We start from the raw sequence: 55153 nt of genomic DNA, 5'->3' as shown, positions 1-55153 counted from the left end.
CGACTCGCTCGCCGACCGCCTGGCCCGTGCCGGGCTGGACGAACTGCAGGCCATCCTCTCCCAGCCCGGCCATCCGTTGCGCCAGGACTACGCGCGCTGGCTCGGCGGCTACATGCAGCGGCTGCGCGAAGACCCGGCGCTGGCCGCAAGGGTCGACGCACTCAAGCAGCAGATGATCGATCACCCGGCCGTGCAGGACTACGTGCAGGGACTGTGGCAGCGCATCCACGCGCAGCTGCGCACCGACCTCTCGCGCGAGGATTCGGCGCTGGCCGCCCACCTGGAACGCAACCTCGGCCGGCTCGGCGCCGCCATCGGCCGCGACCCGGCGCTGCGCGACGCGCTCAACCAGCACATGCTGGCCGGCGCGGAAAAACTCACCACGCGGCTGCGCAGCGGCGTGACCGCGCACATCGCACAGACGGTGAAGGGCTGGGACGAACGCAAGCTGGTCGAACAGCTGGAACTGAGCGTGGGCCGCGACCTGCAGTACATCCGCTTCAACGGCACCCTGGTCGGCGGCCTGATCGGCCTGCTGCTGCACGCGCTGACCGGCTGGCTGCGCTTCTGACCGCGCCTTGGCGCGCGCCAAGGCGACAGACCGGCCCGCGCCTGTTGCCCGATCAATTGAGAATGGTTATCGTTAAAGGGTAGGCAGTACGCCCAGCCTCCCGCGGCACGATGCACCCGCATCTTTTGTCGCCAGCCCCGTGTACCCCCGAATCAATGCGATGCGATACGACGCCGACGCGCGTCGTGCCGTGCATGCGGGCCGACTTGCGGGAGAGGCGACGTGCAGCACGCGATCCACGCCCGGCGTGGCGCGCTGCCGTGGGCGATTCCTCCGGTTGGCCATCCCCTACCGCCAACCAGGAAACCCCGATGCAGTCCCCACGTTCCCTTCCGTCGCCGCGGCCCGCGCTGCTGGCCGTCGCCCTGACCACCGCCCTGTCCGCGCCCGCGGCACTGGCCCAGACCGCGCCCGGCGATGCCGCCACCCTCGATACGGTCAAGGTGGTGGCCGAGGCCAACGATTCGTACACGGTCAAACACGCGCGCACCGCGACCAGGCTCGACCTGTCGCTGCGCCACACCCCGCAGTCGGTCACCGTGCTGACCCGCCAGCGGCTGGACGACATGGGCCTGCACGCGATGTCCGACGTGATGGGCCAGGTGACCGGCGTGCACGTCTCGGTCACCGACAGCGAGCGCATCAACTACGTCTCGCGCGGCTACAACATCAGCAATTTCCAGGTCGACGGCATGCTCAATACCTTCGGCGGCTACATCAAGACCAATACCGACAGCGCCATCTACGAGCGCATCGAGGTGGTCCGCGGCGCCACCGGCCTGACCACCGGCGCAGGCGATCCGTCGGGCACCGTGAACTACGTGCGCAAGCGCCCCACCGGCCAGTTCGCGATGAGCGCCAGCCTGATGGCCGGGCGCTGGGGCAACCAGCGCCTGGAGGCCGACATCGGCGGCCCGGTCGCGCTGGACGGCCGCGTCCGCGCGCGCATGGTCGCGGCCAAGCAGCAGGGCGATTCGTTCCGCGACGTGTACCGGCTGGACAAGGACGTGTTCTACGGCATCGTCCAGGCCGACCTCACCAGCCGCACGCTGCTGGAAGCCGGCTACGAATACCAGTCGCCGGAGACCTCCGGCGTGACCTGGGGCGTGGTGCCGTACTGGGGCGTGGACGGCCAGCCGGCCAACCTGCCGCGCTCGACCAATCTGTCAGCGCGCTGGAGCCAATGGCCGATCGTGGAGAAGACCGCGTTCGCGCGGCTGGAGCAGAGCCTGGGTCACGACTGGTCGGCCAGGGCCAGCTACACCCGCTCCAGGCGCGATACGCAGGGCGAGGTCTGGTACGGCGCCGCCGGCTATCCGCGCCCGGACGGCAGCGGCGTGAGCGCCTATGTCGGCGTGTTCGGCGAACGCGGCGACATGCAGGTGTTCGACGTCAACGCCGGCGGCCCGTTCCGCCTGTTCGGACGCGAACACGAACTGGTGGTCGGCGTCGGCCAGTCGCTGCGCAAGGGCGAGGTGCCGGCGACCGACTACGACTATCCCGATGGCTACGACCAGGTTGCCGACTGGCGCCACTGGGACGGCAACGTCGCGCCGCTGCCCGTCACCCGCCCCGGCTGGCTGGCATCGCAGGACGAACTGAAGCAGCGCGCCGCCTACGCCGCCGCCCGCCTGCAGCTGGCCGATCCGCTGCTGGCGGTGCTGGGCGCGCGTTACGGAAGCTGGGAGACACGCAGCTGGAACTACACCCGCGACAGCGCCGGCAAACTGCTCGGCACCCGCCGCGGCGGCTACAAGCCGGACGACGCGCTGACCCCGTACGCCGGCCTGGTCTACGACTTCGGCGGGCACTTCAGCGCCTACGCCAGCTACACCGACATCTTCCAGCCGCAGAACTACCGCGACAAGGACAACCGCTACCTGGAACCGGTGGTGGGCGACATGTGGGAGGCCGGCGTCAAGGCCGAGTTCTTCGACGGCCTGCTGAACGCCTCCGCGGCGGTGTTCGAGGGCGAGAAGGACAACGTCGCCGAGCTGGACGATTCGGTGCCGGAAGGCTCGCTGCCCGACGGCGCCAGCGCCTACCGCTCCACCGGCAAGGGCAACAAGGTCAAGGGCTGGGAAGTCGAAGCCCAGGGCAGCCTCGGCGAACACTGGAACCTGTCGGCCGGCTATGCCCATACCACCATCCGCAACCAGCAGGGCGTGCGCCAGAACACCACCACGCCGGTGGACACCTTCCGCCTGAACACCAGCTGGCGTCCCGGCGGCGCCTGGGGCCGGCTGTCGCTGGGCGGCGGCGCGACCTGGCAGAGCGGGATCTGGCGCATGACCAACCGCCCGGCCGCCGACTACGCGACCAGCGGCAGGACCTACAAGTCGCCGATCACCCAGGACGCGTTCTTCCTGCTCAACGCCTTCGCCGGCTACCGCTTCAACGACAACTTCTCGGCACAGCTGAACATCAACAACCTGCTGGACAAGAAGTACTACAGCAACGTCGGCTTCTACGACGGCGTGTACTGGGGCGAGCCGCGCAACGTGCGCCTGACCCTGCGCTGGAAGCTGTAAGCCCTCCAGGGAAACGCTGCCGGATGCAGCGCCGGCCAGGGATGGCCTCCTTCCGCCGCGCGCACCGCGCGGCGCCCGTCCGATCCGATACCGCAGACTCCGTGGACAACACGACGCCCCCTCCCCCCCCGTGGCACCGCCGGCTCGGTGCTTTCCTCGCCCGCCCCTGGCTGGGCGTGTTGTCGCGCACGCTGGCGGCGATCCTCGGCGGCTACGCCCTGGCCGCCGCGTCGGCCGCGTTCCTCGCCGTGGCACTGCCGATGGCGCGCAGCCAGGCGGTGCTGACCGGCATGCTCGTGGCCATCGCGCTGTGCGCGTGCGCCGCGCTGTGGGCCTTCGCCACCCGCACCGCGCTGCGCGCCTGGGCCGGCATCGCGCTGCCCGCGGCGCTGTTCTGGCTGGGCACGCACCTGCTGGGAGCGCCGGCATGAAGAACGGATTCCGCCAGTCGATGGCGTGGCTGCACACCTGGACCGGCCTGCTGGTGGGCTGGGTGCTGCTGCTGATCTTCATGGCTGGCACCGCCAGCTACTACCGCGAGGAGATCAGCCGCTGGATGCGCCCGGAACTGCCGCGCAGCACGGTCGGCGCCGACCAGGCCGCGGCCAACGCGCTGGCGTTCCTGCGCCAGAAAGCGCCGCAGGCCGAAAGCTGGAACGTCAGCCTGCCCGACGCGCGCAACCCGGCGATGCGCACGTTCTGGCGCAATCCCGAATCCATGGTCGAGCCGCCGGCCGAAGGCGAGAAGCGGCGCCGTCGCGGCGGCGGCCGCTTCGGCGACGCCACGCTCGACCCCAACACCGGCCGGGAAGTGAGCGCGCGCGACACCCGCGGCGGCGACTTCTTCTACCGCCTGCACTTCGACCTGCACTACATCCCGGTGATCTGGGCGCGCTGGATCGTCGGCTTCTGCGCGATGTTCATGCTGGTGGCCATCGTCACTGGCGTGATCACCCACAAGAAGATCTTCAAGGACTTCTTCACCTTCCGTCCGGAAAAGGGCCTGCGTTCGTGGCTGGATTTCCACAACGTCAGCGCGGTGATGGCACTGCCCTACCACGCGATGATCACCTACACCGGCATCGTGACGCTGATGTTCCTGTACCTGCCGTGGGGGGTGAAGGCGGCCTACCCGGACGACGAGGACGCCTTCTTCAACGACGCCTTCGCGCGCCTGGCCGAGGTCGAGGGGCCGGCCGAGGGCCGCGCGGCGCCGCTGCCGATCCAGCAGCTACTGGACAGCGCGCGGCGGCAATGGAAGGGCGCGGAGGTAGCCGGCTTCGTCGTGCACCGCCCCGGCGCCGCCAACGCGGTGGTCGACATCCACCAGCGCGACGGCCGGCGGTTGAGCATCGACACGCCGTCGCTGCGCTACGACGCGGTCAGCGGCGCGCTGCTCGGCGCCAGCCCGGAGGCCGGCGGCGCCACGCGCACGCGCGGGGTGATGTACGGCCTGCACCTGGCCCGTTTCGCCGACTGGGGCCTGCGCGCGCTGTTCTTCCTGTCCGGGCTGGTCGGCTGCCTGATGGTGGCCAGCGGCGTGGTGCTGTGGGCGGTCAAGGAGCGGCCCAGGCATGCAAAGGCCGGCAGGACCGGCTTCGGCCTGCGCCTGGTGGATGCCTTGAACATCGGCGCCGTGGCCGGCCTGCCCATCGCCTTCGCCGCCTACTTCTGGGGCAACCGCCTGCTGCCGCTGCAGATGGCCGGGCGCCCGGCGGCCGAGGCCAACGTGTTCTTCTGGGCCTGGGGCGCGGCCCTGCTGGCCGCCTTCGTGTGGCCGCGGCGGATGATGTGGGCCTGGCAGCTGTACCTCGGCGCGGCCGCGTTCGCGCTGCTGCCGCTGCTCAACGCGCTGACCACGCAGACCAACCTGGTCGCGGCCATCGCCGACGGCGACTGGGTACTGGCCGGTTTCGACCTGGCCATGGTCGCGTTCGGCGCGATGCTGGCCGGCTGCGCCCGGCGCATGCAGCGCTGGCAGCCGCCGCTCGGCGCGGCCGAGAAGAAGCGCCGGCAACAAGCCGCCGCCATGGAGGCGCGCGCATGATGGCGTTCGTCCTCGGCCTGTCGTTCTCCGCCTTCGTCGCCCTGTCGCTGGCGATGGAGAAGCACCAGCAGGAACTGCACGGCAAGGCGGCCGCCAGCCCGGCGCGCAGGCGGCTGTGGCGCTGGCTGGGCTGGACGATGCTCACTCTCGCCTTCGGCCTGTGCGTGCGTGCGCAGGGCTGGGCGCTGGGTCCGGTGTCGTGGCTGGGCGCGCTGACCGTCGCCGGACTGGTGCTGGCCTTCGCCCTGTATCCGTACCGGCGGCGCTGGATCGCGCCGCTGGCGTGGACGCTGCCGGTGGCTGGACTGCTGGCCGCGCTGGCCTGACGGCAGCGCGGATGCAACGGCGGACGCGCGTCGGTGCGCGCCCGCCTCGTTCCCGGATCGCGGATCCGGGAACGGCGCCGGTCGCGCTTACGGCACCGCCGCGGTGATCACGATCTCGATCTTCCACGCCGGGTTGGCCAGCCTGGCCTGCACGGTGGCGCGCGCCGGCGTGGCGCCTTCCGGCACCCACTTGTCCCAGGCCTGGTTCATGCCGGCGAAGTCGGCCATGTCGGCCAGGAAGATCTCCGCGCGCAGGATGTGGCTCTTGTCGGTCGGCGCCAGCCGCAGCAGGTCGTCGATGGCCTGCAACACCTGCTCGGTCTGGCCGACGATGTCGGCGCTGGTGTCTTCCGGCACCTGTCCGGCCAGGTAGGCCACGCCGTGGTGGATGGTCATTTCCGACATACGCGGGCCGGTATCGAAACGTTCGATCATGGGTGCTTCCCGTGGGTGGATGTGGCGCCCATTGTGCCGCGTACCGATGGTTTCAGCCGTGACCTCGCCGCTGCCGCCACAGCTGCAGCGCGGTCAGCGCCAGCCACGCCACCACCAGCGCGATCACCGCCTTCTGCCCCAGCCCGCGCGGCGTATCGCGCCAGAGCACGTGCAGCCACAGGCCGGCGAACGCCAGCCACGCCCACCACCACGCCAGGCGGTGGAAACCGCGCCAGCGCGGGTCGCGCCCGAAGCACCATGCCTGCAGCAGCATCGCCGTGGTGACGCAGAGGAAGGCCGTCTGCGCGGCCAGCGCATGCACCAGCGGCGCCAGCAGCGGAGCCCGTTCCGGCAGCCAGCTGTCGCCCACCGCCACCGCCGCCAGGCCCACGCCCGCGGCGCAGAACAGGGCCAGCGGCAGGCCGCGCCGCGCCGGCCCCTGCAGGCGCGCATGCAGCGCGATGGCAAGCACGGCGATGGCCGCGGCCAGCACGCAGTAGGCGCTGCGCAGCCACAGTCCGTACGGGCCATGCAGGTACAGGCTGAGGGTGGCGCGCCTCCAGTCCAGGTCGGCGCGCACGAACTGCAGCCAGGTCGCCGTCGCGGTGAACAGCAGCAGCGCGGCCAGCACCAGCAGGGCGGCCAGGCGCCCGGGATCGCGGGGGCGATGGCGGCGGGAAGACACCAGGACAGGCTCCGGTCGGGCGGACGGGACGCCAGCTTATCCGCGTCCGCTCCCGTCCGCCGGCTGAAAGACGCGCGTGCGCTTGCCAGCATCGTCACGCCGTGCCGATAGTCTTTGCATCCCCGCGCCACGACGGCGCCCTGCCTCCCTGCCCCGCATGCCCGACCCCGGCGCTTCCGTCGCTCCCGCCTCCGCTGGCTGGCGCCGCTTCGGCGCGGTGTCCGTCACCCTGGCGATCATGGGCATGGCCCTGCACGCGCTGGCCGGCGAGTTCGCCGGGCATGGCTACCGGCAGATCCGCGGCGCCCTGCATGCGCTGTCGTGGACGCAGCTGGGACTGGCGCTGCTGCTGGGCATGGCCAGCTACGGCTGCCTGATCGGTTTCGACGCGATCGGGTTGCGCCGCGCCAACCGGCGCCTGCCCGCCAGCCGCGTGGCGATCACCGCCTTCCTCGCCCATGCCGCCGGGCAGACGCTGGGCTTCGCCGCGCTCACCGGCGGCGCGATCCGCATGCGCAGCTACGGCGACGCCGGGCTCGGCCTGGCCGAGATCGGCCAGGTGGTGCTGATGAGCACGCTGGGCTTCGTGTTCGGCGCCTGGGTGCTGCTGGGCCTGGCGCTGTGGCTGGAACCGGGCGCGGCGGCGCTGGCGCTGCCGCTGGACGCGGCGGCCGTGCGCCTGCTGGGCATCGCCCTGCTGCTGGGCTTCGGCCTGATGTGGCTGGCGGTGGGCCGCGGCGGCCGCAGCCTGGGCTGGGGCGAACACCGCGTGTGGATCCCCGACCGGCGCACGGTGCTGGAAGTCACCACGCTGAGCGTGGTGGAACTGGCGCTGGCGTCGGCCGCGTTCCATGTGCTGCTGCCGGCGCAGGACGGCGTCGGCTTCGTGGGCTTCGTCGGCCTGTACCTGGTGGCGGTGGTGGCCGGGCTGGTCTCCACCGTGCCGGCCGGGCTGGGCGTGTTCGAATGGAGCCTGCTCAAGCTGCTGCCGCAGGTGGCGCCCGCGGCCCTGCTCGCCGCCGCGGTGGCCTACCGCGTCACCTATTACCTGGTGCCGCTGTTCCTCTCCGCCCTGCTGGCGGGGCTGGCGAGCGTGCGCCGGCCGCTGCGCAGCGGCGCCAGCACCGCGTGGAACGCGCTGCGCCCGTGGCTGCCGCAGGTCATCGCGCTGGCGGTGTTCGCGGTCGGCGCGCTGCTGGTGATCGACGGCACCCTGCCGGTGCCGCGGCACCGCCCGCTGCACGCGCCGCTGCCGATCGTGGAGACCTCGCACCTGCTCGGCAGCCTGGGCGGCGTGCTGCTGTTGCTGATCGGCCAGGGCCTGCAGCGGCGCAGCCACGCGGCGTGGCTGATCGCGCTGGCGCTGGGCGTGCTGCTGCCGATCCCGGCCTGGCTGCGCGGCGGCCATGCGCTGGTGGCGCTGACCCTGCCGCTGGTGGCGGCGGCGCTGTGGGCGGCGCGGCGCGAGTTCTACCGGCAGGGCGCGCTGCTGGACGAAGCCTGGTCCTGGCCCTGGCTGCGCAACGTCGCGCTGGTGCTGGTGGCCACGGTGTGGCTGCTGTTCTTCGTCTACAGCCACGTCGAGTACCAGAACGAGCTGTGGTGGCAGTTCGCCATCTCCGGCAACGCGCCGCGCGCGCTGCGCGCGTTGCTGCTGGTCAGCCTTGTGGTGATCGTGTTCGGGCTGGCGCGGCTGCTGCACAGCACGCGCACGCCGCTGCCGGTGCCCGATGGCGCGCTGCTGGAGCAGCTGCGGCCGCTGCTGGCGCGCGCGCACGACACCCAGGCCTGCCTGGCGATGACCGGCGACAAGGCGATCCTGCGCAGCGACGACGGCAACGGCTTCGTGATGATGCAGCGCTACGGCGGCTCGCTGGTGTCGATGGGCGACCCGGTCGGCCCGCCGGACACGGCGCGCGCGCTGATCTGGCGATTCCGCGAGGAAGCCGACCGGCTCGGCCTGCGCCCGGTGTTCTACCAGACCGGCGACCAGTACTGGCAGACCTATCTCGACCTGGGCCTGACCCTGGTCAAGCTCGGCGAGGAAGCGATGGTGTCGCTGGCCGGTTTCAGCCTGGACGGCAGCGCGCGCGCGGACCTGCGCCAGGCCTGGAACAAGGGCCGGCGCTCGGGCCTGGGCTTCCGCGTGGTGCCGGCCGAAGCCGTGGCGCCGCTGCTGCCGGAGCTGGCCGCGATCTCCGATGCCTGGCTGGAAGAAAAGGCCGGCGACGAGAAGGGCTTCTCGCTGGGCAGCTTCGACGCCGATTACCTGTGCCGCTTCCCGCTCGCCCTGGTCGAGGCCGAAGGCCGCATCGTGGCCTTCGCCAACCTGTGGCAGGCGCCGGTCGCGCAGGAACTGTCGGTGGACCTGATGCGGCACCGCCCCGACGCGCCCAAGGGCACCATGGATTTCCTGTTCATCGAACTGTTCCTGTGGGGCGCGACCAACGGCCATACGCGCTTCTCGCTGGGCATGGCGCCGCTGACCGGACTGGCCGAACACCGCCTGGCCGGGCGCTGGAACCGCTTCGCCAACCTCCTCGCGCGCCACGGCGAGCGCTTCTACGGCTTCGGCGGCCTGCGCCGCTTCAAGTCCAAGTTCGCGCCGGAATGGCGCCCGCGCTACCTCGCCGCACCGGGCGGCGTGCACCTGCCCGCCGCGCTGCTGGACGTGACCCGGCTCATTTCGCTGGACCCGCGCCGGCAGCCGGACTGAGCGCGCGCAGCCGCTGCAGGATCACCCGCGCCAGCCCGGCGTAGTCGCCCTCGAAGTGGTGGTCGCCGGGCATGCGCACGATCTGCGCGGTCCCGGCCGGCAGTTGCGGGCACAGCGCGTCGTCGTCGTCCTGGCCGTAGACGCAGACGGTGCGCGCGGCCGGCAGCCGGCGCATCTCCGGCGCGATCGGCAGCCCGCGGTCGCTGCTGCCGCCCAGCCAGTTGCTGACGTGGAATTCGTAGTCGGCCTGCGCGCCTACCGAGAGCAGCGCGGTCATCGCCAGCATCGACGTGGTGTCGGCAGACAGCCGGTTGATCGCCGCCGGCAGCACGTCGGCGCCCTGCGAAAAACCAATCAGCGCCAGCTTCGGCCGCCGCCACTGCCGCGCGTAATGGCGCGCGATGCGGTCCAGGTCGGCGGCGAAACCGGCCGGCGTGCGCTCGCTCCAGAAATAACGCAGCGAATCCACGCCCACCACCGGAATGCCGGCCTGCGCCAGCGCGCCGGCGACCTCCTTGTCCAGCCCTGCCCAGCCGCCATCGCCGGACACGAACACGACGAAGGTGTCGCCATCGCCCGTGGCCGGCACCTCCACCAGCGGCAGGCCATCGAGCTCGTGCGGCACCGGCGGCAGGCTTGCCCCGCGCTGCGCGCCCAGCACGCGCGCCGCCGCGACTTCGCCCGGAATCGCGCTGCCCGAAGCACTGCGCCGGAAACGGCGCGCCAGCGGCGCCGCGTGCAGGAAGGCATCGGCCCCGTCGGCCGCGCAGGCGCCGCGCGTGCCCGGCGCGGCCTGCAGCCACGGGAAGCCCAAAGCCACCGGCACCAGCCCGCCGTCGCGGGTGCCGTCCCCGCAGATCATGCGCGCATCGTGCAGGCGCGGGCAGAAGTCCTCGGTCAACAGGCCGGCGAACACGTCCGCGCCGGACTGCGCCGCCACCGCATAGGCCAGCGCCGCCCCGGCGCCGTCGCCGCCCAGGATCGGCAGGTGGTAGGTCGGCACCTTCAGATAGGCCTGCACGTAACGCGAGAAATTTTCCACGTCGCCGGCGGAGAACCCGCAATGGCCGCCCTCCTTCGCCAGTACCCCTGCCAGGTGCCGGGTATCGATGTCCACCACCATCGCGCCATCGCGGCGCAGCGCATGCAGGCGCGCCTGCCGCCGTGCGGCGTCGCCTTCGCCGGCGAACCACAGCACCACGCGCTGCACGGGTCCGTCGGGCAGCTGCACCGGCACCTGTTCGAACCGGCCATGGCTGACCGGCTCCGCCGCCACCGGCGCGGCCAGCAGGCCCGACGCCACCATCACCAGAACCAGCGACGCACGCACCATGGGCGCTTCCTTGAGCGGGGAGACGGCAAGCCTACGCCTGCCGATGCGGGAATGGCGTCGGAATGCGGCGTCAGTCGCCCGCCCCGGGGTGGCGCAGCTTCCACGCCGCCAGCGCCTGCCGGTAGCGCGCCAGCTCGTCGGCGTACAGGTCCAGCACGCACAGCGGACAACCGCTGCCGCAGCATTCATTCGGGCCCGGCTCCTCCGGCGGCGTCGGCCGCGGGTCCGGGTCGGGCGGGGGGATGGGAATCGGGTTCATCGCTTCGGCCGGTGTGGCCGTCGTCAAAACAGGATGGAGCAATTCTAGGCCATGGGGTCGCCAGGCAGCCTCAACATGGCTGTAGCCGCCGTGACCGCTGCGGTTACGAATACTGTCGCTGTTGCCGTTGCCGTTGCTGTTGCTGTTGCTGTTGCTGTTGCTGTTGCTGTTGCTGTTGCTGTTGCTCGTGATCTTGCGCTGCTTTTGCCTTCCGGGTCCCCTTCCGTAGCGACGGAGCCGGCGGGAAAAACCCGAAGGGCGGCGTGCAGGGATGCACGCCGTTTTTCTACGCGACATGGATGTCGCGTAGAAAAATCCCGCTGGCGGAGTGGACCCGCGGCACGCAGTGCCGTGGGCGCGTAGGCAGGGGCGTGTTTCTCTTGGTTACTTCTCTTTGCACGAGCAAAGAGAAGTAACTCGCTCCTGCGAAGCAGGGGCGAAAGCTCTGCTTTCAAGCTCCCGCTTTCATGCTTAGCCTTAGCTTTAGCTCTGGCAGGCCTCTAGCTTGGCCTTTTTGCCTATCGCTTTGGTACAGACGTCCAGGAGAAGCCAGAGCACGGGCAGAAACAGGATCAAAGGCTTTCGCTCCCCTTCGGGGCGCGAGCCACCTTTCTTTGCTCGTGCAAAGAAACGTGGCCCAAAGAAACACGCCCCTGCCTACGCGCCCTCCGTGCCTGCGGCACTCCGGGTCCACTCCGCCGCCGGGATTTTTCGACACGACATCCATGTCGTGTCGAAAAACGACGTGCATCCATGCACGTCGCCCCTGCGGGGTCTTGTCCGTCGGCTCCGTCGCTGCGGAAGGGGACCCTGGAAGTCAAAAGCAATGAGCAACGGCAACAACAACAGCCAAAGCCAAAGCAGGCCTCAACCCGTCACCCGCCGCAGATTCTCCCGCGCCTGCGCGTCATAGCGCGCATGGAAGAAATCGCTGAAGAAAATGCGCGGCTGCGCCAGCACCCCCTTCAGGAACCGACGCCGGTTGAGCCGGAACAGGAACCCCGGCACCTTGCCCCGGTACTCCTCGGCGATGCCGCGGTCGTAGGCGTCGAATACCGCCGGCGGCGCGCCGAGAATGGCCATGTCGGCGTCCAGGAACAACGCCGCGTCCGCATCCAGTTCCTCCACGCGCAGACGGCCATGCCGCGCGGTCAGTTCGATCAGCTCCGCCACCCGCGTCGCGTCCACGCCGGCATCGGGCAGCCAGCGCGCGATCGCCTCGCGCGCCATCAGCGCCGAGCGCGCTTCGTTGTCGGCGCGCCCGGCCTCGTAGACGGCATCGTGGTACAGCATCGCCAGCGCCACCTCGCGCGGCTGCCGCCAACCGGGACCGACGGCGACATCGCGGTGGTGGCGCAGCAGCGCCTGCACATGGCCGAAGTTGTGGTACGCGCGCGGCGGCTGCGCGTGCGCGGCCTCGATCTCGGCCAGCTGGCCCGCCGGCAGGGGCATCGGGATCAGGTCCATGCGGCCATTCTAGCCAGGCAGGCAAGACCGTAGGTGCGGGGCTTGCCCCGCACAGGCTTTCCCGTTGGAACCCCACGCATGGATGCGCGGGCCGCTGCCGAGGAATCTGCAGGCAAGCTCCATCGCGCACTGAAGTGCGCTCCTACAGAAAGAAGGCCGGTTCAGCCCAACTGCCAGCGCCCTTCCAGCTGGTAACGCGTCTGCCCCAGGTAACTGCGGATCAGCACGAACTCGCGCACCAGCCAGCGCATCGGCTGTACCGGCTGCACCGGCAGGCGCCGCTTGTCGTAGAGCAGGGTCAGGTGCGGCGTGAACGCCGGATCCGGGCGGCTGCCGACGGCCTGCAGGCAGCGCGCCAGCTCCTGGTGCAGGCCGTGCAGCAGGTCGGCGCCATGTTCGCTGCGCAGCACGAACGGATGCTGGCGGCCGCCAGCGAAACTGCCGACCTCGTCGAAGCACACCTCGAACTCGGGCATGCGCACCCGCGCGGCGGCCTGCTGCACCTTCGCCAGCAGGCTCGGCGGCAGGCCGGCGTAGTCGCCCAGGTGATGCAGGGTGACGTGCAGGCGCTCGCGCGCCAGCGGTCGTCCGGCCAGGCCGTGGTCGTCGCGCAGTCCCTCGGCCAGTTCGGCGATGCGCCAGGCCGTGGCCGGATCGGGCATCACCGCAAAGAACAGGCGCTCGGTCGGGATGTCGCTGCCGAGACCCAGCGACAGTTGCGCCTCGGCGGAGGGAATGAACTTCGTCATGGTCGAATGGAAACGCCGGCCGGCGGGAGGAGGCCGGCATGCGGCGGCCGGCATCGTCTGGGGCGCGGATACTAGCAGACGGGCCGGACGCCGGCGCCGCCATGGCCAAATAATGACCACGCCCGCGGAACGTCCGTGGCGCAAGGGCCGCCGCCGGTTATCCACATCTTTGCCAGCCGCCGGTCCACACCGCCTGTGGATTCGTGCGGCGTGCGCCGGCGGGCCGCGGCAGGCATACACTGGCAGCGCCGCAGCAACCCCAAGGGTGGTCGCCATGATCGGTTGGAACGCTTTCGTCCTGCTCGCCGCCGTCAACCTCGCGCCGTCATCGCCGCCGCCGGCACTGCCGCCCACGCCCGGCCAGGTCATGGCCGTCCCGCAGGAACTGCGGCAGCAACTGCACGAGCGGGTGATCGACGCCACCAACTCGCCCGAGCAGCGCCTGCAGCGGCTGGTGGAACTGGTGTTCAAGCCCGACGGCCTGGGCCTGCAGTACGACACCACCGCCACGTTGACCGTGGCCGAGACCTGGGCGCAGCGCCGCGCCAACTGCCTGTCCTTCACCCTGCTGTTCGTCGCGCTGGCGCGCGAGGCCGGCCTGGAAGCGCGCATCCAGGAGGTCGGCCAGGTGGTGACCTGGTACCAGGAGCAGGGCGTGATCTACAACGCCGGGCACGTCAACGTCGGGCTGCGCGTGGCGGGCCGCCACGGCACGCTGGACCTGGACCAGAACGTGCTCTACGACCGTCGCGGCCCGCAGGTGATTTCCGACCAGCGCGCCCTGGCCCACTACTACAACAACCGCGGCGCCGAGCTGATGGCCGCGCACGACGCGGAGGCGACGGAATACCTGCGCACCGCCCTGCGCATGGACCCTGCCTTCGCGCCGGCCTGGAACAACCTGGGCGTGCTGGAACGCCGCCACGGCGATACCCGCGCCGCCGCGCTGGCATTCGAGAACGCGCTGCGCGCCCACCCGGCGCTGCTGTCGGCGCTGTCCAACGCCACCTCGCTGTACCGGCAGCTGGGCGACACCCGGCGCGCCGCGCAGTTGGGCGTGCGCCTGCAGAACGCGCGCGACCGCGACCCGTTCTACCAGTTCATGCAGGGCGTGGAGGCCGAGCGCCGCGGCGACTACGCGCAGGCGACGGTGGCCTACCGCCATGCCATACGGCTGTACGGCAATGCCCACCAGTTCCATTTCGGGCTGGCGCGGGCGTACTTCCTGCAGGGCGAGAACCGCCGCGCGATGCGCGAGATGGCGCGCGCGCGCGAACTGGGCGGATCGGACCGGGTGCGCGCGGTCTACCAAGCCAAGCTGGACAGCCTGCACCGGCTCAACGCGCGGCAGGGCGCGCGTTGAGCCGCGGGTAGAAGCGCACTCCAGTGCGCGATGGGGCCTGCATGCAGGCCCCTCTGCAATGGCAGGCGCATCCCTGTGCGGGGATTCAATGGGAAAGCCCCATCGCGCACTGGAGTGCGCTCCTGCGTGCGGTCAGGCCTTGCGCAGGAAACAGGTCTTCAGCACCAGGCCCTTGATCTTGTCCGAGTTGCCTTCGATGTGCTCGGCGTCGTCCTCGACCAGGCGGATGTTGCGGATCACCGTGCCCTGCTTGAGCGGGATCGACGAGCCCTTGACCTTCAGGTCCTTGATGACGGTGACGGTGTCGCCGGCGACCAGCACGTTGCCGTTGCTGTCGCGCACCACCAGCGCCGATTCGCCGGCCTCGCCCGGGGTCCATTCGTGGCCGCAGTCGGCGCAGATCCACAGCGCGCCGTCGGGATAGACGTTCTGCGACGAACACTGCGGGCAGGAAGAAACGGGCATGGCGACTCCAGCGATGACGTGATCAGCCGCCTATTGTAGCCGCCCGCCCCGGCCAGCCGGGCGCGGGCGGAACCGCGCGGCTCAGCGCGGACCCAGGTTCACCCGCACGCTGCCCGAATGCGAGGTGATGGAGATGTCGCCGTCGCCGCCGCCGATGCGCGCGTCCAGGCTGCTCCCCGGCCCGTAGCGCGGGCGCTCGACCTCGCCCACGTCCGAACGGATGGTGCCGCTGAAACTGCTGACCTTCAGCTGCGCGGACGTGCGCGACGGCAGGGTCAGCGCGATCGGCGCGCTCACCGTCTGCAGGCTGATGCGGCCGCCCGGCTGCAGGCCGGCGCTGCGCACGCCCAGGCTGCCGGACACGGTTTCGGCGTCGAGCCGCTGCACCGCGGACAGATCCAGGTCGACGCCACCGGAAACCGAGTTGGCGCTCACCTCGCCGCCGCTGGTGCCGGCCGCGTTGATCGCGCCGCTGACCGAGCGCAGTTCCAGCCGCGAGGTCCGCAGCTGCGAGCGGATCGCGCCGCTGACGCTGTTGAGGCTGGTTTCGCCGGCCTGTCCCCTGGCGGTGATGCCGCCGCTGACGGTATTGGCCTGCAGCCGGCGCAGGTCGACGTCGGCCACGTCCAGCGCGGCGCTGACCGTGCCGGCCTGCAGTTCGCTGCCGCGCGGCACGCGCAGTTCCAGTACCGCGCCGCGGCTGCTGCGGCTGTTGCGCGGGTACACCACCTTCAGCTGCACGCGGTTGGCGCTGTTCTGCACGTCCAGGCGCTGGCCTTCGCCGAGGGTGCCGGTGAGCTGCACCTCGTTGCGGTCCCAGCCGCGCACGGTCACCGAGCCGGCGACGTTGCTGATCTCGACCCGCCCGCCGCTGGACAGCGCGTGGTGTTCGTTGACCGTGGTCTGCGCCAGTGCCGGCGCCAGGGGGGCCAGCAGCGCGACGGCCGCCAGCAGGTGTCGCAGGGAAGCATTCATCGGGTTTCTCCTTCAGGTGGCAAGACCGGCGGCATCGAGGCCCTGCCGGGTGAGTTCCAGGCGCAGCGCGTAGGTGCGCCGCAGTTGGCCGAGCAGGAAGCCGGCATCGGGGCTCTGCGCGATCGCCGAGCGGATGCTGCCGGCGCTGGCATCGAGTTCGCGCAGCGCCGGCAGCAGCTCGGCGGGCACGTTGTCCTGCGGGATCGCGGCGATCGCCTGCCCGTAGGCATGGGCGAGCGCGTCGGCCTGCGCTTCCAGCGGCGAGGCCTGCGCGGCCTGCGGCAGCGGCCGCTCGTGCAGCCCCCACCAGCGGCCGGCGCCGAACAGTGCCAGCGCGGCGACGGCCGCGGCCGCGGCAAGGGACGGCCAGCGCCGGCGGCGCGGTGGCGGCGCGGCGGCGACGGGCCGCTCGCGCGGCGCCTCGTGCAGCTGCGCGGCGATGCGCTGCCAGGCCGCGGCCGGCGGCAGGCGCTCGGCCGGCAGCTGGCGCAGGCGCGCGGCCAGGTCGTCGTTTTCGTGTTCGTGGTCGGAATCGTGTTCGTTCATGGTGTTTCTCCCAGACGCGCGCGCAGCAGGCCGCGCGCGCGATGCAGCTGTGCCTTGGAACTGCCGACGGCCATCTGCAGTTCCTCGGCGATTTCCTGGTGTTTCCAGCCTTCGATGTCGTGCAGCACCAGCACCGCACGGGCGCGCGGCGGCAGGGTTTCCAGCGCGCGTTCCAGGTCCAGTCCGGTGGCCTGGCAGCGCGTGGCCGCCGGCATCCGCGCCAGCGCCTCCATGCCGTCCTCGCCGATGTCCAGCGCCTCGAACGCGGCGCTGGCGCGCAGCTCCATCAGCGCCGTGTTCACCGCCATCCGGTGCAGCCAGGTGCCCAGCGCGCTCTCGAAGCGGAACTGCGGCAGCTTGCGCCAGGCCTGGATGAAGGTTTCCTGCAGCGCGTCCTCGGCGCGCGCGGCGCTGCCGCCGCACAGCCGCCACAGCAGCGCGTACAGGCGCGGCGCGTGGCGGCGGTAGATGCGCTCGTAGGCGTGGCTGTCGCCGCCAGCGGCGGCACGCGCCAGCGCGGCGTCGTCGGCGGCCTGCGGGAAAGGAGCGGTGGCGGTCACGGTGGCGTCGAGCATATCCGTTGGATGCGGCGGCCAGCGGAAAGGTTTAAAGGCCGTTGCAATATCCCGCGCGGGGATCGGCGCCGCGGAGGTGGCCAAGGGCTGACAGGGCCGAGCCGGCTGGCCGACAATCCGGCTTCGCCCTTCCGCTCCATTGCCATGCCCCCCCGATTCTCCGTCGTCTGCGCCGGCGCGGCCCCCGCTGGAAATCCTCCGTTTTCCTGGCTCCGCCCCATCCGGCGCATTGCCTCCGCGTCGCGCCTGCACCGTCCGCGACAGGGACGACGGCATGCCCGACCCGCCGCCCCCGCGGCGCCACGCCACCTGCGCGCGTCCCCCTGCCGCCGCTGACGGGATGATGGCCCCGGCCTGCACGCTTCCCTGATCATCCCAACGCATGCGCCCGCCCGCACGGAGCGCCGCAAGGAGATACACCGATGAAAAAATACCTGCCCGAATGGATGCACGAGTGGATCAGCCTGCTGGATGTGGCGCTGGCCATCGTCCTGATCCTGCTGGTGGCCTGGCTGCTGCGCCTGCTCACCCGGCGCCTGCTGGCGCGGCTGGGCATGCACTACACGCTGCCGCCGCAGGTGGAGACGGCCGCGCGGCGCCTGTCCAATTTCGTGATCGGCAGCGCCGCGCTGGTGGCGATCCTCGACCAGTTGGGCGTATCGCCGACCATCCTGTGGACCGCGTTCACCGGCTTCGCCGCGGTCGGCGCGGTGGCGTTCTTCGCCGCCTGGAGCGTGCTGTCCAACATCTTCTGCACCCTGCTGATCTTCACCACCCGGCCGTTCCGCCTCGGCGACCGCATCGAGCTGCTGGAGAACGGCGAGAAGCCCGGGCTCAAGGGCCAGGTGGTCGACATCAACCTGATCTACACCACGCTGCAGGAGATCGGCGGCCCGGCCGAAGGCACTCTTATGCAGATCCCCAACAGCCTGTTCTTCCAGCGCGGCCTGCGCCGCTGGCCGGCCGGCCCGACGCAGGCGCACGTGATCCAGGGCGACGGCTGAGTCTCGGCCGCAGGCAGCGGCATCCCCGGCTGCCTGCGCCCACCGCGTACCACAGCGTTCCGTCCGCGTACGGCCGCTGCGTGCGAAAATTCCGCCCGCAGCACCGCAGCAGAGCCGCCCCCCACCGGCTCCCTTTCCGCAATGTCCCGCTCTCCCCTCTCCCCGTGTTCCGCCGCCGCGGCGGACGCCGCTTCGCCCGTTCCCGCCGTCCGCAGCGACCGCCAGCGCTGGCTGGGCGTGGTCGCGCTGGCGATGGCCGCCTTCGTGTTCAACACCAGCGAGTTCGTGCCGGTCGGGCTGCTGAGCGACATCGGCGGCAGTTTCGGCATGCCCATCGAACACGTCGGGCTGATGCTCACCGCCTATGCCTGGGTGGTCGCGCTGGCGTCGCTGCCCGGCATGCTGCTCACCCGCGACATCGACCGCCGCCGCCTGCTGCTGGGCGTGTTCGCGCTGTTCGTCGCCAGCCACCTGCTGTCCGCCATCGCCTGGAATTTCGGCGTGCTGATGCTCAGCCGCATCGGCATCGCGCTGGCGCACGCGGTGTTCTGGTCGATCACCGCCTCGCTGGCGGTGCGCATCGCACCGGCGGACAAGCGCCCGCAGGCGCTGGGCCTGCTGGCCACCGGCACCTCGGTGGCGATGGTGCTGGGCATCCCGCTGGGCCGCGTGGTCGGCGAACTGCTGGGCTGGCGCATCACCTTCCTGGCCATCGGCGGCGTCGCCCTGCTGGCGATGGCGGTGCTGGCGCGGCTGCTGCCGGCGTTGCCCAGCCAGAACAGCGGCTCGGCCGGCAGCCTCCCGCTGCTGCTGCGCCGGCCGGCGCTGCTGGCGCTGTACCTGCTGGTGATGGTGGTGGTGGCGGCGCAGTTCACCGGCTACAGCTACATCGAACCGTTCGTGCAGCAGGTCGGCGGCTTCGACGCGCACGTGACCACCTGGGTACTGCTGCTGTTCGGCGGCATGGGCTTCTTCGGCAGCCTGCTGTTCTCGCGCTTGGGCACGCGCTGGCCGCGCGGTTTCCTGCTCGCCGCCATCGGCACGCTGGCGCTGTGCCTGCTGGGCCTGCGCCCGGCCACCGGCGGGGCGTGGATGCTCTACGCGCTGGCCTCGGTGTGGGGCGTGGCGATGATCTGCTTCGCGCTGTCGATGCAGTCCAAGGTGCTGCGGCTGGCGGCCGACGCCACCGACGTGGCGATGGCGCTGTTCTCGGGCATCTTCAACATCGGCATCGGTGCCGGCGCGCTGGTCGGCAGCCAGGTCGGCCTGCACCTGGGCATGGGCCATGTTGGCCTGGTGGGCGGGCTGATCGCCGCCGCCGGCTGGCTGTGGTGGCTGTTCGCGATGCGGCGCTGGGCCGGCAGTTTCAGCGCCGGCGGCGACGGACGCTGAGCCTCAGCGCAGCTGGCTGTCCTTGCTGCCGCGGCGGTTGTAGCCGCTGTGGGCCGACTCCTCGGCGTCCAGCGCCTGCTGGCAGGACACGCACAGGCGCACGCCGGGAATGGCCTTGCGCCGCGCCTCGGGAATCGGCGCGTCGCATTCCTCGCAGCGCTCCAGCCCCGGCCCGCTGGGCAGGCGGCTGCGGGCGCGCTTGATCGCGTCCTCGACGGTGGCGTCGATCTGATCCTGAACGGCGGTGTCGCCCGCCCAACCGGTGGCCATGGCTGGCTGCTCCGAAGTGACCGGCGTCCAGCCTAGCGCAAGCGCCTGTACGCCGGGCCAATGCGCCGCCGCGCGGTCACCACACTAGGTCGTCGGGCACCACGAACTGCGCGTAATAGGCGTCGTCCTCGGCGTTGCCGCTGGACGCGGGCGTATCGCCGGCCTGGCCGTGGTCGAGCACGATCAGCGTGGCGTCGCGCTCGCGCACCTTCTCGGCCGCCAGCCGCGGCAGCAGTTCGAAACCCTCGCCATGGCGCGCGATCACCAGCGTGCCGGCGGCCAGCTGTTTGCGCAGCGCCTCGTCCACCAGCAGGGTGCGGATCGCCGCGCCATCGCTGAAGCGGTATTCCAGCTCGCCACGACGCGGCACCCGGCGGTCGGCGATGATCTGCCGCGCCTGCGCGCGCAGTTCCTCGGTGCGGCGCTGGGCATTGCGTTCGGCGGCCAGCGCGCGGTCGCGCTCGGCCTTTTCCGCGCGCACGCGTTCGGCTTCCAGCTGGCTTTCGCTGGGGCCGGCGGGCGCGCCCTTGGCGTGCCGCGCCTTGTTCTGCTCGCGCGCGACCTGCGCGACCTGCGCCTTCTTGACCAGGCCGGCCTTGAGCAGCTGCTCCTGCAGGGGATTCGCCTTTGCCATCTTCGTACTACGTGATCGGATCGATGCTGCCATGATACCGGCCCGTCCCCGCCCGCGCCTGCCGATGCAGCCCCTGAAATACCTCGCCGGCTATCCCGAGCACCTGCAGCAGCGCGCCCGCGAGCTGCTGGCGCAGGGCGCGCTGGGCGACGCCGTGCGCCGCCGCTACCCGCAGGCGCATGCGGTGCGCAGCGACCGCCAGCTCTACGACTACGTGCAGGCACTGAAAGAGCGCCACCTGCGCCAGTCGGTGCCGCTGGGCAAGGTGCTGTACGACGGCAAGCTGCAGGTGCTCAAGCACGCGCTCGGCCTGCATACGGCCGTCTCGCGCAACCATGGCGGCAGGCTCAAGGCCAGCCGCGAGATCCGCATCGCCAGCCTGTTCCGCGACACGCCGGCGCCGTTCCTGCGCATGATCGTGGTGCACGAGCTGGCGCACCTGAAGGAGGCCGAGCACAACAAGGCCTTCTACCAGCTGTGCCTGCACATGGAACCGGACTACCACCAGCTGGAATTCGACCTGCGCCTGTACCTGACCGCGCTGGAACACGAAACCGCCAGCCCTCCTGATGTCCCGTAAGGCGGCGGCTTGCCCCGCATGCCGCCTCACCGGAGAAGCTTCGTGCCGGGCAAGCCCGGCACCTACGGTCGTCACGGCGCTACACTCCCCGCCCGCCGTACTGTCCGCCCCCATGACCACGCCCCTCCGTCTCGACAAGCGCCTCGCCGCGCAGCTGCACTGCTCCCGCGCCCAGGCCCGGCACTACATCGAGGGCGGCTGGGTCAGCGTGGACGGCGTGGTGGTGGAAGCGCCGCAGACCCTGGTGGCCGGCGAAACCGTCACCCTCGCCGCCGGCGCCAGCAGCGAGCCGGCCGAACCGGCGACGCTGCTGCTGAACAAGCCCGCCGGCTGCACCGCCGAAGAAATGTCCGCGCTGCTGCGCGAGGATGCGCGCTTCGCCGACGATGCCTCCGGCGTGCGCCTGCTGCACCGCCACTTCCTGCGCCTGGAAACGCCGATGCCGCTGGACGACCACGCCTGCGGCCTGGTGGTGCTCACCCAGGACTGGCGCGTGCGCCGGCACCTGCTCGAGTCCGGCCCGGGGCTGGAACAGGAATTCATGGTCGACGTGGAAGGCGAAGGCAGCCCCTGGGCGCTGCCGAAGCTGACCCACGGGCTGAGCTTCCAGGGCCGCGCCCTGCCGGCCTGCAAGGTCAGCTGGCAGAGCGAGCAGCGCCTGCGCTTCGCGATCAAGGACGTGCGGCCGGGCCAGCTGCAGCACATGTGCGCCGCGGTCGGGCTGCGCGCCACGCAGGTCCGCCGGCTGCGCATCGGCCGCATCGGCCTGAGCCGCATGCCGGATGGCCAGTGGCGGTATCTGGCTTCCGGCCAGCGCTTCTGAACCGCACTCCCGTAGGTGCAGGGCTTGCCCTGCACGAAACTTTCCCGGCCAAAGCCCGCCGGTCCCGCCGGCCTACGCCAGCAAGCGCAGCAGAGCCGCCGCCACCGCCCCCACCAGCACCACCACCAGGAACGGCAGGCGCAGCAGCAGGGCCAGCGCGGCCACTACCAGCGCACCGAGGCGCGCGTCCAGCGCCACGCCTTGCCCGGCGGAGAGCGCGTTCATCGTGGTCAGCGACGCCAGCAGGCCGATGGTGAGCGCGCCGGCCACGCGCGTCATGCGCGGCGATTCCATCCAGCGCACCGGCACCAGGTAGCCGCTGAACTTGATCGCCCAGGCCACGACGCTGGCCAGCAGCACCCAGCCCCACAGCGTCATCGCGCCTCTCCCGCGTCGTGGCCGGGCGCCACGTCCGGCTCCAGCCCTTCATCGGCCGGGCCGCGCCCGAACCAGCCCCACAGCGCGGAGACCGCGGCCGCCAGCAGGATCGGCACGCCCGGCGGCACCCAGGGCAGCGCCAGCACCGTCACCAGCGCGCAGGCCGCGGCGATGGCCACCGGTTCGCGCGAGCGCAGGCGCGGCCACAGCAGGCCGAGGAAGGCCGCCACCGCAGCGCCGTCCAGCCCCCAGCGGCGCGGATCGCCCAGTGCGTCGCCAAGCAGCGCGCCGAGCAGGGTGAACAGGTTCCACAGCAGGTAGACGCCCACGCCGGCCGCCCAGAACCCGCGGCGCTGCTCGGCCGGTTCGGCCTGGCCGGCGGCGGTCGCCACCGATTCGTCGATGGTGACCTGCGCCGACAGCGGGCGCAGCCAGCCGCGCGGCCGCAGCATGCGGTTGATCTGCGCGCCGTACACCGCGTTGCGGATGCCCAGCAGCGTGGCCGCGCCGAACGCGGCCGCGCCGGTGCCCCCGGCGCCGATCACGCCGATGAAGGCGAACTGCGAGCCGCCGGTGAACATCAGCAGGCTCAGCGCCGCGGTCTGGCCGACGCTGAATCCGGAGGCCACCGCCAGCGCGCCGAAGGAAACGCCGTACAGGCCGGTGGCCACGGCGATGGACAGGCCGATGCGGACCGCGGGCGTCAGGCGCGCGGCCATGCTCAGCCGCGCCCGCGCGCCTGCTCGGCGGCGGCCACGAACACCACGTCGGTGGAGGAATTGAGCGCGGTCTCGGCCGAGTCCTGCACCACGCCGACGACGAAGCCCACCGCCACCACCTGCATCGCCACGTCGTTGGAAATGCCGAACAGGCCGCAGGCCAGCGGGATCAGCAGCAGCGAGCCGCCCGGCACGCCGGACGCGCCGCAGGCGCCGATCGCCGCCACCACGCTCAGCAGCAACGCGGTGGGCAGGTCCACGGCGATGCCGAGCGTGTGCACCGCCGCCAGCGTCAGCACCGAGATGGTGATGGCCGCGCCGGCCATGTTGATGGTCGCGCCCAGCGGGATCGCCACCGAATAGGTTTCCTCGTGCAGGCCCAGCTTGCGGCACAGCTCCAGGTTGACCGGGATGTTGGCCGCCGAGGAGCGGGTGAAGAAGGCGGTGATGCCGCTCTCGCGCAGGCAGCGCAGCACCAGCGGGTACGGGTTGCGGCGGGTCACCACCGCCACGATCAGCGGGTTGCCGACGAAGGCCATGAACAGCATCGCCCCGACCAGCACGCACAGCACGTGCAGGTAGGCCTTCAGCGCGCCGAGGCCGGATTCGGCCAGCAGCGAGGCGACGATGCCGAACACGCCCAGCGGCGCCAGCCGGATCACCATGCGCACGATCCAGGTGATCGCCGCGGACAGGTCGGCCACCAGCGCGCGCGTGCCGGCGCCGGCGTGGCGCAGCGCCAGGCCCAGGCCGATCGCCCAGGCCAGCAGGCCGATGTAGTTGGCATGCAGCAGCGCGTTCACCGGGTTGTCGACGATCTGCATCAGCAGCGTGCGCAGCACCTCGCCGATGCCGCCCGGCGCGCTCAGCCCGGCGTCGGTGGGCGCCTTCAGCAGCAGCGTGCTGGGGAACAGATAGCTGGCCAGCACGCCCACCAGCGCGGCGGCCAGCGTGCCGGCCACGTACAGCAGCAGGATCGCGCGGATGTGCGTCTTCTGCCCCTGCTGGTGGTTGGCGATGGAGGCCGTGACCAGGATCAGCACCAGCGCCGGCGCCACCGCCTTCAGCGCCGACACGAACACGGTGCCGAGCAGCCCGGCCGCGCGCGCGCCCTGCGGCCAGGCCAGCGCCAGCACGATGCCGGCGAGCAGGCCGATGATGATCTGGACCACCAGGCTGGGGGCGCGGAAGGAAGGGGAACGGTCGCTCATCGGCTGGCTCGGGCAAGGCAAACCGCGATTCTCGCCCAGACCGCCCGCCGTCCACACCCCCGGATCGTCATGGCCGACGCGCCGGCATCACCCCGACGCCGCTAGGATGCGGGCATGGAACCTTCCCCCTCCCGCGGCAGGCGCCTGCTGCGCCTGTGCGGCCGCCTCCTCGTGGTGCTCCTGCTGCTGGTCGCCAGCGGCCTGCTGCTGGGCGACCGGCTCACCCCGCGCGCCGTCGGCGAACCCTCCACCGCCCTGCCGCCGCGCGCCGGGCAGACCCCGCTGGACCGCGCGCTCGCGCCCCAGCTGGCCGCGCACCCGGGCCGCAGCGGCGCAGCCTACCTGGTCGACGGGCTGGAGGCGTTCGCCGCGCGCTCGGTCGTCACCCGCCAGGCCGGCCGCAGCCTGGACCTGCAGTACTACATGTGGCACGACGACATGGTCGGCCACTTGCTGGCGCGCGACGTGTACGAGGCGGCCGAGCGCGGCGTGCGCGTGCGCCTGCTGCTGGACGACATGAACGCCTCGGGCATGGACAAGCAGCTGCTGGCGCTGGACGCGCACCGCAACATCGAGGTGCGCCTGTACAACCCGTTCCGCAACCGCGAGGGCGTGTGGCGGCTGGTGGAGATGGTGCAGCGGGTCTTCAGCATCAACCACCGCATGCACAACAAGGCCTGGATCGCCGACGGCCGCGTGGCCATCGTCGGCGGCCGCAACATCGGCGCGGAGTATTTCGACGCGCGCCCGGACGTCAATTTCCGCGACCTGGACCTGCTGCTCGCCGGCCCCGCCGCCGGCCAGGCCAGCGTCATCTTCGACGCCTTCTGGAACAGCCGCGCCGCCGTGCCCATCGCCGCCCTCGCCCCGGTGTCGCGCCAGCAGCTCGGCCAGCTGGTCTCGCGCGCCGCCGTGGACGCGCGCCGCGCCGAGGCCCGCCCCTACCTGGAACGGCTGCGCGCGCGCCTGGCCGGCGCCTATGTCGGCGGCCGCCTGCCGCTGCACTGGAGTGCGCGCCTCCAGGTGTATTCCGATCCACCGCTCAAGCACCGCGACAACGACCGCGCCGACTGGCTGGTGACGCGGCTGGCAGAAGAACTGGGCCAGGCCCGGCACAAGACCCTGCTGATCTCGCCCTACTTCGTCCCCGGCCGCACCGGCGAGGAGGAATTGCTGCGGCAGGTGGCCGGGGGCGTGCACGTCGGCATCGTCACCAATTCGCTGGCGGCCAACGACGTGGCCGCGGTGCACAGCGGCTACATGCATTACCGGCTGCCGCTGCTGCGCGGCGGCGCCCACCTGTATGAACTGAAATCGCGCGGCGACGGCGGCCGCAGTTCGGCCTTCGGCAGCAGCGGCGCCAGCCTGCATACCAAGGCCATCGTGGTGGACGACCGGCGCGGCTTCGTCGGCTCGTTCAACATCGACCCGCGCTCGGCCTACCTCAACACCGAGATGGGCGTGCTGTTCGACGACCCGGTGCTGGCGGTGCAGCTGCGCGAGGAATACCTGCGCCTTTCCGGCCCGGACCTGAGCTATTACCTGTACCTGGACAGCGACGGGAAACTGCGCTGGCTGGACCGCGCGCGCACGCCGCCGGCCGGCTACGTGGCCGAACCGGACACCACCTGGCTGCAGCGCGCCACCGCGCGCGCCATCAGCTGGCTGCCGCTCGAATCGCAGCTGTAGGCCGCCGCCCGCCGCCAGCGGGCCGCCGGCTCACGGGTCGCGCGGTTCGTCCGGGCTGACCCGCTTCCACAGCCAGCCACCGACATGGCCGGGAACGCAGGCCGACAACTGCTCCAGCGCCTGCGCTTCCTCCAGCAATCCTTCCCGGCACAGCATCGCCAGCGCCGCGGCCAGTTCGCCGATCTCCAGCGAGCGCGCCAGCGACGATGCCGGCACGCCCTGCCCGTCGGCCTCCAGCGCGGCGGCGACCTCGGCCGGAAGCTGCCATTCGCGCGCGATCCGCGCCGCCAGCGACGGCGTGCAGCGCTCCAGCAGCGACAGCAGCAGCTCCGGCGACGGCGCCAGCGTCTGCCGGCGCGAATAGGCGTCGGCGGTGGCGCGCACCACCATGACCATGCCCAGCCCGCGCAGCAGGCCGGCCAACTGCGCGGAGAAACCGTCCTCACGCTCCACCCCGCGCGCGTGGTCGGCCGCGGCCAGCGACATGCGCAGGGTGTAGTCCCAGATCCGCTGCGAGAACCGCCCGCCGTCGCGGTCCGGGGGATTCATCACCGGCTGCACCAGCGCGGCGGAAATGATCTGGCGGATGCCCTCGTTGCCGACCAGGGTCACCGCGCGCTCGATGCTGCGCACCTGCTGTTGCTGGAAGCGGTACAGCGCGCTGTTGGCGATGCGCAGCAGGTTCACCGTCAGCAGCGGGTCGCTGCCGATGATGCGGCCGATGGAACGCGCCGAGGCGGCGCTGTCGTTGACGCTCTGGATCAGCTGCGGCAGCAGGTGCGGGCGCCGCGGGATGTAGCGCTGCGACAGGTCGGCGCGCTCCAGCGACGCCATCACGGCGTCGGCCACCTGTCGGTGCGCGGGCGCATCGGCCGCATCGGCTTCGCCCGTCCCCGGCCCGTCCGCCTCCACGCCGAGCGCGGCGCGCAGGAAGCGCCGGCGCAGCTCCGGCAGCAGCGCCGGGTCCATCGCCGGCGGCGGCGCGGCCGCCGTTTCCGGCGCTTCGGGCACGAAGGCCCAGCCCTCGGCCTGGCGTCGCCGCCCGAACCACCAGGCCGCGCCCGCGCCGGCCAGCAGCGCCGCCGCGACCGCGGAGAGGATCACCAGTTCCAACGCAAGCGCCCCCCGTGCGGAAAACAAGCCGGCCGCATGCCGCGGCCCGTTATCGGTCGATCCTTTCCAGGCGGATGCCGAGCGGCCCGGACAGCGAGCCGTCCTCGTTGAGGGTGAAGTCCAGCGACATGCCCTTCTGCGGCAGCGCCACCTTCACCGTGTCGCCATCGCGCACATACGTGGTTTCCTGCGAGATGCCCATCGCGGCGATGGTCACCTTGCCGCCGGAGGCGAAGCTGTACCGGGTCACGCCCATGGCATCGGCGTAGTCGCCCTTGATGCCTTGGCTGCAGGCCGACAACAGGCACAGCGCGGCGACGAGCAGGTACTTCTTCATTCTTCCCCCGGGAGTGTGGATCGTGGCGGCCTGGGCCGCCGCGTGCTGCGTGATTCTGCCACAGGCCGGCCGGCGGTCGCCGTTCAGCCCTCGGCGGCGGGTGCGGTCTCGGCCGGCACCGGCGCGCGCACGAACCGCGCCGACAGCGCCAGCGCGTAGACCAGCCCGGCGCCCAGCGCCAGCGCCGCGCCGCCGGCGAACGCCGCCGACAGCCCGAAACGCGCGGCGATCATGCCGGCCAGCACCATGCCGGCGCCGATGCCCACGTCCAGCGCGCAGAAATAGGTGGCCACCGCGGTGCCGCGCTGCGCGTGGCCGCCGAGGTTGACCATCATCGTCTGGTAGGCCGGGTACACCACGCCGAAGCCGAAACCGGCCAGCAGGCCCGACAGGTAATACGTGGCCGGCGCCCCGGCCCACGCCATCAGGCCCAGGCCGGCGACGATCGCCAGGGTGCCGCCGTTGGTTGCCACCACCACCCGGCCGCCGTCGATCAGGCGCCCGGAGAACGCGCGCGAGACCATCATGCCCACCGCCATCAGGGTGAAGAAGATGCCGGTATTGCCCGCGCCCAGCTGCTTGCCGTGGATCGCGGCGAAGGCCAGCAGCATGCCGTAGCCCAGCCCGATCACCGCCAGGTTCAGCGCCAGCGGGATGCCGCGCACCAGCAGGAAGCGGTCCAGCGACAGCACCGTGGCCGCGCCGTCGCGCCGCTTGCGCGGCGCGTGCACCAGCGAGGCCGCCGCCAGACCGGCCACGCCGGCGGCCACCGCCGCCTCGAAGATCGCCTGGAACGGGTAGCGGTCCATCAGCCACAGGCCGGCCATCGGCCCCAGCGCCATCGCCAGGCTGCTCATCAGGCCGAAGAAACCGATGCCCTCGCCGCGGCGTGCCGACGGGATGATGTCGATGGCCTGGGTGTTGGCCGCGGTGCTCATCACCGCGAAGGTCATGCCGATGCCCAGCCGCACCAGCACGAAGACCAGCACCGTGTGCGCCAGCAGGTAGCCGGAGGTGAACAGCACGTAGGCCGCCAGCGCCAGCAGGTAGGCGTGCTTGGCGTTGAAGCGGTCGACGATGAAGCCGGAGAACGGCCGCACCAGCAGCGCGGCGATCACGTAGCTGGACAGCACCAGGCCCACCGTCGCCTCGCCGATCCGCAGCTGCTCCAACAGGTGGAACGGCAGCGTCGGCATCAGCACGTAGAACGACATGCCCATCAGGAAGTTGGCCACGCAGGCCAACCCGAAGCGCGCCGTCCACAGCGCGGGCCGCGGCGCGCTCACGCGCGGACCGTCCTGCGCGCGGCCGGCGCGCGCGTGGCCCGCGCCGTCGCCATCAGCCCACGCCACGCAGCGCCAGGGTCAGCGCCAGCACGCTCAGGATCACCGCGATGGTGCCGTCGAGCACGCGCCAGGTGCCCGGCTTGTTGAACAGCGGCGCCAGCAGGCGCGCGCCCAGGCCCTGCGCGGTCAGCCACATGGCGCTGGCGGTGACCACGCCGGCGGCGAACGCCATGCGCGCATGGCCGAAGTTGTCGGCGATGGAACCGATCACCACCATGTCCAACCAGAAATGCGGATTGATGATCGAGAACCCGGCCGCGGCCGTCATCGCTGCGCGGCGCGAGGATTGCGCGCTGTCGTCCAGCTGCATGCCGCCACCGCCGGCCATCGCGCGGCGCGCCGACTGCAGTGCGTACCAGGCCAGGAAGGCGACGCCGCCCCACAGCAGCACCGTGGTCAGCCACGGCAGCTGGTTGGTGAGCGTGCGCAGGCCGGCGACGCTGGCGAAGATGAAGGCCGCATCGATGGCGAAGCAGGTGGCGATCACCGGGATCACGTGCTGGCGCAGGATGCCCTGGCGCAGGATGAAGGCGCTCTGCGCGCCCACCACGGCGAAAAGACCGATGCCGGTACCGGCACCGCTGAGCCAGGCGCTGCTGGTGGCCTGGGCGGCTACGACGGAAAACATGGGGGAACTGCCTGTCTGACGAAGGGGGAAGGACGGCACCGGAGTGCGTCGACGCGGCGGATTGTCGCAGTGCAACATCAAAAAGTAGAGCTAAACTTCTTAAACCATCATTAGCAGCACTTAATCATGCGCATCGACCACGCCCAGCTCCGCGCCCTGGCCGCCGTGATCCGCGAGGGCAGCTTCGAGCGCGCCGCGCTGGCGCTGAACGTCACCGCCTCGGCGGTGTCGCAGCGGATCAAGGCGCTGGAGGAACGCGTCGGCAAGCTGCTGGTCAAGCGCACCACGCCCACCGAGGCCACCGCCGAGGGCCAGGTGCTGGTACGGCTGGCCGAGCAGACCGCGCTGCTGGAGCGCGACGCCTTCGAGCGCATCGGCCTGACCGACGCCGACCTGCCGCGGGCCAGCATCCCGGTGGCGGTGAACCACGACAGCATGGAAACCTGGTTCCCCGAGGCCGCGCTGGCCTTCGCCCACGACAGCAGCACCACGCTGGACCTGCACACCGAGGACCAGGACCACACCGCCGCGCTGCTGCGCCAGGGCGCGGTGCTGGGCGCGGTCACCACCCTGTCCGAGCCGGTGCAGGGCTGCCAGATCCACGCCCTGGGCAGCATGCGCTACGCCGCCACCTGCACGCCGGAGTTCCACGCGCGCCACTTCGCCAAGGGGGTCACCGCGCAGGCGCTGGCGCAGGCGCCAGTGCTGGTGTTCAACCGCAAGGACGACCTGCAGGCGCGTTACGCCCAGCGCCTGACCGGCTCGCAGCAGCCGCTGCACGCCCCGACCTGGTGGATTCCCTCCACCCGCGCCTTCGTCCACGCCAACCTCGGCGGGCTGGGCTGGACCATGAACCCGCTGCCGCTGGTGCGCCGCCACCTGGACAGCGGGCGGCTGGTCTACGTCAAGGCGCGCGCCTGGGAGGACATCCCGCTGTACTGGCAACACTGGAAGGGCGAAGTGGCCTCGATGGCGCTGCTCACCCGCGCGGTGCTGCAGGCGTCGGCGACCCTGATCCGCCGGCGCCGCTGAGCGCGACGGCGCGGGCCGGCGGAAACCGCGTCAGTCGAAATACAGCGCCAGCCCGACCCCGCCCTGCCAGTCGGCGGTTTCCTCGTCCAGCCCGCGCAGGAACGAGGCGTCGAGCTGCAGCCGCGGCGTCGCCATCCAGGTCAGGCCGGCGCCGGCGGCGCGCATGTGCTGGGCGTCCTCGCCGTAGCCGGCTTCGACATAGGCCGCCACGTCCTCGCCCAGCGGAAACCCGTAACTGGGCGAAAACAGCCAGCCGCTGCCCTCATCGCCCCATTGCCGGTCGGCATACAGCGCCAGGCTGGTGTCGGCCGGCAGCGCCCAGGCCACGGTGACGCCGGCATCGTGCACATGGCCGTCGCCGCCCAGCGGGGCGCGTCCCCAGGGCAGCGTGGTGCCGAGCTTGAAGGCGACCGTCAGCGTGTCGCTGGCCAGCGCCGGCGCCCACTTCAGCGCGAGGCTGCCATCGCCGCCGCCTTCGGCGCGCTGGCGCAGTCCGTCGCCGCGGATGCGCTGGCCGCTCCAGGTATCGGCGCCCAGCTGCAGCTCCACGGTACGGGCCAGGCCCAGCCGCAGCAGCGTGCCGGCCGTCCACGTGGTAGTGGTCACCCCGCCGCTGCGGTCGCGGCTGCCGTCCGGCAGGCCCTGTTCCCAGGCGAGCACGCCCTTGCCCACCGTGCTGGTCGAGAAGCCGATGCCCGGCCGGTCGTAGGCCGGCGCCTGCGCCGCCTGCGCGCCGGCACAGGCCAGCATGGCCATCGCCGTTCCCGTCAGAACCCTGCTCATGCTCGCGCCGCTCCGCTGCCGTGGTCGCGGCAGTGTACGCACCGGGCCGCTCAGCGGTGCGCCAGCGCGTACGCCAGGGCGCCGGTGACCGCCGCCACCTGGGCGTCGTCGCACTGCGCCGGCGTGGCGCGCGGGCTGTCCGGGTAGACCTCGGTGGTGGTGGTGTATCGCGCGCCGGTGATGCCCGCGCACAGGCCCAGCGCCTTGAGCGGGTATTCGATGACGCCGTGCGCCACCACCGGCGAACCGATGATCTGCCCCTGCGCGTCCGGCGGCGCGATGTGGGTGACTTTGGCGACCTCGGCGATCACCGCCTGCTGGAACGCCGGCTGCGGGTTTTCGCTGTCGTCCACCAGGTAGAAACCGTCGGGGATTTCGCCGGGCTCGAACGGCTTGCCGTCGCGCGCGGCCAGCGCCGGGCGGAACTCGCTCTCGTCGCTGTCGGTGGTCTCGTGCAGGTCGATGTGCACCAGGAAGCGCCCCAACAGCGGTTGCACCAGCGCCATCAGCGCCGCCGATTCCGGCGCCGGGCTGTCGGCGACGAAGTTGCGGTTCGGGTCCAGCGCCAGCGCGTTCCAGCGCTGGATGCGCTCGTAGCCCCACGGGCTCACGCAGGGCGCGACCAGCAGGTTGCAGCGCCCGGCGTAATCGCCGCCGTGCCGGTCGACGAACGTCAGCGCGCCCTGCACGCCGCTGGTCTCGTAGCCGTGCACGCCGCCGGTCACCAGCGCCACCGGCAGGGCGTCGTCCCAGTCGCGGCTGCGGATCGCCAGCAGCGGGTACTGGCCGGACGGATAGTCCAGCTGCCCGTACTGGACCACGTCGAAGCGGTCGCGCAGGGCGTCGATGCGGGCCAGCACTTCGCCGGCATGACTGCGCTGCACCTGCTGGCGGGCCAGCCATTGCGCCCGCTCCGCCGCGCCCCAGGGCTGGCCGGGGGTGCCGATCGGATGGAAAGCGGACGGATGCGACATGGATGACCTCGCGAGGACGACGGAAACAGGGCGGCACTGTACACCCGAAACATGGGGCGCCATCGCGGGTCCCCGTCCTCGGAGCCCGCCCAGGCTATGCCCAGTAGTCCTCGTTGCGATCCAGCCTGCCGATGGCATGGAACGGGGGCTCGCCCTCGGCCGCCGGCGCGGCCATCGTCTTGTACAGACCACTGTCCGGGTACTCGATGACGTCGGGCAGCGAGTTGGTGCCGTAGGCCAGATAGCGCAGTTCGGCTTTGCCCGTGTTGACGATCTGGTGCGCGGTTTCCGGGCCACCGGCCGGGCATGCGACCAGGTCGCCCGCCCGCAACGGATGCACCTCCGTTCCCAGGCGCAGTTCGCCCTCGCCCTGCAGGACATGGAACAGCTCGTCGTTGGCTCGATGGTTGTGGAAAGGAAACGCGCGCTTGCCCGGTGCCAGCGCGATCAGGTTCACGCCAAGCCGCGCGCTCCCCAGCCGGGCGCCGATCCGCGCGACGCGGGGTGCATAGATCAAGGCCGCCGGGCCGGTCGGGGCGTAGGGTGCCGGGAGGGGCTCGGGATGGATATCGGCCAGATTGAGGACAGGAGCGTCCATGGATTGCCTCGTGGTGGAAAGCGAACAGCTTGGCGCCATTGCCACCTGAAAGATATTGTTCAATATCGACAAGCCACCCATCCATTTTCGATGACTGGATCGCAACCCGACTGGGAAAACCAGCGCGCGCTGCTGGCGGTGCTGCGCGAAGGCAGCCTGCTGGCCGCGTCGCGGGTGCTGGGTGTAACCCAACCGACGGTGCGACGGCGCATCGACGCGCTGGAAGCCGCGCTCGGCATGCCGCTGTTCGCACGCAGCGCCACCGCGCTGGTCCCCACGGAGATGGCGCGCGAGCTGCGTCGTCCCCTGGAAGCGATGGAGCGCGCCGCGCTTGCGCTGGAGCGGCTGGCTTCGGCCGACCGCGATGCGGTCGACGGCACGGTCCGGCTGGCCACCAGCGAATTGATAGGCGTGGAGATCCTGCCTGCGCTGCTGCCGCCTTTCCTCCGGCACAAGCCGGATCTGCGCATCGAATGGAGCCTGTCCAATCGCCTGGAGAACCTGGTCGGGCAACAGGCGGACATCGCGGTACGTACGGCACGGCCGCGGCAGGAGGCGGTCGTCGCGCGCCGCGTCGGCCGCAGCGAAGTCGGGCTGTACGCCAGCCCGGAACTGATCCGGGCCCATGGGCTTCCGCTCTCCCCTGAGCAGTTGCCCGACCTGCCGCTGGTGGGTCCGGATCGCAACCCGGCGGACTGGACGCGTCTACGTGACTGCGGGCTGGCTTTGCCACCCGGCGCGTTCACGGTGCGCACCGACAATCATCTGGCGCAGCTGGCGGCCATCCGCGCCGGCCTGGGGGCCGGTCTCTGCCATCAGCTGCTGGCCCAGCGCGAAGGATGGGTGCGGGTGCTGCCGGATGCATGCCGCTTCGAACTGGACTTCTGGGTGGCGATGCCGGAGAACCTGCGTCAGGTGCGCCGCGTCCATGCCTTGTTCGCCTTCCTCGGCGACGCGCTGGAACGGGAACTGGCCAACGTGCGCGAGGATCCTTCCAGATGACCCGCACCGGCCGGAGGCACCTGGCGACGGCCGATGCGGGTTGCTACGGCGCTTCCAGCAGCGCGGCGATGTCCTCGTCCTTCTGCTGCCACAGGCCGTTCATCCATTGCTGGAAGCGCGCGCGGAAGGCGCGGTCGCCCTGGTAGTCGCCGCCGGCCAGGTCGGCCGGGATCGGCCGCTGCCGCACCAGCACCCGCACTTCCGGGACGCGGTTGGCCATCAGGTCCAGCATCGAGGGAATGCCCTTGGGATAGACGACGGTCACGTCCAGCAGCGCGTGCAGGCCCAGCCCCATCGCGTCCAGCACGAAGGCCACGCCGCCGGACTTGGGCTTGAGCAGGTGGCGGAACGGCGAGGCCTGGGCCTCGTGCTTGGCGCGGGTGAAGCGGGTGCCCTCGACGAAGTTCATCACCGCCACCGGGATGTCGCGGAAGCGGGCGCAGGCGCGCCGCGTCGCTTCCATGTCGCGCCGGCCCAGTTCCGGGTTGCGGGCGATCTGCCTGCGGCTGTAGCGGCCCATGAACGGGAAATCCAGCGCCCACCACGCCAGCCCCAGCACCGGCACCCAGAACAGCGAGCGCTTGAGGAAGAAGCGCAGCAGCGGGATGCGGCGGTTGAACACCTTCTGCAGCACCAGGATGTCCACCCAGCTCTGGTGGTTGGCCAGCACCAGGTAGTGCCCGTCGCGTTCCAGCGCGGCGGGCGCGTCGACGGTGAAGCGGGTGCGGGTGAAGGCGCCGAGCATGGCGCTGTTCACGCCGATCCAGCTTTCGGCCAGGCCGGTGAGCAGCGGGTTGCAGGCGCGGCGCACGGCGGCCAGCGGCAGCAGCGCCTTGAACAGCGCCACGGCGAACAGCGGCAGGCAGTGCAGCAGCGTGTTGAGCGCCACCAGCAGCAGGATCGGGACGATGCGGAACCATTTCATGGGGACTGTCTCGCGGAGGACGGGCACGGCGCCGCCATCGGAAGGCGGCACAGGGTAGCAAACGCCGCCGCGGCCACGGCCACGGCGCGCCCTCTTCCGCACGACGCCCGCCACCGCGTAATAATCCCTTCCTCGCCCCGCACCGCCCCCGCCCCTGCATGCCATCCACGCTGCCGCCCTTGGGCGAGATCCTCGACCTGCTGCCCGACGTGGTGTGCGTGGTCGATCCGGAAGGACGCTACCTGGCGGTCAACGCCGCCTTCGAGCAGGTCATCGGCTACCGCCCGGACGAAGTCCTGGGCCGGCGCATGATCGAACTGGTCCATCCCGAGGACCATGCCATCACCGCCCAGGCGGTGCAGCGGGTCATGGAAGGCCGGCCGCTGCCGAACTTCCGCAACCGCTACGTGCGCCGCGACGGCCGGATCGTGGACATGCAGTGGTCGGCCAAGTGGCTGCCCGACTACGGCGTGCGCATCGCCGTGGGCCACCCGATCACCGAGCTGCGCGACCTGGAGCGCCGGCTGGAATTCATGGCCGGCCACGACCCGCTCACCAGCCTGCCCAACCGCTACCGGCTGCGCGAGGAGCTGGAGCGCAGCCTCGGCGGCGGCGCGCAGCCGCTGGCGGTGCTGTACCTGGACCTGGACGGCTTCAAGGCCATCAACGACCGCCACGGCCACGCGCAGGGCGACCGCCTGCTGTGCGAGACCGCCGACCGCCTGCGCCGCGCGCTGCGCCACGGCGACTTCATCGCGCGCGTCGGCGGCGACGAGTTCGTGGCGCTGCTGCCGGGCTGCGCCAGCCGCGCCGACGCGCGCGTGGTGGCCGACGCGCTGCAGGCGGCGCTGGACGCCGAACAGGCGCCGCCGCCGTTCTCCCGCATCGGCGTCAGCATCGGCGTGGCCTGCTGCCCGGCCGACGGCAACGACGCCGAAACCCTGCTGCGCTGCGCCGACGCGGACATGTACGCGGTCAAGAACCGCCGCCACCAGGTCGCCACGACCTGAGCGGCAGGGGCGTCCGCGGCCCCTCTGTTACCCTATCGCGATGAATCCGCACGCTGCCCCCTCGGCCCCCGCTCCTGTTTCCACGCCGATGGCGCAACGCTTCCGCGGCTTCCTGCCGGTGGTGGTGGACGTGGAGACCGGCGGCTTCGACTGGAACCGGCACGCGCTGCTGGAAATCGCCGTGGTCCCGCTGGACATGGACGAGAACGGCCTGCTGCTGCCCGGCCAGACCAGCTGCGCGCACGTGGTGCCGGCCGAAGGCACCGACATCGACCCCAAGTCGCTGGAAGTCACCGGCATCGTGCTGGACCATCCGTTCCGGCTGGCCAAGCCCGAGCGCGAGGCGCTGGAGCACGTGTTCGCGCCGGTGCGCGCGGCGCTGAAGAAATACAACTGCCAGCGCGCGATCCTGGTCGGCCACAACGCGCATTTCGACCTGAACTTCCTCAACGCGGCGGTCGCGCGCAGCGGCCACAAGCGCAACCCGTTCCACCCCTTCAGCGTGTTCGACACGGTGACCCTGGCCGGCGTGGCCTACGGCCAGACCGTGCTGGCGCGCGCGGTGCAGGCCGCCGGCTTCGAATGGGACGCCAGCCAGGCGCACAGCGCGGTGTACGACACCGAGCAGACCGCGCGCCTGTTCTGCCAGATCGTCAACGGCTGGCCGCGCCTGTAGGAGCGCACTTCAGTGCGCGATAGGGCTTTCTCGGCAAAGCGTCATCGCGCACCGAAGTGCGCTCCTACCCCAGGCAGATCCGGTCGCGTCCGTCGCTCTTGGCCTGGTAGAGGGCCTTGTCGGCGCGCTGGAACAGCAGCAGCGGCGTGCGGTCGCCGGCGCCGAGCTGCACCAGCCCGGCGCTGAACGTCACCCGCAGGCCTTCGATGCCGGCCCAGTTGCGCTGCGCATGGAACAGGCCCTGCAGGCGCGCGCACACCAGCTGCGCCTCGTCCAGCGCGGTGTCGTTGAGCAGCAGCGCGAACTCCTCGCCGCCCAGCCGCGCCGGCAGGTCCGAGTCGCGGCAGCTGGCCGCCAGCAGCCGCCCCACCTCGCACAGCACCTGGTCGCCGACGCTGTGCGACCAGGTGTCGTTGACCGTCTTGAAGTGGTCGATGTCCAGCACCAGCAGGCTCAGCGGATGGCCATTGCGCTGGGAACGGGCGAAATCGCGCGCCAGTCCCTCGTCGAAGGCGCGGCGGTTGGGCAGGCCGGTCAGCGGGTCCTCGTGCGCCTGCCGCTCGAACGCCTCGGCCTGCTGGCGCAGGCGTTCGGCCAGTTCGGTCTTTTCCTGGTTGGCGGCCAGCAGGCGTTCGGCCTGCAGCTGCAGGTCGGCGGTGCGTTCGTCGACCTGCCGCGCCAGGCGGATGTTGCTGGTCTTGTAGCGGTGGATCAGGTAGCGGTACAGCGCCACCAGCGCCAGCAGCAGCAGGACGCCGGCCACCGCCTGCACGCTGCGCCGCTGCCACAGCAGCGGTTCGACGGTGAAGGTCCACGCCGCCTCGCTCCCGCTCCAGCGCCCGCCCGGGTGCATCGCCGACACGTGCAGGGTGTAGGTGCCCGGCGGCAGGCCGATGAACTCGACGCTGCGCTGGTTGCCGCGCTCGATCCAGCCGCGGTCCAGGCCTTCCAGGCGCGTGCGGTAGCGGATCCGGTCGGACATCAGGTAGCTCAGGCCGACATAGCCCACCGTCAGCCGGTGCCCGCCCGGGATGGGGGTGGCGCCCTGCGCCTGCCAGTGCAGCGGCACGCCGTCCAGCTGCACGCTCTCCACCACCACCGGCGGCGGCAGCCGCTCGCGGAAGCGCTGCAGCCGCAACGGATCGACCATGCTCAGGCCGCCGGCGGTGGCGACCCAGTAGGTGCCGTCGCCGCGCAGCGCCGCCGACGGCCCGGTGCTGCCGTTGGCCTGGGCGTTGTACATGCCGTCGATCTCGTTGTAGCGCTCGACCTCGATGCGCGCGCTGCGGCCGTCGGCCACGTCGTCCAGCGCGGCCAGGGTGGTGCGCAGCACGCCGCGGTTGCTGCTGATCCAGACGTTGCCGATGCGGTCGGGCACCATCTGGAACACCGTGTCCACCGGCATGCCCTGTTCCAGCCCGACCCGCGCCAGCTGCCCGTCGCGGTAGCGGTAGAGGCCGCGGTCGGAGGTGATCCACATCGCATCGTCGACCTGGAGGAAGCCGAAGATGGTGCGGCCGCCGCCCAGCCCGTCGACGTCGAGCTGCTGCACGCTGTCGCCGCGCAGCACGCGCACGCCCTCGATGGTGCCGATCCACAGGCCGTCGGCGGCGCTGTACAGCGCGGTGATCAGCCCGGTCGGCAGGCCCTCGGCGGCCGGCACGTACACGCCGCCGGCTTCGATCCGCACCACTCCGCGCTGGGTGCCGATCCACACGCCCTTGCCGTCGTGGTCGGCGGCCATCACCCGCACGTTGCCGCCGGGCAGCCCGTCGCGGCCGTCGTACAGGCGGACGCGGCCGTCGCGGCCGATCCTGAAAACGCCGTCGCCGAAGGTGCCCGCCCACAGGCTGCCCTCGCCGTCCTGCGCCAGGCTCAGCACCGAGGACGGCTTGCCGGCCCGGTTGAGCAGCGGCACCGGGCCGATGCGGCCGTCGTGCCCGATGCGGTCCAGGCCGGCAGCCCCGCCCACCCACAGCCGTCCGTCGCGGTCCTCCAGCACGGTGCGCACGTAATCGCCGCTGAGCCCGTCCTGGGTGGTGTAGCTGCTGAACAAGGTTTCGCGCAGGCGGAACAGGCCGCCGTTGGCGCCGACCCAGATGCTGCCCTCGGCGTCCTCGAACAGGCTGGTGATGCGCCCCTTGGGCAGCAGCCGGGTCGAGGGCACGTGCTCGACGCCATGGCTGCCGATGCGGAACAGGCCCTGGTTCTCGGTGCCCAGCCAGATCTCGCCGTGGCGGTCCACCAGCATCGCGGTCGGATGCGAAATGCCCGGCAGGCCGCGCACCTTCTGCACGCGCTCGCCCTGCAGCCGGTACAGGCCGCCGCCGGCGACGAACCACAGCACGCCGTCCGGCCCGCGGTACGGCCAGGCCACGCCGCGCGGCAGGTTGAACGCGGCCGGCGCGCGGCGCACGACGCCGTCGCCGCCGCGCACCACCAGCCCGTCCATGGTGCCCACCCAGACCCGGTCCTGGGCATCGACGGCCATCCAGGTGAAGGTCATGTTCATCGGCACGTCGGGCGGGGGCGTCTCGTAATGCAGCGTGCCGTCCGGCGCCAGGTAGCCCAGGCCCTTGCCTTCGAACAGCAGCCACAGGCGGCCCTTGCTGTCCTTGCGCATGGACTGGATCAGCACCTTGGGCGCGGGCGCCCGCGACGGCCAGTTGTCCCAGCGGCCGTCCAGCGCGCGCCGCAGCACGTTGCCGCGCGAATCGCTGACCCACAGCGCGCCATCGCTGTCCACGTGCAGGGCGCCGACGCCGTTGTCGAGCAGGCCCGGGGTCGAACCGCGGTCGTAGACGGTGAAATCCAGGCCGTTGTAGCGCACCAGCCCTTCCCAGGTGGCGAACCACAGGTGGCCCTCCGGGGTCTGCGCGATGTCGCGCAGCGAGTTGTGCGGCAGACCGTCGCGCGAGGTCCACATGTCGATGGCGTAGTCGCGCAGCGCCGGCGTGTTCGCTGCCGCGGCCACGGCACCGGCCGGCAGCAGCAGGCACAGCGCCAGCAGCAGGACGCGGCCGATCCACCCCCAGGGACGGCGGCGGCAGCGTGGCGATGCACGGCGGCGGTTCAACGGCATGCCGGCCGCGCGGGAGTGGCGGTCGATGCGCTCAGGCTGCGGCGACGTCATGTGCACGAACGGGGGGGAGTGCGCACATGGTAGGGGCATTGCCGGCCCGGCGCAGCACTGGCGCGGCGCCGGGCCAGCCGTTCAGCCGTGGCGGCCGGCGCCCTCGACCCGGTTGCGGCCGGCGTTCTTGGCCCGGTACAGCGCCATGTCGGCGGCCTCCATCAGCGCCTCCAGGGCCGGATCGTCGCCGGCGTCCACCACGCCGATGCTGACCGTGACCGGCAGCCCCTGCGCGACATCGGCCAGGTCCGAGCGTTCCACCGCATCGCGCATGCGTTCGCACAGCGGCAGCGCCGCGTCCAGCGCCAGCCCGGGCAGCAGCAGCACGAACTCCTCCCCGCCCAGGCGCGCGAGGAAATCGCCGGAGCGGCAGACCGCGCCCACCACCTGCGCGAACCGGCGCAGCACCGCGTCGCCCACCGCATGGGAACGCCCGTCGTTGACCCGCTTGAAATGGTCGATGTCGGAGATCGCCAGTGACAACGGCGCGCCGGTTCGGCAGGCCGGTCAGCACGTCCTGGCAGACAGGCTGCGTCGCCGTGCGTGGAATCCTCGCCGGAACATCGAAAACCGCACAATCCGCGATCGCGCGCGCACCGGCGACAGCTGTTGAGCACCACGCCGGGACTGCGCGTGGATACGCTAGCCTCGCGAAGGCACGCGCCCGCGCGCCCGATCACCCGCGCCGGCCCGCGCTCCAGGGCGGCGACGGCCAGGCGACCACCGCTTCCAGTCCGCCGTCGGGGTGGTTGCGCAGGACCAGGGTGGCGCCGTTCTTCTCGGCCAGCGTGCGGGCGATGGTCAGGCCCAGGCCGGCGCCGCCGGTCTCGCGCGAACGCGAGGTCTCCAGCCGCAGGAACGGGGTGAACACCGCCTCCAGTTCGTCCGCCGCCAGGCCCGGCCCGCGGTCGCGGATGCGCACTTCCACCTGCCCGTCGCGCGTCCCGGCACGGATGCGCGCCGCATGCCCGTACTTGACCGCGTTGTCCACCAGGTTGGAGAACAGCCGGTGCATCGCCAGCGGGCGCAGCCGCAGCACCGCGCCGCAGCCCTGCTCGAAGGCGACATCGTGCCCGGCCTCGACGGCGTCCTCGGCCACGCTCTGCAGCAGCGAATCCAGATCCAGCGCCACGCGCTGCTCGGCGCTCTCGGCGCTGCGCGCCAGTTCCAGGCCTTCGCGGATCAGCGCCTGCATCGCGGCCAGGTCGGCGACCAGGCGTTCGCGCAGCGCCTCGTCGGCCACGTTCTCCAGCCGCAGCCGCAGGCGGGTGAGCGGGGTCTGCAGGTCGTGGGTGATGGCCGCCAGCATCTGCGTGCGTTCGCCCAGGTGCCGCTGCAGGCGCTGCTGCATGGCGTTGAAGGCTTCGGCCGCGCGCCGCACCTCCAGCGGCCCGTCCACCGGCAGCGGCTCGCGCTGCAGGTCCTGGCCCAGTTCGGTGGCCGCGTCGGCCAGCCGCTGCAGCGGCGAACTGGCGATGCGCGCCACGCCGTAGGCCAGCCCGGCGATCGCCAGCGCCAGCAGCGACAGGAACAGCGGGTCGAAGGCGAACACGCGGTCGTGCGCCATCGCCGGGTACTGCAGCGCCAGCCGCAGCGGCGTGCCGTCGCCCAGCTGCAGTTCCACCAGGCGGCAGCGCGGCGGAATGAACGCGGGGTCGCGCGGGTGCGGATGCGGGCGTTTTACCTTCTTGCGCGGCGGCAGGAAATCGGGGAACGGCGCCAGGCAGGCGCGGAAACCGGCCGCGCGCACGCGGGCGCCGCTGACCGGCCCGTCGCGGTCGGCCAGGATCTCCATCAGCGCGTCGTCCTCCTTGCCGATGCGGAACTCGCCGCGGGCCTCGCGCACGCTGGCGCCGCCGACCGCGAGCAGGCGCTGGCGCAGCTCCGGGTTGCCGTCGAGCAGGTTGACGAAGCCCTGCAGGCGGTCGGCGATGCGCATCAGGTTCTGGCGCTCGAACTCCTGCCGGCGGTGGGTGTCGGCCAGCAGGGTCGCGCCGATCGCCGCGGCCATCATGCCCACCAGCAGGATGACGAACAGCCGCCCGGTCATCGACCCGAGGAAACGCCGCAGCCGGCTCATCCCAGCGTCACCACGCCGGCGAACACGTAGCCTTCGTTGCGCACCGTCCTGATCAGGCCGTCGGCGCCGCCGGCATCGCCGAGCTTCTGCCGCAGGCGGCTGACCTGCAGGTCGATGGCGCGGTCCTGCGTGCCGTGGCTGCGGCCGCTGCTCAGCGCCACCAGTTGTTCGCGCGGGAGCACCTTGTTGGCGTGGCCGACGAATACCCGCAGCAGGCGGAACTCGGCGCCGGACAGCATCACCACGCGCCCGGCCGGATCGACCAGGCGGCGCTGCTCCAGGTCGAACACCCAGCCGGCGAACGTCGCCCGGCGCATCGCCAGCGGTTCCAGGTTGGCCGGCAGCGCCTCGGTCCGGCGCAGCACGTTGCGGATGCGCGCCAGCAGTTCGCGCGGTTCGAACGGCTTGGCCAGGTAGTCGTCGGCGCCCATCTCCAGGCCGAGCACGCGGTCGATCGGCTCGGCGCGGGCGGTGAGCATGATCACCGGCGTGCTGGAGCGCGCGCGCAGTTCGCGGCACAGCGCCAGCCCGTCCTCGTGCGGCAGGTTCAGGTCGAGCACGACCAGGTCGATGTGCTCGCGCGCCAGCGCATGGCGCATCTGCGCGCCGTCGCGGGCGGTGCCCACCACGTAGCCGGCGCGGCCGAGCTGTTCGGCCAGCAGATCGCGGATGTCGCTGTCGTCGTCGACCACCAGCAGGCGGTGCATGGGTCCGTGTTTCCTTCGGGGCCAATGCGCCATGCTACCCGAGCGCGGCGCGCGTCCGGCTTGCCGGACATGCCGGCTGCACGTCCTGGTGCGCGCGTCCCCGCGCCCCCGGCATCCGCCAGCGGCGCAACCCACGGCGGAACGTCGGCCCGCCAGGCCGGCGGACGGGCGCCGGGCGCTACAGGGTGCGGGTGACGTCGGCGCCGCGTTCGGCCAGGAAACGCGCCGCCTGCTGTTGCTGGGTCATCGACAGCGCGTGCACCACCACCGCGCTGCGGCCGGCCGCCACCGCCCGGCGCGCGGCCTGGATGTAACGGTCGTGGTCAGGACGCAGGGCCACCAGCCCGCCCAGGAACAGGCCGCCGATGGCGCCATATAGCACCCACCAGCCGCCGGCGGTCCACGGCGAGTTCACGACGAACGGGACGCCGGCCAGCAGCATCACCGCGAAGATCGCGCCGCCGGCCACCGCGCCGACCACGCACAGCTTCAGGTGCGCGAGCACGATGGTGCGCCAGATGCCGCCGCCTTCCGGTTCCAGCTTGATGTCGACATCGGCCGTGTCCGGGGTGAGCACCTTCACCTGCGCCGGCTGGAAGCCCAGCTGCTGCACCAGGTCCGCCGCCGCGGCCTGGGCCGGCGCCCGCGCCGGGAACACCGCCGCCAGCTTGCTGTTGGACACCTCACCGGTAATGGGATTGTCGGACATGGTCCACTCCTCTACTCGGGGGTGGACCCGGTCTAACAGGCCGCGGGTTGGAAACGCGTGAGCTGCGCGCCGGCGCCGCGACGCGGCTTTCACAATGCCGGCGGCGGGTCACTTTCACCGCCGCTTCGGCGCGCCGGTGCGGCCGCGCATTGCGGGGCATGGGCCACGCCGCCTTCGCCGGGCAACGTGCTCCACGCCCGCCACGCCCTCAACGCGGAACAACCGCTCCGCGAGGACGAGCGCCGCTACACGCGGCGCGATCCCGCTCAGGCCGGCGCGAACACCGGTTCGAGCAGGCGGAAGGCGCCCGCGTCGGCGTCCATTTCCACGCGGCCGCCCACCGGCACGATGAACTGCTCGCGGATGTGGCCGATCATCGCGCCGCGGTAGGCCGGGATCTTCAGCGGCGCGATGTAGTCGGCAAACAGCTGGTCCAGGGTCAGCGAGCCATAGCCATCGCCGGGCGTGCAGCCGGTGCATTCGCCGAAGATGAAACCGGCGATCCGGTCCAGCGCGCCCATCAGCTTCAGCGTACTGAGCATGCGGTCGATGCGGTACGGCGCCTCGTCCACGTCCTCCAGGAACAGGATCTTGCCGTCGAAGTCTGGCATGTACGGCGAGCCTGCCAGCGCGGTCAGCACCGTCAGGTTGCCGCCCACCAGTTCGCCGCGCGCGGTGCCACCGGTGATGGTGCCGGTGCGGTTCTTGCGCGGCACCAGCTCGTCGCCGATATCGACGCTGTTCCGGTACTCCATCAGCTCGCGCCGGAAGAACAGGCGCTCGAACTGGTCGACGTTGAACCGGTTCCAGCTGCCCGAGCCGATCGGCCCGTGGAAGGTCACCAGCCCTGTCTTCGCCTGGATCGCGCAATGCAGCGCGGTGATGTCCGAATAGCCCAGCAGCACCTTGGGATTGGCGCGGATGGCGGCGTAGTCCAGCAGCGGCAGCAGCCGCGCCGCGCCGGAACCGCCGCGCACGCAGACGATGGCCTTGACCTGCCGGTCGGCGAACATGGCGTTCAGATCGCCGGCGCGCTCGGCGTCGGTGCCGGCCAGGTGGCCGTAGCGCGCGCTGTAATGCGCGCCGGTCTTGACCTTGAAGCCCAGCGCTTCCATCGCTTCGCGCGCCAGTTGCAGGCTGAGCTGGTCGCTGCTGGCCGCCGACGGACTGACCAGCCCCACCGTATCGCCCTTCTCCAGCGGGAGCGGCAGCAGGCGCCTGTTCCGCTGCGCCGCCAGGGCGCTGCCCGTGCCCATCAGGGGCAGCAACGCGCCCGCCAACGCCGTGCCACCGAGGAATCGCCGCCTGTCCATGCCACCGCCTGTCTGGAGAAAGTCCGGCCGAGGGTAGCAACCAGCTCGTTCACCCGACAGTGCGGTTCCGGCTTAGGCAAAACCCCTGCCCGTACGTGGGAAAAGCACGTGGCGCAAGGCGCCGGACGCCTTTCACGATGCCGGCGCCGTACCGCACCCATAACCGCGCGGCATGGATGCCGCACGATCTGTCATGGGCGGGCGCGGGTCACTGGTGCTCCTGTCACGGCAAGGCGTTGGCGCGACCACCTCGTGACGGATCGGCCGCATCCGCCACTGCAACGCCCGCACGCCTGTGGTCGGCGACCGCTTCCGTAAGGTCATCGGGCTGCAACGGTCGAAGCGTTGGCCGCAGACCGTCGACCGATGGCGGCTCTCGACCTGCTCCCATCAGAACCGCCGGGACAGCCATTCCTCATGCAGCGAAACCGTCCGAAGGACGGCGACCGGAGGCGCGTCCTGGAAAACGGCAGGAGCACCGCCTTTCACGGCAAAGCCGCCCGAAGGGTGACGACGCGCGGAGATGTGCGTCACGCGAAAACGCACACGCCCAACGAGCGGCTCTTGGCCTGGTACATCGCGGCGTCCGCGGCTCGCAGGTAGTCGTCGATGGTCGCCAGGCCCGACGCGCTGCTGACCAGGCCGATGCTCGCGCCGCTGCGCACCGTGTGCCCGCCGATCTCGTAGGGCACCTCCAGCGCGGCGGCGATCTGCCGGGCGCGCTCGGCCGCTTCGTCCGGGTCGATGGATTCGAGCAGCACGTTGAACTCGTCGCCGCTCATGCGCGCGACCAGGTCCACCGTGCGCACGCAGGCTTCGAGCCGGCGCGCCACCTGCTGCAACAGCTGGTCGCCGACGTGGTGTCCATGGGTATCGTTGACCGCCTTGAAGCGGTTGAGGTCCAGCAGCAGCACGGCGAACATCGTGGTCCCCGTCCGCGGCGGCGCCTCCCCGTCCTTAGCGCCTTCGTGCCGGTGCAGCGCAATGGCATGCGCGAGACGGTCGCGGAACAGCGGCCGGCCCGGCAGGTTGGTCAGGGCATCGTAGGAACTGCCGCGTTCGGCCAGGTCGCTCAACGAGCCGGCCATGCGCACGGCAACGCCGTCCTCGAACTGGGCGACCCCGCGCCAGTTGACCCACACCAGCCGCCCCGACCCGTGGAATGCACGGAAATCCACCGAGAAGTTCGGGCTGTCGCCCGTCAGGTGCCGGCGGCAGACCGCCTGCACCCGCGCGCGGTCGTCGGGATCGATGAGCTGGTGGAGGAAGTCCCAGCCGCCGCCGTGCACGTGGTCGGCGCCGCCCAGCCCGACGATCTCGTGGAAGCGCCCGGACACGTGCAGCACGTCGGTGCGCAGGTCCCAGTCCCAGATGCCGTCGTTGGAACCGAGGGTGGCCAGCGCGTAACGGTTGTCCGACCGCAGCAGCTCCAGCTCCGTGTTCTTCTGCCGGGTCACGTCGATCATCAGCCCGATCATGCGGTTCGGCCGCCCCGGCTCGACCACCGCGCGGCACAGGTCGCGCACCCACACCACCTTGCCGGACCGGGCGATCAGCCGGTAACTCATCTCGTAGGCATAGCTGTGCGTCGCGTTGTACGCCGCATCGTCGATGGCCAGCGCTTCGACCAGGTCGTCGGGATGCACATGCGCCCGCCAGAAACCCGGATCGGCGCGCCACTCCTCCACCGTATAGCCGAACAGCCGCTCGACCTGCGGGCTCAGGAAGGTATTGCCCACCCCACGCTCGGCTTCCCAGACCACGCCGTCGATGGTTTCCAGCAGCCGCAGGAACCGCTGGCGGACCTCCACCAGCACCTGCTCGGTCACCTCGGTGATCTCGATCAGCACGCCCTGCCGACTGATCACCCGCTCGGCCGCATCCGTCTCCGGATGGAGCTGCAGGCGCACCCACCGGTAATCCCCATCGGCGAACCGCAACCGGAACACCGGCATGCCCGAACGCAGGGTGCCCACGTCGTCGGGATGCACGAATTCAAGCAGGGACCGGCCGAGCGCCGCCTCCACCGCATGCCCGGTGAGCGTCTGCCAGGCCGGGTTGAGATACGTGATCTCCCACAGCGCATCGGTCTGCACCACCGCCTCGGGCAGCAGCTGCAGCAGGTGGGCGGGCGGCGCGGGGGTGAGCGGCATACGCAGCTATGGTCACCGAAGCGCAATCGCGCAGTCCAGCACCGGCATCCCGCGTACAACACGATGACGCAACCCGATCGCTTCACAAGGCTGCGGCCGGCACCGGGGCGCGTGCAGGCCCCGTCGGCCGCAGCCTGCACGATCTCCGGATTAGCCCCCCGCTTCGCGTTTTTCGTGCGCCGGCCGAGCAACCTGGAAAGTTCATCCCGAGAGCATGACTTTCAGCATATTTATCGTTTTTCGATATTAATATTATCGTTTAACAACACATCGACTGGAGTTCCCATGAGCCGCATGCCTGCCCGCGCCATCGCCGCCGCCCGTCCCGTCATCCTCGGGCTAACCCTCCTCAACCTGTTGTACGCCGTCGTCATCACCTGCCTGTTCTGCGCCAGCTTCTTCATTGAAGGCTGGCCTTGGAAGCCGCTCGGGTTCGACCTTGCGACGATGCATCCCCAAGCGCCGCTGGGCCTGCGCGCGATCATGGTCATCGGCATATGCTTTGCCGCGATCGTGCACACCGTCCTGCGCCACCTGCTGGCGATCGTCGATACCGTGCGCGGCGGTGACACCTTCATCCTCGCCAACGCGCAGCGGCTGAACGTAATCGCATGGAGCGTGCTGGTCATCGAGTTGCTGCGCCTAGCGGTCATGGCCATTTCCAAGGCAGCGGCACTTCCGGGGCGGATGGATGGCTTCTCGCCGACACCATGGCTGGCGGTACTGCTGCTGTTCGTGCTGTCCGGCGTGTTCGCGCAGGGCGCACGCATGCGCACCGACCTGGACGGAACGATCTGACATGGCCATCGTCGTCCGCCTCGACGAACTACTGCATGCACGCCGCATGACCCTCACCGAACTGGCCGCGCGCGTCGACATCACGCTGGCCAACCTGTCGATCCTGAAAACCGGCAAGGCCAAGGCCATCCGCTTTACAACCCTGGAGGCCATCTGCACGGCGCTGGACTGCCAGCCTGGCGAACTGCTCGCCCGAGATCCCACGCTCGTCGCCGAGGATTGATGCCATGCGGCTCCATCCGACTGCTCCCTTGCTCATTCCATGAGACCACGCACATGCTTCGAACGCTGCTCAGCGCGCTCACCCTGACGCTTGCTCCCACCCTGTCATCCGTCGCCGGCGTGGCTGCCGCTCCGGACACGTTCCTCTCGCAGACCGATTGTTTCGAGGAGACACCCGATTACGAAAGCTGGCTTGAAGCGATCCCCCCGCGCACCGGTGGTCCATCGCTCTCCAAGGCGATGGTGCAATCCCTCGTGCCGGCCAAGGCATTCGCGTTCGCCCGCTCCGCGTTCGATTGCCGCATCGTCACGTATGCCAGCGGCGGGCAGACCGTTTCAGGCTACGTAATCCGGCCCAGAACGAACCCGACGACCAGCAGACTGCCCTTGCTGATCTACAACCGCGGCGGCAACGGTGACTTCGGCCGGCTCGACGCACTGCACCTGTTCCAGACCCTGCTGCCTCTGGCGAAGGCCGGGCATGTCGTGGTCGCCAGCCAATACCGCGACGCAGATGAATTCGGCGGGAAGGACATCGATGACGTCATGCGACTGATCGACCTGTCGCTGGCCTTGCCGGGTATCGATGGTGGCCGTGTTTTCCTTCTAGGGCAGAGCCGCGGCGCGATGACGAGTTACCTTGTCGCACGCCAGCGCAGCGACATCACCGCCATGGCCACCATCGCAGGTGCAACCGACCTGATTGGCGGGTTGGCATGGCGGCCAGAGATGGAGCGAATCTATCAGGCACGCATTCCTGGCTACCTCGACAACAAAGAGGGAGCGCTTGAAGCCCGCTCAGCGCTACGCTGGGCGGAACAACTGCCATCCGACATGCCGATACTGCTGTTGCATGGCGAAGCCGACGACCGCGTCCACGTACAGGATTCCCGCGCGATGGCCGCTCGTCTGCTGGAGCTCAGCCGTCCACACAAGCTGATCGTATATGCCGGTGACAACCACATCCTCCAGCTGAACCAGCGTGCCGCGCGCTCCGAAATACTGGACTGGTTCAAGAGCGCGGGCGCTGGGGGAAAGTAGTCAGAGATAAATGGATACAAGGGACATGGGCGGTTGCTCCTGCGTCATCTTCCGGCCTGATCGTTCCGGCAATTCCAACGAGTGCGGCGGCCCCCACTGATCCCGGGGCCATCCGCGACCGGCACTCATCTGGACCACGTCTGCCATCATCCCCGCAGCCTTCAACTTGGCGGGTGATCATGAAGTCAGCTGGCGGACAGATGATTTTTCCACTGATCATGATCATCAGCATGACACGCACTCCCCCGGAGCGGGGGACGATCACGATCACATCCAGCCCAAGCTGAGCAATGAATTTCGCCCAGCGGACCGTGCGCGGCCCTGTCTGAATGATCTGGCCATGGCCGCGGCGTTGACAACGCCATGCAATCGGGCGCCGGAAAGCCGGCCAATCTAAGCCGTGCTTTCCCAAACGTGATCCGCAAGCAGTTCCCTGTTCCAGCAAAGGAGTAGAACACAACAACTCCACACCAACGGATCGCGAAGCCTCACATGTTGCGCCGGTATTCGCCCCCAACCTCATACAACGCATGGCTGATCTGCCCCAGGCTATGCGTCTTCACCGCCTCCACCAGCGATTCAAACACATTCCGCCGCTCCCGCGCGGTCGCCTGTAGCGCCTTCAGCCCGTCGGCAGCATAACCGTTGCGGCTGCCCTGGTACCCGGCCACGTTGTCGATCTGCTGCCCCTTCTCTTCTTCCGTCGAACGGATCAACTCGATCTCGGTCGCCACTTCGCCGGCATGCTCCTTCGGCAGGAACATGTTGACGCCGACCAGCGGCAGGCTGCCGTCGTGCTTCTTGTGTTCGTAGTACAGGCTTTCTTCCTGGATCTTGCCGCGCTGGTACATGGTGTCCATCGCGCCGAGCACGCCGCCGCGCTCGCTGATCGCCTCGAACTCCTTGTACACCGCTTCCTCGACGATGTCGGTGAGCTTGTCGACGATGAAGCTGCCCTGCCACGGGTTCTCGCAGAAGTTCAGCCCCAGCTCCTTGTTGATGATCATCTGGATCGCCACCGCGCGGCGCACGCTTTCCTCGGTCGGGGTGGTGATGGCTTCGTCGTAGGCGTTGGTATGCAGGCTGTTGCAGTTGTCGAACAGGGCGTACAGCGCCTGCAGGGTGGTGCGGATGTCGTTGAACTGGATTTCCTGCGCGTGCAGCGAGCGGCCCGAGGTCTGGATGTGGTACTTCATCATCTGGCTGCGCTCGTTGGCGCCGTAGCGCTCGCGCATCGCGCGCGCCCAGATGCGGCGGGCGACACGGCCGATGACGGTGTATTCCGGGTCCATGCCGTTGGAGAAGAAGAACGACAGGTTGGGCGCGAAGTCGTCGATCTTCATGCCGCGCGCCAGGTAGTACTCGACGATGGTGAAGCCGTTGGACAGGGTGAAGGCCAGCTGGCTGATCGGGTTCGCGCCGGCTTCGGCGATGTGGTAGCCGGAGATCGACACCGAGTAGAAGTTGCGCACGCCGTGGTCGACGAAGTACTGCTGGATGTCGCCCATCATGCGCAGGGCGAACTCGGTGGAGAAGATGCAGGTGTTCTGCGCCTGGTCTTCCTTGAGGATGTCGGCCTGCACGGTGCCGCGCACGGTGGACAGCGTTTCGGCCTTGATGCGCGCGTAGGTGTCGGCGTCCACCAGTTGGTCGCCGGTGACGCCGAGCAGGCCCAGGCCGAGACCGTCGTTGGTCGGCGGCAGTTCGCCGTGGTACCGCGGGCGGGCGCGGCCTTCGAACATCGCCGCGATCTTCTTTTCGGCCTCGGCCCAGCGCGCCGGGTCGGCCTTCAGGTATTTCTCCACCTGCTGGTCGATGGCGGTGTTCATGAACATCGCCAGGATCATCGGCGCCGGGCCGTTGATGGTCATCGACACCGAGGTGGTCGGCGCGCACAGGTCGAAGCCGGAGTACAGCTTCTTCATGTCGTCCAGCGTGGGGATGTTGACCCCTGAATTGCCGATCTTGCCGTAGATGTCCGGGCGCGGCGCCGGGTCCTCGCCGTACAGGGTCACGCTGTCGAAAGCGGTGGACAGGCGCGCGGCCGGCTGGCCGACGCTCAGGTAATGGAAGCGGCGGTTGGTGCGCTCGGGCGTGCCCTCGCCGGCGAACATGCGGATCGGGTCCTCACCGCTGCGGCGGTACGGGTAGACACCGCCGGTGTACGGGTAGGAACCGGGCAGGTTTTCCTTCTGCAGGAACACCAGCAGTTCGCCCCAGCTGCGGTAGGTGGGCGCGGCGATCTTGGGAATCTGCTGGTGGCTCAGCGACTCGCGATAGTTCTCCACGCGGATGGTCTTGCCGCGCACCTGGTATTCGTTGACCTCGTCGGTGATCGACTTCAACCGCGCCGGCCATTCGCGCAGCAGGCGCAGCGCTTCCGAATCCAGCGACTGCACCGCGTCGTTGTAGCGCTGGCGCAGGGTGCGCAGGCTGGTGTCGGCGGCCGCATCGGTCAGGGCATCGGCCGGATACAGGTCCAGCGCGGCCGGCAGCGCGGCATCGCCCAGCTCCTTCAACGCCTGCCAGCAGCCCTGCGCGCGCTCGGCCACGTCGGCCTGCGATTCGATGCGGGCATTGATCGAACGCCCCTGCTCGGCGATCTCCGCCAGGTAGCGCACGCGGCTGCCGGGAATCAGCACGGTGGCGCGCGGTTCCTTCAGCGTGGTGTCGATGGCCGGGGCGAAATCGCAATGCCCCTCCCCTCCCGCTTCCCCGTCCCCCGTTCCCCGCTTCCCGCGCAGCAGCCGGCACAGGTTGGCGAACATCCAGCTGATGCCCGGGTCGTTGAACTGCGAGGCGATGGTCGGGTAGACCGGCACGTCCTCGTCCTTCATCGTGAACGCCACGCGGTTGCGCTTCCATTGCTTGCGCACGTCGCGCAGCGCGTCCTCGGCGCCGCGCTTGTCGAACTTGTTGAGCACCACCAGCTCGGCGTAGTCGAGCATGTCGATCTTTTCCAGCTGGCTCGGCGCGCCGAAGTCGCTGGTCATCACGTACATCGGGAAATCGACCAGGTCGACGATTTCCGAATCGCTCTGGCCGATGCCGGCGGTTTCGACGATGACCAGGTCGTAGGCCAGCGAGCGGAGGAAGCCGATGCAATCGCGCAGCACGGTGTTGATCGCCGCGTGCTGGCGGCGGGTGGCCATCGAGCGCATGTACACGCGCGGACTGCGCAGCGAATTCATGCGGATGCGGTCGCCCAGCAGCGCGCCGCCGGTGCGGCGCCGGGTCGGGTCCACCGAGATCACCGCGATGCGCATCTGCGGGAAGCTGGCCAGGAAACGGTTGAGCAGTTCGTCGGTGACGCTGGACTTGCCGGCGCCGCCGGTGCCGGTGATGCCGATGACGGGGGCGAGCCGGGAATGGGGAACAGGGAACGGGGAATCGCCGTCCGCCCTGGCCCAGTGTTTGCGCAGCTTCTCGAGCTCGGCGTCGCTGAAGCGGCCGTCCTCCAGCGCGCTGAGCATGCGGCCGATGCCGATCTCGTCATTGATGTCGGGCCTGGCGGAAGCATCCGCTTCCCCGTTCCCGCTTCCCTGTTCCCGCGCGCCCTCGGCGCGCACCACCACGTCCTCGATCATCTCCACCAGCCCCATCTTCATGCCGTCGTTGGGGTGGTAGATGCGCTCGACGCCGTAGTCCTGCAGCTCGCGGATTTCTTCCGGGGTGATGGTGCCGCCGCCGCCGCCGAACACGCGGATGTGGCTGGCGCCGCGTTCGCGCAGCATGTCCACCATGTACTTGAAGTACTCCACGTGGCCGCCCTGGTAGGACGACAGCGCGATGGCGTCGGCGTCTTCCTGCAGCGCCGCGCGCACCACGTCCTCCACCGAGCGGTTGTGGCCCAGGTGGATGACCTCCGCGCCCTGCGCCTGGATCAGCCGGCGCATGATGTTGATGGCCGCGTCGTGGCCGTCGAACAGGCTGGCGGCGGTGACGAAGCGCAGCGGGCTGCGGCTCTCGTCCAACGAGGCACGCTGCGTCTGCGGAAGGTGGGGGGCGGGAATGCTCATGGGCCGTGCGACATCTCGGTTTCTGTTGAAACCGATGATAGGGCCGCGCGCCGCGCAGGTCAGGTTGCAGCGCAGCGTGACGCGCCGCCGCAACGCCTTCCGGGTGCCGCGCCGGACCGGCGCCAGGGCATCGGCCGGCGTGAACATCCCACGGCCGCCGAATGCATTAGAATGGCCGCCCGCGACCCGTCACCCCAACGACGAAGTCGCATTTTTGTTTTCTGGCCCGCCAGTTGCCTGCAGGATCACGGACGTTGTCGCAGTAACGCCCATCGGAGCTTCCATGCTTTTCGAAACCCTCGCCACTTCCGGCCACGAACAGGTCGTGTTCTGCCACAACCGCGATGCCGGCCTGAAGGCGATCATCGCCATCCACAACACCACGCTGGGCCCGGCCCTGGGCGGGGTGCGCATGCGTCCCTACGCCAACAGCGACGACGCCCTGCGCGACGTGCTGCGGCTGAGCCGCACCATGACCTACAAGAACGCGCTGGCCGGGCTGAACGTCGGCGGCGGCAAGGCGGTGATCATCGGCGACCCGCGCACCGACAAGAGCGAGGTGCTGTTCCGCGCCTTCGGCCGCCAGGTCGAGGCGCTGGGCGGGCGCTACATCACCGCCGAGGACGTCGGCAGCGACGTCAACGACATGGAGCAGATCTACCTGGAGACCGGTTACGTGACCGGCGTGCACCAGGTCCACGGCGGCTCCGGCGACCCGGCCCCGTTCACCGCCTACGGCGCGCTGCAGGCGCTGATGGCCTCGGTCAACCGCAAGTTCGGCCATGAGGAAGTAGGCAAGGTCAGCATCGCCGTGCAGGGCCTGGGCCACATCGGCATGGAGCTGGTGAAGCTGCTTCGCGAGCGTGGCGCCAAGCTGTACGTGACCGACCTGGACCCGGTGCTGGTGCAGCGCGCGGTCACCGAGTACGGCTGCGAGGCGGTCAAGCCCGACGCCATCTACGACGTGGCCGCCGACGTGTTCGCGCCGTGCGCGATGGAAGGCGCCATCGGCATGGAGACGCTGGACCGGCTCAAGGCCAAGGTCATCTGCGGCACCGCCAACAACCAGTTGGCCAGCCATGCGGTCGGCGACGAGCTGTACAGGCGCGGCGTGCTGTGGGCGCCGGACTACGCGGTCAATGCCGGCGGCGTGATGAACGTGTCGCTGGAGATCGATGGCTACAACCGCGAGCGCGCCATGCGCCTGATCCGCAGCATCTACCACAACCTCGGCCGCATCTTCGACCAGTCCGAGCGCGATGGAATCTCGCCGCAGCGCGCGGCCGACCGCATCGCCGAGGCCCGCATCGAGTCCATCGGCAAGCTGAAGATGCCGCTGGGCCGCGCCACGCCGCGCATGAGCCGCCTGCGCGGCGAATAAGCGCCGCATCGCGGAACAAACGAAAGGCGGGCGACCAGGTCGCCCGCCTTTTTCGTGCCCGCCGCCGGGAACTCAGAACGCGCGCAGGAACCGCAGCGACACCTGGCGGTTGTCGTCGCGCCCGCCGAAGCGCTGGTCGTAGCCCAGCGACAGCCGCGCATCGCGCGCCAGCCAGGCATCGAGCGACACGCCGAACAGCCCCGACGCACGCGCGGGCTGAAGGCCCTGCAGCGGCGCCCAGGCGTCGATGCCGGTGAAGCGCGCCGACAGCGCGGTACCACTGGCGGACAGCCCCTGCTGCCATTCGGCGTAGCCGTTCACGTCCAGTCCGCGCCAGCGGTAGTTGCCGCGCAGCCCGGCCAGCATGCGCGCCTGGCTGGAACGCCAGTCGCCGGCGCTGAGCCCGAAGCCGTAGCCGCCCTGTTCGTCGAACCCATCGCCGTCGATGCGGGCGTAGTCGGCGCCCAAATAGGGCGTGAGCGAGGCCGCCGCGCCCCCAAAGCGGTAACCCGCCTCGAGGCTACCGGCCAGGAAGCGGCCGTCGTACTGCGCCTGCACGCCGGCACGCTCGCCGCCCAGCAACAGGCCACGGTCCAGTTCGCGCTGATAGCGGCCGAAGCCGAGCTGCCCCAGCGCATACGCCTGCCCCCAGCGCTGCCCGGCATAGAAGCGGGCCTGGGTCTGGCGGTCGCGGCCGCGGTCGCCGGCGATGCCGCCAGCCAGTTCCGCCTGCATCTGCCCGAAGGCGACGCCCACCCGCGCATCGCCCAGGCCGGTTTCGCGGCCCAGCATCCAGCCGCCCAGGCGGTAATCGCTGCCGGCATACCCACCCTGCCCGCCGCCGCCCAGCGAACGCGACCAGGCGCCCCCGGCGCGGCTGCCGCCCTCGCCGAACTGCGCCGACAGCGCACGCCGGTTCATGTCGATGCCGTCGAAGGTCATCGCCGTCGCCAGGGCATGCGCTTCGCCCGACAGGCTGCGCAGCGTCGCCGCGGCCGCCTGCTGGCCCGGGCTCTGCTGGATGGCCGCCGCGGCGCGGACCAGGCCGCCGGCGACCGGGCCGCTGCCCTGCTGCGCGTCGATCTGCCGGAACGCCTGCTCCACCCGCGCCGCGGCGCCCAGCGCCGCCGGGCTGATGCCGGCGATCGAGCGCGCGGCGGCGTTGACGTCGATGCGCTCGATGTCCATCCATGCCTGGGTGGCGCTGTACCCCAGCGTGGCCTGCAGGAAGACGCTCGACGCCGATGTCAGCGCGTCGAAACGGCCGCTGATGCCGCCATCGGCGGTCAGCACGTACTCGCGCGCCTGGGTGACATAGCCCTGGCGCACGCCCAGCACGTGCACGTCGCCGCCCTGCAGCGCGGCGCTGCCACCCACCTGCAGCTGGCCGTTGCCCAGCGTCAGCGCCAGCCGCCCGCCGGGCAGCTGCA

At 70.8% G+C, this 55153-nt stretch carries 51 protein-coding genes and 1 pseudogene (2 of these 52 running past the window's edge); 20 read left to right on the top strand and 32 right to left on the bottom strand.

What is annotated here, in order from left to right; genetic code table 11:
• The 5 genes from ABTV91_RS08900 to ABTV91_RS08880 all read left to right on the top strand — a co-directional run.
• On the top strand, positions 1-571 hold the 3' end of the coding sequence (locus ABTV91_RS08900) for a DUF445 domain-containing protein (RefSeq protein ID WP_433851107.1). It extends 713 nt beyond the left edge of the window; the window shows 571 of its 1284 coding nt (coding positions 714-1284); its start codon lies off the left edge, out of view; the stop codon is at positions 569-571.
• 311 nt (positions 572-882) lie between these two features.
• Positions 883-3102, top strand: a complete 2220-nt coding sequence (locus tag ABTV91_RS08895; protein WP_433851106.1) for a TonB-dependent siderophore receptor — start codon at positions 883-885, stop codon at positions 3100-3102.
• Positions 3103-3203: 101 nt separating this feature from the next.
• A complete protein-coding gene (locus ABTV91_RS08890; RefSeq protein ID WP_433851105.1) occupies positions 3204-3533 on the top strand; it encodes a DUF3649 domain-containing protein in 330 nt (109 codons plus the stop codon).
• Positions 3530-5149, top strand: coding sequence for a PepSY-associated TM helix domain-containing protein (locus tag ABTV91_RS08885; RefSeq protein WP_433851104.1), 1620 nt, complete (start codon positions 3530-3532; stop codon positions 5147-5149). Before ABTV91_RS08890 ends, ABTV91_RS08885 begins: the two co-directional genes overlap by 4 nt.
• Positions 5146-5475 carry a DUF3325 domain-containing protein gene (locus ABTV91_RS08880; RefSeq protein WP_433851103.1) on the top strand — a complete coding sequence of 110 codons (330 nt, stop codon included), beginning with the start codon at positions 5146-5148 and terminating at the stop codon, positions 5473-5475. Before ABTV91_RS08885 ends, ABTV91_RS08880 begins: the two co-directional genes overlap by 4 nt.
• A gap of 87 nt (positions 5476-5562) precedes the next feature.
• Here ABTV91_RS08880 and ABTV91_RS08875 read toward each other — a convergent pair whose 3' ends face one another.
• Both ABTV91_RS08875 and ABTV91_RS08870 read right to left on the bottom strand, forming a co-directional pair.
• Complete coding sequence (locus tag ABTV91_RS08875) at positions 5563-5910, bottom strand: RidA family protein (RefSeq protein WP_153193479.1); 348 nt, start codon at positions 5908-5910, stop codon at positions 5563-5565.
• Between the two features lie 52 nt (positions 5911-5962).
• Positions 5963-6595, bottom strand: a complete 633-nt coding sequence (locus ABTV91_RS08870) for a DUF998 domain-containing protein (protein ID WP_433851102.1) — start codon at positions 6593-6595, stop codon at positions 5963-5965.
• A gap of 157 nt (positions 6596-6752) precedes the next feature.
• Between ABTV91_RS08870 and mprF the strand changes: the two genes are divergently transcribed.
• Complete coding sequence (gene mprF, locus ABTV91_RS08865) at positions 6753-9311, top strand: bifunctional lysylphosphatidylglycerol flippase/synthetase MprF (RefSeq protein WP_433851101.1); 2559 nt, start codon at positions 6753-6755, stop codon at positions 9309-9311.
• On the opposite strand, the gene ABTV91_RS08860 is transcribed toward mprF, so the two are convergent.
• From ABTV91_RS08860 to thpR, 4 genes are all read right to left on the bottom strand, one after another.
• Positions 9277-10644, bottom strand: a complete 1368-nt coding sequence (locus ABTV91_RS08860) for a virulence factor family protein (protein ID WP_433851100.1) — start codon at positions 10642-10644, stop codon at positions 9277-9279. The genes mprF and ABTV91_RS08860 overlap by 35 nt on opposite strands.
• A 70-nt stretch (positions 10645-10714) precedes the next feature.
• Positions 10715-10903, bottom strand: coding sequence for an oxidoreductase-like domain-containing protein (locus ABTV91_RS08855; RefSeq protein ID WP_433854157.1), 189 nt, complete (start codon positions 10901-10903; stop codon positions 10715-10717).
• 867 nt (positions 10904-11770) lie between these two features.
• On the bottom strand, positions 11771-12370 hold the full coding sequence (locus tag ABTV91_RS08850) for an HD domain-containing protein (protein WP_433851099.1): 600 nt from the start codon (positions 12368-12370) through the stop codon (positions 11771-11773).
• 161 nt (positions 12371-12531) lie between these two features.
• On the bottom strand, positions 12532-13119 hold the full coding sequence (thpR, locus tag ABTV91_RS08845) for an RNA 2',3'-cyclic phosphodiesterase (protein WP_433851098.1): 588 nt from the start codon (positions 13117-13119) through the stop codon (positions 12532-12534).
• Positions 13120-13393: 274 nt separating this feature from the next.
• Between thpR and ABTV91_RS08840 the strand changes: the two genes are divergently transcribed.
• A complete protein-coding gene (locus ABTV91_RS08840; protein ID WP_433851097.1) occupies positions 13394-14482 on the top strand; it encodes a tetratricopeptide repeat protein in 1089 nt (362 codons plus the stop codon).
• A 132-nt stretch (positions 14483-14614) separates the two neighbouring features.
• On the opposite strand, the gene ABTV91_RS08835 is transcribed toward ABTV91_RS08840, so the two are convergent.
• The 4 genes from ABTV91_RS08835 to ABTV91_RS08820 all read right to left on the bottom strand — a co-directional run bounded on the left by ABTV91_RS08835 (position 14615) and on the right by ABTV91_RS08820 (position 17043).
• On the bottom strand, positions 14615-14947 hold the full coding sequence (locus tag ABTV91_RS08835; RefSeq protein ID WP_182333997.1) for a zinc ribbon domain-containing protein YjdM: 333 nt from the start codon (positions 14945-14947) through the stop codon (positions 14615-14617).
• A gap of 81 nt (positions 14948-15028) precedes the next feature.
• Complete coding sequence (locus ABTV91_RS08830; RefSeq protein ID WP_433851096.1) at positions 15029-15922, bottom strand: DUF4097 family beta strand repeat-containing protein; 894 nt, start codon at positions 15920-15922, stop codon at positions 15029-15031.
• A gap of 12 nt (positions 15923-15934) precedes the next feature.
• The gene (locus ABTV91_RS08825) at positions 15935-16468 is read right to left on the bottom strand and encodes a hypothetical protein (RefSeq protein ID WP_433851095.1); all 534 of its coding nucleotides are present in this window, start codon (positions 16466-16468) and stop codon (positions 15935-15937) included.
• Positions 16465-17043, bottom strand: a complete 579-nt coding sequence (locus ABTV91_RS08820) for an RNA polymerase sigma factor (RefSeq protein WP_433851094.1) — start codon at positions 17041-17043, stop codon at positions 16465-16467. The genes ABTV91_RS08825 and ABTV91_RS08820 overlap by 4 nt, the downstream gene beginning before the upstream one ends.
• A 422-nt stretch (positions 17044-17465) precedes the next feature.
• On the opposite strand from ABTV91_RS08820, the gene ABTV91_RS08815 reads away from it, so the two are divergent.
• Together ABTV91_RS08815 and ABTV91_RS08810 are read left to right on the top strand one after the other, a co-directional pair.
• Entirely contained in the window at positions 17466-18047 is a 582-nt protein-coding gene (locus ABTV91_RS08815; RefSeq protein WP_433851093.1) for a mechanosensitive ion channel domain-containing protein, read from the top strand.
• Between the two features lie 141 nt (positions 18048-18188).
• A complete protein-coding gene (locus ABTV91_RS08810) occupies positions 18189-19439 on the top strand; it encodes a sugar transporter (protein ID WP_433851092.1) in 1251 nt (416 codons plus the stop codon).
• 3 nt (positions 19440-19442) lie between these two features.
• Here the strand turns inward: ABTV91_RS08810 and ABTV91_RS08805 are convergent, their stop codons facing one another.
• Positions 19443-19709 carry a DksA/TraR family C4-type zinc finger protein gene (locus ABTV91_RS08805; RefSeq protein ID WP_433851091.1) on the bottom strand — a complete coding sequence of 89 codons (267 nt, stop codon included), beginning with the start codon at positions 19707-19709 and terminating at the stop codon, positions 19443-19445.
• Between the two features lie 76 nt (positions 19710-19785).
• Entirely contained in the window at positions 19786-20343 is a 558-nt protein-coding gene (locus ABTV91_RS08800; RefSeq protein WP_433851090.1) for a DUF2058 domain-containing protein, read from the bottom strand.
• Between the two features lie 64 nt (positions 20344-20407).
• Here ABTV91_RS08800 and ABTV91_RS08795 point away from each other — a divergent pair, with 64 nt between their 5' ends.
• Together ABTV91_RS08795 and ABTV91_RS08790 are read left to right on the top strand one after the other, a co-directional pair.
• On the top strand, positions 20408-20923 hold the full coding sequence (locus ABTV91_RS08795) for a M48 metallopeptidase family protein (protein ID WP_433854156.1): 516 nt from the start codon (positions 20408-20410) through the stop codon (positions 20921-20923).
• Between the two features lie 112 nt (positions 20924-21035).
• Positions 21036-21746 (top strand): RNA pseudouridine synthase, encoded by a 711-nt coding sequence (locus tag ABTV91_RS08790; RefSeq protein WP_433851089.1) that lies wholly within the window; start codon positions 21036-21038, stop codon positions 21744-21746.
• A gap of 72 nt (positions 21747-21818) precedes the next feature.
• On the opposite strand, the gene ABTV91_RS08785 is transcribed toward ABTV91_RS08790, so the two are convergent.
• The 3 genes from ABTV91_RS08785 to sstT are packed head-to-tail and all read right to left on the bottom strand — an operon-like array spanning position 21819 to position 24054.
• Positions 21819-22124, bottom strand: coding sequence for an AzlD domain-containing protein (locus tag ABTV91_RS08785; protein WP_433851088.1), 306 nt, complete (start codon positions 22122-22124; stop codon positions 21819-21821).
• Entirely contained in the window at positions 22121-22843 is a 723-nt protein-coding gene (locus tag ABTV91_RS08780; protein WP_433851087.1) for an AzlC family ABC transporter permease, read from the bottom strand. The genes ABTV91_RS08785 and ABTV91_RS08780 overlap by 4 nt, the downstream gene beginning before the upstream one ends.
• A 2-nt stretch (positions 22844-22845) precedes the next feature.
• Positions 22846-24054, bottom strand: a complete 1209-nt coding sequence (gene sstT / locus ABTV91_RS08775; protein ID WP_433851086.1) for a serine/threonine transporter SstT — start codon at positions 24052-24054, stop codon at positions 22846-22848.
• A gap of 114 nt (positions 24055-24168) precedes the next feature.
• On the opposite strand from sstT, the gene ABTV91_RS08770 reads away from it, so the two are divergent.
• Positions 24169-25743 (top strand): phospholipase D family protein, encoded by a 1575-nt coding sequence (locus ABTV91_RS08770; RefSeq protein ID WP_433851085.1) that lies wholly within the window; start codon positions 24169-24171, stop codon positions 25741-25743.
• A gap of 30 nt (positions 25744-25773) precedes the next feature.
• Here the strand turns inward: ABTV91_RS08770 and ABTV91_RS08765 are convergent, their stop codons facing one another.
• From ABTV91_RS08765 to ABTV91_RS08750, 4 genes are all read right to left on the bottom strand, one after another.
• On the bottom strand, positions 25774-26847 hold the full coding sequence (locus tag ABTV91_RS08765; protein WP_433851084.1) for an HDOD domain-containing protein: 1074 nt from the start codon (positions 26845-26847) through the stop codon (positions 25774-25776).
• A gap of 58 nt (positions 26848-26905) precedes the next feature.
• The gene (locus tag ABTV91_RS08760; RefSeq protein WP_433851083.1) at positions 26906-27193 is read right to left on the bottom strand and encodes a hypothetical protein; all 288 of its coding nucleotides are present in this window, start codon (positions 27191-27193) and stop codon (positions 26906-26908) included.
• Positions 27194-27276: 83 nt separating this feature from the next.
• Positions 27277-28545 carry an MFS transporter gene (locus tag ABTV91_RS08755; protein ID WP_433851082.1) on the bottom strand — a complete coding sequence of 423 codons (1269 nt, stop codon included), beginning with the start codon at positions 28543-28545 and terminating at the stop codon, positions 27277-27279.
• Positions 28532-29167 (bottom strand): LysE/ArgO family amino acid transporter, encoded by a 636-nt coding sequence (locus ABTV91_RS08750; protein WP_433851081.1) that lies wholly within the window; start codon positions 29165-29167, stop codon positions 28532-28534. Before ABTV91_RS08750 ends, ABTV91_RS08755 begins: the two co-directional genes overlap by 14 nt.
• Positions 29168-29293: 126 nt before the next feature.
• On the opposite strand from ABTV91_RS08750, the gene ABTV91_RS08745 reads away from it, so the two are divergent.
• Positions 29294-30199, top strand: coding sequence for a LysR family transcriptional regulator ArgP (locus ABTV91_RS08745; RefSeq protein ID WP_433851080.1), 906 nt, complete (start codon positions 29294-29296; stop codon positions 30197-30199).
• Positions 30200-30229: 30 nt separating this feature from the next.
• Here the strand turns inward: ABTV91_RS08745 and ABTV91_RS08740 are convergent, their stop codons facing one another.
• From ABTV91_RS08740 to ABTV91_RS08730, 3 genes are all read right to left on the bottom strand, one after another.
• Positions 30230-30982, bottom strand: coding sequence for a transporter (locus tag ABTV91_RS08740; protein WP_433851079.1), 753 nt, complete (start codon positions 30980-30982; stop codon positions 30230-30232).
• Positions 30983-31032: 50 nt separating this feature from the next.
• Positions 31033-31956 carry a M14 family metallopeptidase gene (locus ABTV91_RS08735; RefSeq protein ID WP_433851078.1) on the bottom strand — a complete coding sequence of 308 codons (924 nt, stop codon included), beginning with the start codon at positions 31954-31956 and terminating at the stop codon, positions 31033-31035.
• A 94-nt stretch (positions 31957-32050) separates the two neighbouring features.
• A complete protein-coding gene (locus ABTV91_RS08730; RefSeq protein WP_433851077.1) occupies positions 32051-32473 on the bottom strand; it encodes a cupin domain-containing protein in 423 nt (140 codons plus the stop codon).
• 45 nt (positions 32474-32518) lie between these two features.
• Between ABTV91_RS08730 and ABTV91_RS08725 the strand changes: the two genes are divergently transcribed.
• The gene (locus ABTV91_RS08725) at positions 32519-33556 is read left to right on the top strand and encodes a LysR family transcriptional regulator (RefSeq protein ID WP_433851076.1); all 1038 of its coding nucleotides are present in this window, start codon (positions 32519-32521) and stop codon (positions 33554-33556) included.
• Between the two features lie 43 nt (positions 33557-33599).
• Here ABTV91_RS08725 and ABTV91_RS08720 read toward each other — a convergent pair whose 3' ends face one another.
• The gene (locus ABTV91_RS08720; protein WP_433851075.1) at positions 33600-34481 is read right to left on the bottom strand and encodes an acyltransferase; all 882 of its coding nucleotides are present in this window, start codon (positions 34479-34481) and stop codon (positions 33600-33602) included.
• A 158-nt stretch (positions 34482-34639) separates the two neighbouring features.
• On the opposite strand from ABTV91_RS08720, the gene ABTV91_RS08715 reads away from it, so the two are divergent.
• A complete protein-coding gene (locus ABTV91_RS08715; protein WP_433851074.1) occupies positions 34640-35491 on the top strand; it encodes a diguanylate cyclase domain-containing protein in 852 nt (283 codons plus the stop codon).
• Between the two features lie 40 nt (positions 35492-35531).
• Complete coding sequence (gene rnt / locus ABTV91_RS08710; RefSeq protein ID WP_433851073.1) at positions 35532-36167, top strand: ribonuclease T; 636 nt, start codon at positions 35532-35534, stop codon at positions 36165-36167.
• Positions 36168-36231: 64 nt separating this feature from the next.
• Here the strand turns inward: rnt and ABTV91_RS08705 are convergent, their stop codons facing one another.
• The 7 genes and pseudogenes from ABTV91_RS08705 to ABTV91_RS08675 all read right to left on the bottom strand — a co-directional run bounded on the left by ABTV91_RS08705 (position 36232) and on the right by ABTV91_RS08675 (position 46262).
• The gene (locus ABTV91_RS08705; protein WP_433854155.1) at positions 36232-39249 is read right to left on the bottom strand and encodes a two-component regulator propeller domain-containing protein; all 3018 of its coding nucleotides are present in this window, start codon (positions 39247-39249) and stop codon (positions 36232-36234) included.
• A 132-nt stretch (positions 39250-39381) separates the two neighbouring features.
• Positions 39382-39786, bottom strand: a pseudogene (locus ABTV91_RS08700) (GGDEF domain-containing protein); the annotation flags it as partial.
• Between the two features lie 190 nt (positions 39787-39976).
• Entirely contained in the window at positions 39977-41380 is a 1404-nt protein-coding gene (locus ABTV91_RS08695; protein WP_433851072.1) for an ATP-binding protein, read from the bottom strand.
• A complete protein-coding gene (locus ABTV91_RS08690) occupies positions 41377-42087 on the bottom strand; it encodes a response regulator (protein ID WP_433851071.1) in 711 nt (236 codons plus the stop codon). The genes ABTV91_RS08695 and ABTV91_RS08690 overlap by 4 nt, the downstream gene beginning before the upstream one ends.
• Before the next feature lie 178 nt (positions 42088-42265).
• Complete coding sequence (locus ABTV91_RS08685; protein ID WP_433851070.1) at positions 42266-42796, bottom strand: hypothetical protein; 531 nt, start codon at positions 42794-42796, stop codon at positions 42266-42268.
• Between the two features lie 266 nt (positions 42797-43062).
• Entirely contained in the window at positions 43063-44052 is a 990-nt protein-coding gene (locus ABTV91_RS08680) for a S66 peptidase family protein (protein ID WP_433851069.1), read from the bottom strand.
• Between the two features lie 587 nt (positions 44053-44639).
• A complete protein-coding gene (locus ABTV91_RS08675; RefSeq protein WP_433851068.1) occupies positions 44640-46262 on the bottom strand; it encodes a PAS domain-containing protein in 1623 nt (540 codons plus the stop codon).
• A 285-nt stretch (positions 46263-46547) separates the two neighbouring features.
• Here ABTV91_RS08675 and ABTV91_RS08670 point away from each other — a divergent pair, with 285 nt between their 5' ends.
• Genes ABTV91_RS08670 through ABTV91_RS08660 form a run of 3 tightly spaced genes read left to right on the top strand, consistent with a single transcriptional unit; the run spans position 46548 to position 48323 of the window.
• Positions 46548-47060 carry a DUF2975 domain-containing protein gene (locus tag ABTV91_RS08670; protein WP_433851067.1) on the top strand — a complete coding sequence of 171 codons (513 nt, stop codon included), beginning with the start codon at positions 46548-46550 and terminating at the stop codon, positions 47058-47060.
• Position 47061: 1 nt separating this feature from the next.
• Positions 47062-47283 carry a helix-turn-helix domain-containing protein gene (locus ABTV91_RS08665; RefSeq protein ID WP_433851066.1) on the top strand — a complete coding sequence of 74 codons (222 nt, stop codon included), beginning with the start codon at positions 47062-47064 and terminating at the stop codon, positions 47281-47283.
• A gap of 53 nt (positions 47284-47336) precedes the next feature.
• Positions 47337-48323, top strand: a complete 987-nt coding sequence (locus ABTV91_RS08660) for an alpha/beta hydrolase family protein (protein WP_433851065.1) — start codon at positions 47337-47339, stop codon at positions 48321-48323.
• 488 nt (positions 48324-48811) lie between these two features.
• Here the strand turns inward: ABTV91_RS08660 and ABTV91_RS08655 are convergent, their stop codons facing one another.
• A complete protein-coding gene (locus tag ABTV91_RS08655) occupies positions 48812-52342 on the bottom strand; it encodes a methylmalonyl-CoA mutase family protein (RefSeq protein WP_433851064.1) in 3531 nt (1176 codons plus the stop codon).
• 283 nt (positions 52343-52625) lie between these two features.
• Here ABTV91_RS08655 and ABTV91_RS08650 point away from each other — a divergent pair, with 283 nt between their 5' ends.
• Positions 52626-53723: a Glu/Leu/Phe/Val dehydrogenase dimerization domain-containing protein gene (locus ABTV91_RS08650; protein WP_433851063.1), complete on the top strand. Its 1098-nt coding sequence runs from the start codon at positions 52626-52628 to the stop codon at positions 53721-53723.
• Between the two features lie 72 nt (positions 53724-53795).
• Here ABTV91_RS08650 and ABTV91_RS08645 read toward each other — a convergent pair whose 3' ends face one another.
• Positions 53796-55153, bottom strand: partial view of a S8 family serine peptidase gene (locus tag ABTV91_RS08645; RefSeq protein ID WP_433851062.1) — the 3' portion only. 1447 nt of this gene lie beyond the right edge of the window; only the last 1358 of its 2805 coding nucleotides appear in the window; its start codon lies off the right edge, out of view — the gene reads right to left on this strand; it ends in the stop codon at positions 53796-53798.

It is taken from the genome of Stenotrophomonas nitritireducens (assembly GCF_050984405.1).
In the GTDB taxonomy this organism is placed as follows: Bacteria; Pseudomonadota; Gammaproteobacteria; order Xanthomonadales; family Xanthomonadaceae; genus Stenotrophomonas; species Stenotrophomonas nitritireducens_B.
This window is presented reverse-complemented; position numbering and strand designations above follow the sequence as displayed.

Excerpts from the sequence above, each read along its gene's own strand:
- ABTV91_RS08895 (WP_433851106.1), top strand. The coding sequence starts at position 883 with ATGCAGTCCCCACGTTCCCTTCCGTCGCCGCGGCCCGCGCTGCTGGCC.
- ABTV91_RS08885 (WP_433851104.1), top strand. The coding sequence starts at position 3,530 with ATGAAGAACGGATTCCGCCAGTCGATGGCGTGGCTGCACACCTGGACC.
- ABTV91_RS08880 (WP_433851103.1), top strand. The coding sequence starts at position 5,146 with ATGATGGCGTTCGTCCTCGGCCTGTCGTTCTCCGCCTTCGTCGCCCTG.
- ABTV91_RS08875 (WP_153193479.1), bottom strand. The coding sequence starts at position 5,910 with ATGATCGAACGTTTCGATACCGGCCCGCGTATGTCGGAAATGACCATC.
- mprF (WP_433851101.1), top strand. The coding sequence starts at position 6,753 with ATGCCCGACCCCGGCGCTTCCGTCGCTCCCGCCTCCGCTGGCTGGCGC.
- ABTV91_RS08860 (WP_433851100.1), bottom strand. The coding sequence starts at position 10,644 with ATGGTGCGTGCGTCGCTGGTTCTGGTGATGGTGGCGTCGGGCCTGCTG.
- ABTV91_RS08855 (WP_433854157.1), bottom strand. The coding sequence starts at position 10,903 with ATGAACCCGATTCCCATCCCCCCGCCCGACCCGGACCCGCGGCCGACG.
- ABTV91_RS08850 (WP_433851099.1), bottom strand. The coding sequence starts at position 12,370 with ATGGACCTGATCCCGATGCCCCTGCCGGCGGGCCAGCTGGCCGAGATC.
- thpR (WP_433851098.1), bottom strand. The coding sequence starts at position 13,119 with ATGACGAAGTTCATTCCCTCCGCCGAGGCGCAACTGTCGCTGGGTCTC.
- ABTV91_RS08840 (WP_433851097.1), top strand. The coding sequence starts at position 13,394 with ATGATCGGTTGGAACGCTTTCGTCCTGCTCGCCGCCGTCAACCTCGCG.
- ABTV91_RS08835 (WP_182333997.1), bottom strand. The coding sequence starts at position 14,947 with ATGCCCGTTTCTTCCTGCCCGCAGTGTTCGTCGCAGAACGTCTATCCC.
- ABTV91_RS08830 (WP_433851096.1), bottom strand. The coding sequence starts at position 15,922 with ATGAATGCTTCCCTGCGACACCTGCTGGCGGCCGTCGCGCTGCTGGCC.
- ABTV91_RS08825 (WP_433851095.1), bottom strand. The coding sequence starts at position 16,468 with ATGAACGAACACGATTCCGACCACGAACACGAAAACGACGACCTGGCC.
- ABTV91_RS08820 (WP_433851094.1), bottom strand. The coding sequence starts at position 17,043 with ATGCTCGACGCCACCGTGACCGCCACCGCTCCTTTCCCGCAGGCCGCC.
- ABTV91_RS08815 (WP_433851093.1), top strand. The coding sequence starts at position 17,466 with ATGAAAAAATACCTGCCCGAATGGATGCACGAGTGGATCAGCCTGCTG.
- ABTV91_RS08810 (WP_433851092.1), top strand. The coding sequence starts at position 18,189 with ATGTCCCGCTCTCCCCTCTCCCCGTGTTCCGCCGCCGCGGCGGACGCC.
- ABTV91_RS08805 (WP_433851091.1), bottom strand. The coding sequence starts at position 19,709 with ATGGCCACCGGTTGGGCGGGCGACACCGCCGTTCAGGATCAGATCGAC.
- ABTV91_RS08800 (WP_433851090.1), bottom strand. The coding sequence starts at position 20,343 with ATGGCAAAGGCGAATCCCCTGCAGGAGCAGCTGCTCAAGGCCGGCCTG.
- ABTV91_RS08795 (WP_433854156.1), top strand. The coding sequence starts at position 20,408 with ATGCAGCCCCTGAAATACCTCGCCGGCTATCCCGAGCACCTGCAGCAG.
- ABTV91_RS08790 (WP_433851089.1), top strand. The coding sequence starts at position 21,036 with ATGACCACGCCCCTCCGTCTCGACAAGCGCCTCGCCGCGCAGCTGCAC.
- ABTV91_RS08785 (WP_433851088.1), bottom strand. The coding sequence starts at position 22,124 with ATGACGCTGTGGGGCTGGGTGCTGCTGGCCAGCGTCGTGGCCTGGGCG.
- ABTV91_RS08780 (WP_433851087.1), bottom strand. The coding sequence starts at position 22,843 with ATGGCCGCGCGCCTGACGCCCGCGGTCCGCATCGGCCTGTCCATCGCC.
- sstT (WP_433851086.1), bottom strand. The coding sequence starts at position 24,054 with ATGAGCGACCGTTCCCCTTCCTTCCGCGCCCCCAGCCTGGTGGTCCAG.
- ABTV91_RS08770 (WP_433851085.1), top strand. The coding sequence starts at position 24,169 with ATGGAACCTTCCCCCTCCCGCGGCAGGCGCCTGCTGCGCCTGTGCGGC.
- ABTV91_RS08760 (WP_433851083.1), bottom strand. The coding sequence starts at position 27,193 with ATGAAGAAGTACCTGCTCGTCGCCGCGCTGTGCCTGTTGTCGGCCTGC.
- ABTV91_RS08750 (WP_433851081.1), bottom strand. The coding sequence starts at position 29,167 with ATGTTTTCCGTCGTAGCCGCCCAGGCCACCAGCAGCGCCTGGCTCAGC.
- ABTV91_RS08745 (WP_433851080.1), top strand. The coding sequence starts at position 29,294 with ATGCGCATCGACCACGCCCAGCTCCGCGCCCTGGCCGCCGTGATCCGC.
- ABTV91_RS08740 (WP_433851079.1), bottom strand. The coding sequence starts at position 30,982 with ATGAGCAGGGTTCTGACGGGAACGGCGATGGCCATGCTGGCCTGTGCC.
- ABTV91_RS08735 (WP_433851078.1), bottom strand. The coding sequence starts at position 31,956 with ATGTCGCATCCGTCCGCTTTCCATCCGATCGGCACCCCCGGCCAGCCC.
- ABTV91_RS08725 (WP_433851076.1), top strand. The coding sequence starts at position 32,519 with ATGGATATCGGCCAGATTGAGGACAGGAGCGTCCATGGATTGCCTCGT.
- ABTV91_RS08720 (WP_433851075.1), bottom strand. The coding sequence starts at position 34,481 with ATGAAATGGTTCCGCATCGTCCCGATCCTGCTGCTGGTGGCGCTCAAC.
- ABTV91_RS08715 (WP_433851074.1), top strand. The coding sequence starts at position 34,640 with ATGCCATCCACGCTGCCGCCCTTGGGCGAGATCCTCGACCTGCTGCCC.
- rnt (WP_433851073.1), top strand. The coding sequence starts at position 35,532 with ATGAATCCGCACGCTGCCCCCTCGGCCCCCGCTCCTGTTTCCACGCCG.
- ABTV91_RS08705 (WP_433854155.1), bottom strand. The coding sequence starts at position 39,249 with ATGCCGTTGAACCGCCGCCGTGCATCGCCACGCTGCCGCCGCCGTCCC.
- ABTV91_RS08695 (WP_433851072.1), bottom strand. The coding sequence starts at position 41,380 with ATGAGCCGGCTGCGGCGTTTCCTCGGGTCGATGACCGGGCGGCTGTTC.
- ABTV91_RS08690 (WP_433851071.1), bottom strand. The coding sequence starts at position 42,087 with ATGCACCGCCTGCTGGTGGTCGACGACGACAGCGACATCCGCGATCTG.
- ABTV91_RS08685 (WP_433851070.1), bottom strand. The coding sequence starts at position 42,796 with ATGTCCGACAATCCCATTACCGGTGAGGTGTCCAACAGCAAGCTGGCG.
- ABTV91_RS08680 (WP_433851069.1), bottom strand. The coding sequence starts at position 44,052 with ATGGGCACGGGCAGCGCCCTGGCGGCGCAGCGGAACAGGCGCCTGCTG.
- ABTV91_RS08675 (WP_433851068.1), bottom strand. The coding sequence starts at position 46,262 with ATGCCGCTCACCCCCGCGCCGCCCGCCCACCTGCTGCAGCTGCTGCCC.
- ABTV91_RS08670 (WP_433851067.1), top strand. The coding sequence starts at position 46,548 with ATGAGCCGCATGCCTGCCCGCGCCATCGCCGCCGCCCGTCCCGTCATC.
- ABTV91_RS08665 (WP_433851066.1), top strand. The coding sequence starts at position 47,062 with ATGGCCATCGTCGTCCGCCTCGACGAACTACTGCATGCACGCCGCATG.
- ABTV91_RS08660 (WP_433851065.1), top strand. The coding sequence starts at position 47,337 with ATGCTTCGAACGCTGCTCAGCGCGCTCACCCTGACGCTTGCTCCCACC.
- ABTV91_RS08655 (WP_433851064.1), bottom strand. The coding sequence starts at position 52,342 with ATGAGCATTCCCGCCCCCCACCTTCCGCAGACGCAGCGTGCCTCGTTG.
- ABTV91_RS08650 (WP_433851063.1), top strand. The coding sequence starts at position 52,626 with ATGCTTTTCGAAACCCTCGCCACTTCCGGCCACGAACAGGTCGTGTTC.